The 41,354-nt window shown below is 35.4% G+C and carries 47 protein-coding genes (1 of these 47 cut by a window edge); 21 read left to right on the top strand and 26 right to left on the bottom strand.

Annotated elements, in window-relative coordinates:
* Positions 1 to 433: 433 nt before the first annotated feature.
* From B2Z27_RS02825 to B2Z27_RS02805, 5 genes are all read left to right on the top strand, one after another.
* Positions 434 to 754 (top strand): hypothetical protein, encoded by a 321-nt coding sequence (locus tag B2Z27_RS02825; protein WP_286812484.1) that lies wholly within the window; start codon positions 434 to 436, stop codon positions 752 to 754.
* Between the two features lie 223 nt (positions 755 to 977).
* The gene (locus tag B2Z27_RS02820) at positions 978 to 1,724 is read left to right on the top strand and encodes a hypothetical protein (RefSeq protein WP_286812483.1); all 747 of its coding nucleotides are present in this window, start codon (positions 978 to 980) and stop codon (positions 1,722 to 1,724) included.
* Positions 1,725 to 2,074: 350 nt separating this feature from the next.
* Complete coding sequence (locus tag B2Z27_RS02815) at positions 2,075 to 2,410, top strand: hypothetical protein (RefSeq protein WP_286812482.1); 336 nt, start codon at positions 2,075 to 2,077, stop codon at positions 2,408 to 2,410.
* A gap of 140 nt (positions 2,411 to 2,550) precedes the next feature.
* Entirely contained in the window at positions 2,551 to 3,366 is an 816-nt protein-coding gene (locus tag B2Z27_RS02810; RefSeq protein ID WP_286812481.1) for an AraC family transcriptional regulator, read from the top strand.
* A 74-nt stretch (positions 3,367 to 3,440) separates the two neighbouring features.
* Entirely contained in the window at positions 3,441 to 3,917 is a 477-nt protein-coding gene (locus B2Z27_RS02805) for a VOC family protein (protein ID WP_286812480.1), read from the top strand.
* 59 nt (positions 3,918 to 3,976) lie between these two features.
* Here B2Z27_RS02805 and B2Z27_RS02800 read toward each other — a convergent pair whose 3' ends face one another.
* Positions 3,977 to 4,816, bottom strand: coding sequence for a DUF4249 family protein (locus tag B2Z27_RS02800; RefSeq protein ID WP_286812479.1), 840 nt, complete (start codon positions 4,814 to 4,816; stop codon positions 3,977 to 3,979).
* A 4-nt stretch (positions 4,817 to 4,820) separates the two neighbouring features.
* A complete protein-coding gene (locus tag B2Z27_RS02795; RefSeq protein ID WP_414673390.1) occupies positions 4,821 to 7,229 on the bottom strand; it encodes a TonB-dependent receptor in 2,409 nt (802 codons plus the stop codon).
* Positions 7,230 to 7,456: 227 nt separating this feature from the next.
* Here B2Z27_RS02795 and B2Z27_RS02790 point away from each other — a divergent pair, with 227 nt between their 5' ends.
* Genes B2Z27_RS02790 through B2Z27_RS02780 form a run of 3 tightly spaced genes read left to right on the top strand, consistent with a single transcriptional unit; the run spans position 7,457 to position 9,610 of the window.
* On the top strand, positions 7,457 to 7,999 hold the full coding sequence (locus B2Z27_RS02790; protein ID WP_286812478.1) for an RNA polymerase sigma factor: 543 nt from the start codon (positions 7,457 to 7,459) through the stop codon (positions 7,997 to 7,999).
* Entirely contained in the window at positions 7,999 to 8,538 is a 540-nt protein-coding gene (locus B2Z27_RS02785; protein ID WP_286812477.1) for a hypothetical protein, read from the top strand. Before B2Z27_RS02790 ends, B2Z27_RS02785 begins: the two co-directional genes overlap by 1 nt.
* Positions 8,522 to 9,610, top strand: coding sequence for a hypothetical protein (locus tag B2Z27_RS02780; protein WP_286812476.1), 1,089 nt, complete (start codon positions 8,522 to 8,524; stop codon positions 9,608 to 9,610). The genes B2Z27_RS02785 and B2Z27_RS02780 overlap by 17 nt, the downstream gene beginning before the upstream one ends.
* A gap of 60 nt (positions 9,611 to 9,670) precedes the next feature.
* On the opposite strand, the gene B2Z27_RS02775 is transcribed toward B2Z27_RS02780, so the two are convergent.
* Both B2Z27_RS02775 and B2Z27_RS02770 read right to left on the bottom strand, forming a co-directional pair.
* Positions 9,671 to 10,678, bottom strand: coding sequence for a hypothetical protein (locus B2Z27_RS02775; RefSeq protein ID WP_286812475.1), 1,008 nt, complete (start codon positions 10,676 to 10,678; stop codon positions 9,671 to 9,673).
* 108 nt (positions 10,679 to 10,786) lie between these two features.
* On the bottom strand, positions 10,787 to 11,299 hold the full coding sequence (locus tag B2Z27_RS02770) for a lactoylglutathione lyase family protein (RefSeq protein ID WP_286812474.1): 513 nt from the start codon (positions 11,297 to 11,299) through the stop codon (positions 10,787 to 10,789).
* Between the two features lie 116 nt (positions 11,300 to 11,415).
* Here B2Z27_RS02770 and B2Z27_RS02765 point away from each other — a divergent pair, with 116 nt between their 5' ends.
* The 5 genes from B2Z27_RS02765 (at position 11,416) to B2Z27_RS02745 (ending at position 13,918) form a co-directional block, all read left to right on the top strand.
* On the top strand, positions 11,416 to 11,736 hold the full coding sequence (locus B2Z27_RS02765; protein WP_071342139.1) for a winged helix-turn-helix transcriptional regulator: 321 nt from the start codon (positions 11,416 to 11,418) through the stop codon (positions 11,734 to 11,736).
* A gap of 129 nt (positions 11,737 to 11,865) precedes the next feature.
* Positions 11,866 to 12,534: a hypothetical protein gene (locus tag B2Z27_RS02760; RefSeq protein WP_286812473.1), complete on the top strand. Its 669-nt coding sequence runs from the start codon at positions 11,866 to 11,868 to the stop codon at positions 12,532 to 12,534.
* Positions 12,531 to 12,725 (top strand): hypothetical protein, encoded by a 195-nt coding sequence (locus B2Z27_RS02755; protein ID WP_286812472.1) that lies wholly within the window; start codon positions 12,531 to 12,533, stop codon positions 12,723 to 12,725. The genes B2Z27_RS02760 and B2Z27_RS02755 overlap by 4 nt, the downstream gene beginning before the upstream one ends.
* 43 nt (positions 12,726 to 12,768) lie before the next feature.
* Positions 12,769 to 13,188, top strand: coding sequence for a GNAT family N-acetyltransferase (locus B2Z27_RS02750; protein WP_286812471.1), 420 nt, complete (start codon positions 12,769 to 12,771; stop codon positions 13,186 to 13,188).
* Positions 13,181 to 13,918, top strand: coding sequence for a class I SAM-dependent methyltransferase (locus tag B2Z27_RS02745; RefSeq protein ID WP_286812470.1), 738 nt, complete (start codon positions 13,181 to 13,183; stop codon positions 13,916 to 13,918). The genes B2Z27_RS02750 and B2Z27_RS02745 overlap by 8 nt, the downstream gene beginning before the upstream one ends.
* 3 nt (positions 13,919 to 13,921) lie before the next feature.
* Here B2Z27_RS02745 and hisIE read toward each other — a convergent pair whose 3' ends face one another.
* From hisIE to B2Z27_RS02640, 21 genes are all read right to left on the bottom strand, one after another.
* Positions 13,922 to 14,530: a bifunctional phosphoribosyl-AMP cyclohydrolase/phosphoribosyl-ATP diphosphatase HisIE gene (gene hisIE / locus B2Z27_RS02740; protein ID WP_286812469.1), complete on the bottom strand. Its 609-nt coding sequence runs from the start codon at positions 14,528 to 14,530 to the stop codon at positions 13,922 to 13,924.
* A gap of 197 nt (positions 14,531 to 14,727) precedes the next feature.
* The gene (gene hisF / locus B2Z27_RS02735) at positions 14,728 to 15,483 is read right to left on the bottom strand and encodes an imidazole glycerol phosphate synthase subunit HisF (RefSeq protein WP_286812468.1); all 756 of its coding nucleotides are present in this window, start codon (positions 15,481 to 15,483) and stop codon (positions 14,728 to 14,730) included.
* Between the two features lie 180 nt (positions 15,484 to 15,663).
* Positions 15,664 to 16,179, bottom strand: a complete 516-nt coding sequence (locus B2Z27_RS02730; RefSeq protein WP_286812467.1) for a DinB family protein — start codon at positions 16,177 to 16,179, stop codon at positions 15,664 to 15,666.
* Positions 16,172 to 16,903, bottom strand: coding sequence for a 1-(5-phosphoribosyl)-5-[(5-phosphoribosylamino)methylideneamino]imidazole-4-carboxamide isomerase (gene hisA, locus B2Z27_RS02725; protein WP_286812466.1), 732 nt, complete (start codon positions 16,901 to 16,903; stop codon positions 16,172 to 16,174). The genes B2Z27_RS02730 and hisA overlap by 8 nt, the downstream gene beginning before the upstream one ends.
* 108 nt (positions 16,904 to 17,011) lie before the next feature.
* Complete coding sequence (locus B2Z27_RS02720) at positions 17,012 to 17,362, bottom strand: four helix bundle protein (protein WP_286812465.1); 351 nt, start codon at positions 17,360 to 17,362, stop codon at positions 17,012 to 17,014.
* A 70-nt stretch (positions 17,363 to 17,432) separates the two neighbouring features.
* Positions 17,433 to 17,855: a GNAT family N-acetyltransferase gene (locus B2Z27_RS02715; protein ID WP_215997701.1), complete on the bottom strand. Its 423-nt coding sequence runs from the start codon at positions 17,853 to 17,855 to the stop codon at positions 17,433 to 17,435.
* Positions 17,855 to 18,436, bottom strand: a complete 582-nt coding sequence (hisH, locus tag B2Z27_RS02710; RefSeq protein ID WP_286812464.1) for an imidazole glycerol phosphate synthase subunit HisH — start codon at positions 18,434 to 18,436, stop codon at positions 17,855 to 17,857. The genes B2Z27_RS02715 and hisH overlap by 1 nt, the downstream gene beginning before the upstream one ends.
* Before the next feature lie 83 nt (positions 18,437 to 18,519).
* On the bottom strand, positions 18,520 to 19,656 hold the full coding sequence (gene hisB, locus B2Z27_RS02705; RefSeq protein WP_286812463.1) for a bifunctional histidinol-phosphatase/imidazoleglycerol-phosphate dehydratase HisB: 1,137 nt from the start codon (positions 19,654 to 19,656) through the stop codon (positions 18,520 to 18,522).
* 1 nt (position 19,657) lies between these two features.
* Complete coding sequence (hisC, locus tag B2Z27_RS02700) at positions 19,658 to 20,704, bottom strand: histidinol-phosphate transaminase (protein WP_286812462.1); 1,047 nt, start codon at positions 20,702 to 20,704, stop codon at positions 19,658 to 19,660.
* A 43-nt stretch (positions 20,705 to 20,747) separates the two neighbouring features.
* Positions 20,748 to 22,031, bottom strand: a complete 1,284-nt coding sequence (gene hisD / locus B2Z27_RS02695) for a histidinol dehydrogenase (RefSeq protein ID WP_286812460.1) — start codon at positions 22,029 to 22,031, stop codon at positions 20,748 to 20,750.
* A gap of 84 nt (positions 22,032 to 22,115) precedes the next feature.
* Positions 22,116 to 22,973, bottom strand: coding sequence for an ATP phosphoribosyltransferase (hisG, locus tag B2Z27_RS02690; protein WP_058102627.1), 858 nt, complete (start codon positions 22,971 to 22,973; stop codon positions 22,116 to 22,118).
* A 234-nt stretch (positions 22,974 to 23,207) separates the two neighbouring features.
* Positions 23,208 to 24,023 (bottom strand): prohibitin family protein, encoded by an 816-nt coding sequence (locus B2Z27_RS02685; RefSeq protein WP_286812458.1) that lies wholly within the window; start codon positions 24,021 to 24,023, stop codon positions 23,208 to 23,210.
* Between the two features lie 10 nt (positions 24,024 to 24,033).
* The gene (locus B2Z27_RS02680; RefSeq protein WP_286812457.1) at positions 24,034 to 26,058 is read right to left on the bottom strand and encodes a VWA domain-containing protein; all 2,025 of its coding nucleotides are present in this window, start codon (positions 26,056 to 26,058) and stop codon (positions 24,034 to 24,036) included.
* A 64-nt stretch (positions 26,059 to 26,122) separates the two neighbouring features.
* The gene (gene fabG, locus B2Z27_RS02675; RefSeq protein WP_286812456.1) at positions 26,123 to 26,872 is read right to left on the bottom strand and encodes a 3-oxoacyl-[acyl-carrier-protein] reductase; all 750 of its coding nucleotides are present in this window, start codon (positions 26,870 to 26,872) and stop codon (positions 26,123 to 26,125) included.
* A 106-nt stretch (positions 26,873 to 26,978) separates the two neighbouring features.
* Complete coding sequence (gene sucD / locus B2Z27_RS02670; RefSeq protein WP_058102623.1) at positions 26,979 to 27,851, bottom strand: succinate--CoA ligase subunit alpha; 873 nt, start codon at positions 27,849 to 27,851, stop codon at positions 26,979 to 26,981.
* A 75-nt stretch (positions 27,852 to 27,926) separates the two neighbouring features.
* Positions 27,927 to 28,862, bottom strand: coding sequence for a UDP-3-O-(3-hydroxymyristoyl)glucosamine N-acyltransferase (locus tag B2Z27_RS02665; protein WP_286812455.1), 936 nt, complete (start codon positions 28,860 to 28,862; stop codon positions 27,927 to 27,929).
* A gap of 41 nt (positions 28,863 to 28,903) precedes the next feature.
* Positions 28,904 to 29,470, bottom strand: coding sequence for an elongation factor P (gene efp / locus B2Z27_RS02660; protein WP_058102621.1), 567 nt, complete (start codon positions 29,468 to 29,470; stop codon positions 28,904 to 28,906).
* A 43-nt stretch (positions 29,471 to 29,513) separates the two neighbouring features.
* A complete protein-coding gene (gene lpxA / locus B2Z27_RS02655) occupies positions 29,514 to 30,299 on the bottom strand; it encodes an acyl-ACP--UDP-N-acetylglucosamine O-acyltransferase (RefSeq protein ID WP_058102620.1) in 786 nt (261 codons plus the stop codon).
* A 1-nt stretch (position 30,300) separates the two neighbouring features.
* Entirely contained in the window at positions 30,301 to 31,701 is a 1,401-nt protein-coding gene (locus tag B2Z27_RS02650; RefSeq protein WP_058102619.1) for a bifunctional UDP-3-O-[3-hydroxymyristoyl] N-acetylglucosamine deacetylase/3-hydroxyacyl-ACP dehydratase, read from the bottom strand.
* A gap of 2 nt (positions 31,702 to 31,703) precedes the next feature.
* The gene (gene lpxD / locus B2Z27_RS02645) at positions 31,704 to 32,720 is read right to left on the bottom strand and encodes a UDP-3-O-(3-hydroxymyristoyl)glucosamine N-acyltransferase (RefSeq protein WP_286812454.1); all 1,017 of its coding nucleotides are present in this window, start codon (positions 32,718 to 32,720) and stop codon (positions 31,704 to 31,706) included.
* A 23-nt stretch (positions 32,721 to 32,743) separates the two neighbouring features.
* Positions 32,744 to 33,973 carry an HD domain-containing protein gene (locus tag B2Z27_RS02640; protein WP_286812453.1) on the bottom strand — a complete coding sequence of 410 codons (1,230 nt, stop codon included), beginning with the start codon at positions 33,971 to 33,973 and terminating at the stop codon, positions 32,744 to 32,746.
* 86 nt (positions 33,974 to 34,059) lie between these two features.
* Between B2Z27_RS02640 and B2Z27_RS02635 the strand changes: the two genes are divergently transcribed.
* From B2Z27_RS02635 to B2Z27_RS02610, 6 genes are all read left to right on the top strand, one after another.
* Positions 34,060 to 35,604: a response regulator gene (locus B2Z27_RS02635; protein ID WP_074673683.1), complete on the top strand. Its 1,545-nt coding sequence runs from the start codon at positions 34,060 to 34,062 to the stop codon at positions 35,602 to 35,604.
* A 9-nt stretch (positions 35,605 to 35,613) separates the two neighbouring features.
* Positions 35,614 to 36,027, top strand: coding sequence for a tRNA (adenosine(37)-N6)-threonylcarbamoyltransferase complex ATPase subunit type 1 TsaE (gene tsaE, locus B2Z27_RS02630; RefSeq protein ID WP_286812452.1), 414 nt, complete (start codon positions 35,614 to 35,616; stop codon positions 36,025 to 36,027).
* 223 nt (positions 36,028 to 36,250) lie between these two features.
* Positions 36,251 to 36,382: a hypothetical protein gene (locus tag B2Z27_RS02625; RefSeq protein ID WP_262493567.1), complete on the top strand. Its 132-nt coding sequence runs from the start codon at positions 36,251 to 36,253 to the stop codon at positions 36,380 to 36,382.
* Between the two features lie 102 nt (positions 36,383 to 36,484).
* On the top strand, positions 36,485 to 37,126 hold the full coding sequence (locus tag B2Z27_RS02620) for a hypothetical protein (RefSeq protein ID WP_286812451.1): 642 nt from the start codon (positions 36,485 to 36,487) through the stop codon (positions 37,124 to 37,126).
* Positions 37,127 to 37,224: 98 nt separating this feature from the next.
* A complete protein-coding gene (locus tag B2Z27_RS02615) occupies positions 37,225 to 38,424 on the top strand; it encodes an alanine dehydrogenase (protein WP_058102613.1) in 1,200 nt (399 codons plus the stop codon).
* 78 nt (positions 38,425 to 38,502) lie between these two features.
* Positions 38,503 to 38,886: a DUF4258 domain-containing protein gene (locus B2Z27_RS02610; RefSeq protein ID WP_286812450.1), complete on the top strand. Its 384-nt coding sequence runs from the start codon at positions 38,503 to 38,505 to the stop codon at positions 38,884 to 38,886.
* A 2-nt stretch (positions 38,887 to 38,888) separates the two neighbouring features.
* Here B2Z27_RS02610 and B2Z27_RS02605 read toward each other — a convergent pair whose 3' ends face one another.
* Positions 38,889 to 40,055 (bottom strand): proline dehydrogenase family protein, encoded by a 1,167-nt coding sequence (locus B2Z27_RS02605; RefSeq protein WP_286812449.1) that lies wholly within the window; start codon positions 40,053 to 40,055, stop codon positions 38,889 to 38,891.
* 110 nt (positions 40,056 to 40,165) lie between these two features.
* On the opposite strand from B2Z27_RS02605, the gene aroB reads away from it, so the two are divergent.
* The gene (gene aroB, locus B2Z27_RS02600; protein ID WP_286812448.1) at positions 40,166 to 41,227 is read left to right on the top strand and encodes a 3-dehydroquinate synthase; all 1,062 of its coding nucleotides are present in this window, start codon (positions 40,166 to 40,168) and stop codon (positions 41,225 to 41,227) included.
* Positions 41,228 to 41,336: 109 nt separating this feature from the next.
* Positions 41,337 to 41,354, top strand: partial view of a hypothetical protein gene (locus tag B2Z27_RS02595; RefSeq protein ID WP_074673677.1) — the 5' end (the start) only. The gene runs 312 nt beyond the window's last position; the window shows 18 of its 330 coding nt (coding positions 1–18); its start codon is at positions 41,337 to 41,339; its stop codon lies beyond the right edge, outside the window.

Below are 41,354 nucleotides of genomic sequence, written 5' to 3'. Positions count from 1 at the left end.
ATAGAGCAGTTCGGCATCGGGCAGCATGCTAAAAGTCTTTCCGGATGACAGATCCGTCGCACAATGTTCCTTCCAACTGCGTTTGTGTATGTCGATACCAATGAATAACTTAGGTGAAGCAGTAATTTGAGTGTTCATATCTTTGATTTTTAGTTCATCTTAAAGATACTCGACTTACTGCTTTTACATAGATGCTATAAAAAATAGCGCAAGCCTTTGCTTACACTAAGGTTTGGGCATTTTTGGAAAGTCGCCAAATTTTTAAATTTGACGATTTCCAATAAAAAAGATAAATAATAAAATTTAAAAATTCGGCTTGTGTTTAATCCGAAAAGTAACAGCTTATTTTCAGCGCTACTTTTCATATACGGAGCCGTTAGCTCTAATTATAAAAATCTTCACGACATTAAAAATCGTAATTTGGATTTCAATAATGGTTTTCTTTATAGGCTGTAAAAATGAAATTAAATTTGACTCTGCCGAATGGAATAAAAATGGAGTGGATTGGCAAATAACGGAATATAGAGAAAAAATGGTTTCGGACTTAATAAAAAGCGACACTCTAATCGGACTTGATAAAATCAGCGTGATTGAAGTGCTCGGAAAACCTGAAATTGAAACAGAGAAAAAATTAAAATATTTAGTGCGTGAAAAATATGAACGGAACATTGACCCGGAATACATCAAATATTTATGGGTGATATTAGACGAAAATGGAATCGCAACTAAATGTTATGTGGAAAAAACAAAATAATTGAGCTAACAAAGCCTATAATTAATACGGTCTCGTGTCTTATTTGTGAGGTTCGTTTATTTTTATAATGTCGCTAAATCTGTTGTATTTCGCTTTGACTAGAAAAAAGAAAAAACAAAACAAAAAGATTTCGCTATGTGCGTGGTGGAAAGTAAACACTAGTATACTTCCTTACTTTTCATAGCTAAAGCGTAACCAAAAAACTCAATACAAATTTCTACCAATGAATAAACTTTCTACTCAGAACTTGAAACTTTTACCGAACCCAAGAGAACTTAAAAGTATTTGCAAGTCAATTTCTGCATTGGAAGCAATAATATGTCCAGAATGGGAATACAGGTATTATTCATATCAAAAAAATTGGAGTGAAACAGAAGAATGTTGCGAAATGCGAAATGGACAGGGCGATCAAATGTTGATTTTATTTAGCAACAATGGCACCTGTATAAATGGATTTGCTCACGAAAGTGAAATGAACGGGTGGAAAAATGTCAAAATTGAAGAGAAAAAGTCTGTTATAGAAAAACTCCTCGGCTCAAAAAAAGAAAACAAAACCGAACTGATCCAGGAAATCTCAAAAGAAGTTGTTAATGATTTACCAGAGGTATTTAATGAATTTATTTTCGGAGAACCTGTAAAAAGTATCGGAACGACTTTTTGTATTTGGCAAACAAACACCGACAAGAACTGGAAAACTGGCAAGGTTAATTTACCCGAAGATGACTACAAAGATGGCTCAAGTGATTTGCTTGAACTATTAGATGGTAAACCTATGACTTATAAGAATTGGGCAGAAGAATATTACGAAGAAAATTTTGAGGAGAACAAACTTAAGTTAGAACTTGTAGAAAAAATTTATACTGGAGATACAATAACTAAGGAATTGGTTCTTAGATTAAATCCGGAATTAGATGATTTGGAACAACTAAAATCTGATTTAGACGAAATCGGATATGAGCATAACATATAAAAAACAGTTGTCTATATTGTATAACCGCAATTATGACGGATTCGGCTACGTCCAAATATACTTGGAATTACAAATGCTATTACTAAATCGGAAATTAACGCATACAAAATCGTAGCTGACTATTATACAGGGTAGTGCATATTAAAACACCTAATTATATGATGAAAACCGACCTATTTAGAGTTGTGATCAAAATTTTTGGCATTTATTGCTTTATTAATTTTTTATTTCAGTTAATACCTACTTATTCTGTTTCTTGGGGCTTCGATTCATTTAATTTTTTTTTCAGTCTTATCCAATTCGTTACCATGGGACTAATTACATTTCTCTTGTTATTTAAAACGGATACCTTGATTAAAGTTTTTAGAATTGACAAAGGATTTGACAATAAAGTAATAGTCACAAAAGATGTAAACGCAAAGGGAATTTTTAAGTTTGCTTTAATAATAATTGGGCTTTTTATGATAGTTGACAACATTTCTCAGCTCTTAACCTTCTGTTATTTGGCTTTCAAAAATCAAATTTCCGTACTCGGTATTGCCCAAACGGAAGACGCCGTACTTAATCAATATTTGGACTATAATCGTTGGATTACTTCCGGATTAAATGTTTTGATTGGAATCATAATTTTGACCAATTTCAAGTGGATTTCAGAACTGTTCATGAAACAAGAAAAAAAACAATAGGTAACATCGTGCTTTGATTATTGATGGTAAAATTTCTAATCGGAAATCCATGCCTTAAAAAAATTCGTTTTATGGAGAAATACTTGCGGACATAAGCACAAAATGATGCCAAACAAAGATTTACAAGCTATCATAAAATAATGAACTACCAAACATTTCAACCACATCAAGATTTGGAAGCTTTGGTAAGTTGTTATTGGACTTTGGAAATTCCTGCGGAATATAGTGCAGAAAGACAGCGCATAGTACCAGATGGTTGTATTGAAATGGCGTTTATTCTTGGCGATGATATTAAACGCTATACTTCGCAAGATGAATTTATACTACAACCGCGTGCCATGGTACTGGGGCAAACCCTAACACCCTTTTTTATTGAACCAACGGGCTATGTAAATACTTTTGCCATACGTTTCTACCCTTATGGCTTTGCCAATTTTGTTACTACACCCATTGAACAGTTGGCAAATAAAGAAACCCCGCTAACCTCACTTTTTGAAGCTTCCATTGTTAATGAACTGGAGCGCAGCATTATTAATGCAGAAGACACAAAACAACGCATTGCAGTTATTGAAAAATTCCTTTTAGAAAGGTTGAATGAACAATCCACCATTGATACTATTGTAAAGCAAACCGTAGATGCACTATTAACCTCAAACGGTACTGCGACTATTACCACCATTCTCAAGGAGGATTTGTCCAAAAGAAGACAATTGGAAAGAAATTTTAAAAAGCAGATTGGCGTTAGCCCTAAACAATTGGGCAAGGTCATACGATTGCAATCGGCATTAAAAATGCTACTGAACAAAGAAACGGACAGCCTTACCAAAATTGCCTATGAAAGCGACTATTTTGACCAAGCCCATTTTAATAAGGATTTTAAGGAGTTTACCGGCATTAGTCCCACAGCATTCTTAAGAAATGAACAAATGGTACTCTCTACCTTGTTCTATAAATAGCCTGCGTGTCGCATTTTTACAATTTTTTAGTTGAATACTATTTCATATTTGTATTTTACCTGTAAACACTACAAATGAAAAAGGCAATACTATTAGGTGCGGTATTATTTACTTTTTGGGGAATTAACTGCAATGCTCAAGACAAAGTAATGGATACGCATACCACTGAAAGCAAAAGCAATATGAAAAGTTTTATTTCCATTTTTGAAATTCCGGCTACGGATATTACTAGGGCGGTAAATTTTTACCAAGCTATTTTGGACATAGAAATTGAAAAGATGGAATTTCCGGAAATGCAAATGGGTATATTCCCCTATGAAAATCAAATGGTCACTGGAGTTATCATGAAAGCGGAAGGTTATACCCCTTCTGCAAACGGAATAACCATTTATTTGAATGGTGGTGATAACTTACAATCCATACTCGACAAAGTCGAAATCAATGGTGGCGAAATTATGGTGCCAAAATCGCTTCATGCAGACGAAAGCGGTTATTACGCCATATTCCTGGACTCTGAAGGCAATAAAATGGGTCTGCATTCACCAAACTAAATGAAAAACCAAGCACTAATTGCTGTAGCGCTTGGTTTTTCTATTCTTAAAAAAGACTTCTACTCTACCGTATAACTTACCTTGTTGGTTTCCGTTACCCTAAAATAGCCATGGGCATAATTATCTGGGTTGGTCGTATTTATGCAATTGCCACGAACATCTACCGGTGTAGCTTCAAAAATACCTACGCCGCCAATTTGGTCTATAACAATATCCATGTAATTATAGTAAGCTCTAGAAATACCGTTCATGGTAATGTTTACCACATCACCTGGTTGTAACGGTTGTATATCACCTTCCTCATCATCATCGATCTCATACCACCAGTCCACTTCGTTCCCGTTTATAAACTCATCATCACCTGTTTCCAAAGTAGGTAACAGGTCTTGTGGTCGTTCAAACTTAAAAAGGTAATTATCGCCTTCGTCCTCAAAATCGGTAAATACAATATGTAATTCTATTGCCTCATCATCAAACCCATCTTCCGTATCTTGGTAGATTTCGGTAATATTGGGAACAGGATTCATAGTATCTTCAGCAACATACCGTTCACCATTATACACAATTTCCAAAGTATAGGTGGCAAACAATTGAGGTTGAAAGGCACTTGTGGTATAGGTGCCATCATTCTGATCGTTAAAACGAAAAACTTCTCCCGTAGCGTTATTGGTCACAGTAACTTCCGCACCCGTAACATTGGTACTTTGAGTGTCAAAAAAAGGTGTGGACGTACGTAACGTGATCACTTGGTCATTACCCATTGTTCCTTTTTCCCAGTCTAAGGAAGCTTCTACCACCAAACGTAAGGTATCTGTTTGTACGTCAACATCTATAACATCTGTACAACCCGTAAGAATAACGGTGAACAGGGCTACTATTGGTTTTATATAATTTTTCATCGTATTAAAATTTAAAGTTATAGGTAATGGATGGTACAATTCCGAAAATAGCGGTTCTGGTAGCCTCATTTGCCCCCGTTTCTATATTTTGGCCAAAGGATACAGAAGCAGCATTTTTACGATTATAGGCGTTATAAACACCTAGTACCCACTCCCCTTTTAATTTGGCATTTGGCTTTCTGTTGGGCTTATAATTGACCGACAGATCTAAACGATGATACGCAGGTAAGCGATCGGAATTTCTATCGGAATAACTAGCAATGGAAACGCCCTCATACTCATATTGACCATTAGGATACGTAACTGGTCTACCCGTTTGAAAGACCAAATTGGTGCCAAAACTCCATTTATCATTTAATTGATAAGACCCGGATATAGAGACATCATGCGTTCTATCATAAGGAGTGTTGTACCAATTACCGTCATTAATACCCAAACCACCGGCATTACCACCGGGAGTTCGCTGCTCTGACTTGGATAGCGTATAGGAGATCCACCCCGTAAATTTACCCTCGTTCTTACGGAATAAAAGCTCTAGTCCGTACGCCCTGGAATCCCCTTTTAATATTTCGGTTTCAATGGTATTCTGTCCAATAAGATCAGAACCATCTATATAATCGATTCTATTATCGGTATTCTTATAATAAATCTCAGCCTCCATGGAATATGCCTTGTTCTTAAAATTACGGAAGTAGCCCAAGGCATATTGATTGGATAATTGCGGGTCTATGTACTGACCGCTTGGTGTCCAAACATCTAATGGCGTAGCCGAAGAAGTGTTGGATAATAGATGTATGTATTGCGCCACCCTAGAAAAGCCAGCCTTTAAAGAAGAATTGTCATTTATAGTATATGCCAATGACGCCCTAGGCTCCAAATTACCAAAGGTCTTAATGGCGTCTCCCTTTTCGTATACCGTTTCACCAATAGCTTCACCACGTTCATAAATACCTAGGTCCTCATTATAGACTACCGGTTGATTATTGGCATACTCCGTCATGGGTTGACCACCAAGTCTAGAAAATGCACTGTAGCGCAAACCGTATTGTGCAGTCAGCTTCTCCGTTAATTTATGTTCCGCATTTACATACACTCCAGTTTCCAACGCCCTTTTCTTATCCAATACCAAAGGATTGACAGATGACGTTTCGGTCGTTGGAATAATTTCCCCGGGATCAAACTCATAGTGTATGCCGCTTGCTCCAAAATCTAGCTTAAAAGCATCACTGAAGTAATACTTTAAGTCATATTTTAGATTGTAATTGGTAATGGACGACACCCAATCGAACTCCGCAGAGGTAATACCCAGCTCATAGTCATACTTACTATAAATAGCGGACAGGTTAGAAAAAAGTTTATCATTAAAAATGTGGTTCCAACGCAGGTTAGCTGTTGAATTCCCATAAGAACTACTAAAATTCTCTCCCAGCTCAAAAGCATCGCGCCCAAAATAACCGGAAAGAAAAAGTCGGTTGTTCGTATTGATCTTATAATTCGTTTTTAAGTTTAGATCGTAAAAACTTACGCTATTATCTTCCCCCGCAGCTCTTAATAACAGATCGGCATAAGAACGACGACCAGCAATTAAAAAAGAACCTTTTTCTTTAAACAAAGGCGCTTCCAGTGCCAAACGGCTAGATATGATACCTATGCCGCCCGTTGCAGCAAACCGTTTACTGTTACCGTCTTTCTGCCTAACATCTAACACCGACGACACACGCCCACCATACCTTGCCGGTATACCACCTTTATACAGCTTTACATCTTTAATGGCATCTGCATTGAAGACCGAGAAAAAACCGAACATGTGAGAAGTATTATAAATGATAGCTTCATCCAACAGAACCAGGTTTTGGTCGCCTGCACCTCCACGTACGTGAAAACCGCCGGTACCTTCACCGTTATTGGTTACCCCCGGTAGCATTTGTAGCGATTTTAAAATATCCACTTCACCCAGAACCACCGGCATTTGCTTAACCGTTTCAATGTTCATTTTGAGGACGCTCATTTCCGGTTTTCGTAATACGGCAATTTCAGATTCCTCTGCCGTTACCTCTACTTCATCTAACTTGGTAGAAACTTCAGAAATTTCAAAATTGAAGTTTTGGTTTCTGTTCAGGTTTACATCTTGCTTAACATCACCATATCCCATGTAGGTAATTAGTAAACGATAAGATCCTTCTGGCGCGGTCAACGAATAAAATCCGTATTCATTGGTAACCACCCCAATACTTGTACCCTCTAAAAAGACAGATGCCCCAAAAAGAGTTTCTCCGTTGTCAATGTCGGTAATTTTACCACTAATGGTATAATTTTCTTGGGCATGCAATTGAATGCCCGCAAATAGTAACATAAGCACTGCCATACGTTTTAGCTGCCTTATGCACACTTGTTGTTTTTGTTTTTTAATCATGTTATTTATTTAATTGATTGATGAACATTACTAATTGACAACATAATTTGTAAAAGGTTGCACAGTAGATAAAGTTTTATCACAATGGTAACATTCGCCCCTTTAGATCGTACTAACTTACAAGTCTATTAGTTTCAAATAAATTGTAGCAAAATGCAACTATCTAAAAAATTGGTTGTCTTTATCATAGAAACCAATTTTAGAGTACAAATAACCACCTAAATTCATTGGAAACCGAAATTCGTTTTACGCATCGATCCCTTGTTGAGCGCAGCAAGACTGGCGATAGAACCTCGCAGTATCAACTGTACGAGCTCTATGTTGATGCCATGTACAACGTTAGTATGCGGTTTTTGGGAATTAAGGAAGATGCCGAAGATATTGTGCAAGATAGTTTTGTAGATGCTTTCAAAAACCTGGATAGGTTTAAATATGAGTCTTCTTTTGGTGCTTGGTTAAAACGTATTGTCATTAATAAGAGTATTAACCATTTAAAGGTAAAGCGGCTACCGCTTACCTCTATGGATGAGCATGAATACCACCTAACCTATGAAGTGGAGATTGAAAAAGTGGATGCCATGGATATTTTAAAAGTGAAATCTGGTATTGAAAAACTTCCATTAGGGTATAAGCAAATAATAAACCTATACCTATTGGAAGGATATGATCACAATGAGATTAGTGATGTCTTGGGCATAACCAAATCTACCTCAAAATCACAATATCACAGAGCAAAAAAGAAATTAGTAGAAATTATAAACGGATTGTAATGGATCAATTTGAAAAACATATACGGGATAATAAAGCGGTCTTTGATGATCACAAGGCAGACCGTGCAAAAATGTGGGCAAATATTGCAGCGCAATTAAACGAAAATCCACCAAAGATGGTACCACTCTGGAAATCGCCCATGGTACGTATTGCTGCCAGTATAGTAATTCTGCTGGGAATTACCGGAATTGTTGGGCTTACCTTCTTTGGCAACCCCAATACACCAACCCATTATGTCTCTAAGGAACTACAGGATATAGATATGCATTACAAAGGTTTGGTAACCTACCAAGTACAATTAGTGCAAAACAACAATCAATTAACAGCGGCAGATAAAGAAGAGTTTCTGTCATTTATGATAGAGCTTGATGCCGAATATGAGCAACTAAAATTTGAAATGCAGAACAATCTAGATAATGAACAGGTTTTGGCAGCCATTGTTTCCAATTATAGAAAGCGCATAGAACTCATTGAAAATCTATTGCAGCAGCTAAACGAATCTAAAATTAAAGAAGACGATTATGGATATACTTTGTAAAAAGCTTAAGCTTTTCGCCTTGGCGATGCTGCTTGGTTTTACAGCCTTGGCACAAGAAAAGGTATCTAAGGATATCTCTAAAACCTACCCTTTTACCAACGCAGGAGAGCTTCATTTGGAAAATAAATACGGTGATATCAATATCTACGGATGGGTCAAGAATGAAGTCTCCATCACCGTCAATATTACGGTGACCGATAAGAAAAGGGAAAACGCCCAAGAGCTCTTGAATAGAATAAAACCTGTAATAAGACATAGCGATAAATTAATATCCGTTAACTATGAAATAGCGGATAAGAACTCCGGATTTTTCTCTAACCTTTTTGAAAAAGCCAATCCGTTCGATTTTGACCGAAGCAATGTGCAAATTGATTATAAGGTTTACGTGCCCCAAAAAGTTGAACTAGAGGTCATCAATAAATTTGGCGATGTTTTTATTGAAGATTGGGTAGGTATATTAATGGCAGATGTACAGCATGGAGATATGTGGATAAGCGATAATTTGAACAAAGCGGATGTAAGCATCAAATATGGAAAGCTTAGGGCAAAAAATATCAATTATGCCAATATAGATATTACCAATGGCGGTTTGGATATGGACCATGCGAATACCATGAGACTTAATAGCAGCGGCAGCAACATAGAAATACACCAAGTAGAATCCCTTGAATTTTACTCTAATAAAGATGAAGTTGATATACGGGAGATAGGTACACTTTACGGCAATCTTAAATTTAGTAAACTACGCTTACATCGCCTTAAAAAGGATATTGATTTGAACTTAAAAATTTCAGATTTATGGGTAAAGAATATCCTTTCTGCAACGTCTAAAATAAGCTTGGAGCAGGAATCATCTGAAATACACATCAATGTTATTAACTTTCCACATGTCTTCTCTGCAACTTTAGAAGAAGGTTTGGTCAGATTGCCAAAATCATTTCATGACGTAGATTCCAAAATGTTGGACAAGGGCAAAAAGTTACGTGAAATAAAGGCGAAATATGGTAAAAAAGGACAAGGACATATTTCTATTTCAGGTAAAAAAGGGGTTGTTCTAATAAAAGAAATTTAATACATGTACCGTTACTACATGAAGATTGATGAAATGGTAAAACCGTACCATAACAAACCGTTAATTTGCATATTTGCCTTCTGAATAAGCTGATAAAATACTACTGTTAGGGGTTTTACAGTTTTGTGGAAAGTCAGAAAAATAAATACATTTTGGCAATCCGTTATCAAATGTAATACGAACAGATCCCCTACTGTTTCCACCAAAACCGGAATAGCTGTAATTAGCGCTAAGTTCTCTAGGTCTGCCTTGACTATCCTTAGTGGAAGAATACACATTTGTAATACTACCGGCAGTGTATTTATTAAATGCCCAAGTCTTTGCTTGGTCATATACCAAGTCATCTATTAATTTGTTGAAATTTTGTGCACCAGTTGGTCCGCCAGTTTTTTTCATGGTAGTATACTTGCTGGCTTGTTGCATTCTAATGGATGCCTTATTTCTTGCAAACAATTCTAAATTTTCATCGAACCGTTTTAAGGCTTCGCCATTACAAGCGTTCATCTGAAACAGTTTTACCATATCATTATTTAAACCTTTAGTTTTATGAATCATATCTACAGAATTCCCTATACTATTTGGGTTGGTAATCATATCCATCATGGTATTCAATCCTTTTGAACGTTGTATTTGATCCACTACGGCATAAGCATCATATAATTCTGGTTTGGCGTACAAACCACTACCAACCCAAGTATACTCTACGCATACTCTGCTAACAACATCTCCCCAGCCATTTTTTGTAACCTCCTCGGTCTTACAGACCTGATTCAAAATTTCAACTTTATCCGCTGGCAAATAGCGATCACAATTACCACCGTAGGCACGTAAATATTTATCGAAAATGGTTAAAAATATCATGTCATCTCTTTTAATCTCTAAATTTTCAAAATGACCACGATAAATATTGTCATAAAACTCGGCAAAGTATAGTCCATCTGTTTTCAGCTCAGCTTCGTCAAGAGCTGCAGAATCAAAATTTTGGGCGTCGTTACTGGAAAGAGAAACAAATAAAAGCCAGATTATACTAATAAGAAATAAACGGAAGATTTGAACAGATAATTTCATGGTTGTGAGTTATTTTAAAATGAAACAGTCTGAGGGAAAGGTAAATATATACAAAATGCGATTGACAATCAATAGATTGCAATCGCATTTATCAACATTTAAGAATGACTATTCTGAATATGCGCCAGAAGAATAGGTTAGTTCATAACTGTGCGTGTATACTTCAAAAACAATCCCGAAAGGGTCTTCAACATAACACATTTTATAGGGTTTGTCATTTGGGTAGTATGAACGTATAGGCATACGCTGTTTGCCTCCATGCGCCACAATTTTAGCGACCAAATCTTCTATATTTGGGTCTTGAATACAAAAATGAAATAATCCTGTATTAAACGGATTAAATTCCGGTGCTTCTTTAACCCCATGAGGAAAAGAGAACAATTCTACACCTATACCATCTGAGGTAGACATATGTGCAATTTCAAACTCTTCCCAGTCATCACCAAACACATCAATACACATTAAACCGATCGCTGTTTCTTTTTCTTTTTTAATTTTTGATGGTTTCATGATAACATACCAGCCCATTACTTCTGTGTAAAATTCCACCGCTTTCTTTAAGTCCGGTACTGTAATGCCAATATGCGAAAATGATTTTGGGTATTCTTTATTCTTATCCATAGTTCTAATTTTACTACAAAATAAATCTATATTTGCCTTATGGACAATAACTTACCTAAAAGTGCTATAGTTACCAAAAAGAGTAAAATATTGATTTTCAAATAATTAAATTTTAAATGAATACTAAAAAATATTGCCCGTTAGACCATACGATGAATCTAATTGGTACCAAATGGAAACCTATTGTACTTTTTCATTTATTGGATGGCGCTTTACGATCGGGAGTATTACAGAAAAAAGTGCCGGGAATATCCAATAAAATGTTTACACAAACCGTGCGCGAATTGGAAAAAGATGGCTTGGTAGAACGTATAGTGTATCCTGTTGTACCACCAAAAGTAGAATATGGTTTGACCGAACGTGGAAAATCCCTTAAAACTATTTTACTTAGTCTTGACTCATGGGGAGCCAATGACACCTCTAATAAGCTAGTTTAAAAGCAATTAGAGGTATGTTTACACAACAAAATGTAGAATTTTGGGTTTTATCTAAAAAATAATGGTTTTTGGTGCAACTATTTGTTGCTTAGGTTGTCTATTAGATAATCAATCAAAAATCGAACAGTAATGAAACCACTTCAATTTAGCCTTCTATTGTTTTTATTTCTGTCCGCCATGTGTAGCTACGGACAAGAGGAAACTGATGAATACCTTGAATTTAACGATCGCAACAACGTAGTACATGGCGTCTATGTTGGTATTCATATGGGCTTAGGAGAAGTTGAAAATGAAAGGGTCTATTTGGGGGGATTAAAAATTGCCTATGTTGCCAATCAACAATTCGAAGTTGGATTTGCTGCCAATTTTTTATATTCCGAACAAGATATCTTTAACAATACACTCTCTAGATATGAAGATTTAATTGCTGTTTATGGCGGGTTACATTTAGAACCCATATTGTTCAGTAAGAAAAGAATTAATTTAAGTTTTCCGTTGTTGCTTGGAGCCGGTGCCGTAGGTTACGTGGATGCAAAATATAGACACGACGACAATTTTGAAGAGGAACTTACCGAAGATGATTTTGACGAAGTATTTGTTGCCGAACCGGGAATAAATGCTCTTTTTAATATCTCTAGATACTTACAACTAGAAGCAGGGGTGAAATATCGATTTTCTAGTAAAATAGAATTGCCACCCACCAGAATTTCTAGAATTAATGGCTTTTCAGCCGGTATAGGCATTAAAGTTGGCATATTTAATATGGGACGTAACCGTTATAAGAAAAACGTGCAATGATCAACAGAAGAAAATCAAAAAAGCATTACGCTAAAAAAGGTATAGACACGCAACACGTATTCACTGAAAACAATCAGGTTTTCGTTAAGAACAAAGCTTCATACAAGGCAAATCCAAAAAGTGAATGGTCACCGATAACTTTTAAATGGGTGTCAATTGAAAAAGTTCAAGATTGTTTAGTACTTGAATAATCCAGAACCTAGTTATATTTGAGGACAAGCATACACCATGCCAATGACCACAAAAATAATTGAGATTTCTGCCGCAGACACACTACCTATAAGACATTTGGTTATGTGGCCAAATCAACCATTGGACTACGTAAAGCTTCCAAAAGACCATGAAGGTCTGCATTACGGACTATTTATAGACCACAAACTTATATCGGTAATTTCTTTATTTATTAATGGCGATGAAGGTCAATTTCGAAAATTTGCTACGTTAGAAGACTACCAAGGAAAAGGCTATGGAAGCTTGTTATTAGAAGAAATAATGCACATTGCGAACACAAAAAAAATGACAAAGATTTGGTGTAATGCCAGACAGAACAAAAGCACCTTTTACACCAAATTCAAAATGCACAAAACCAATAAAACCTATGTGAAAGGAGGAATAGATTTCGTAATCATGGAAAGAACTTTTGAATATGAGTAAAGAGTATGACCAAATAACAGCCTTGCATTACGCAGCTTATAGACCTTCCTTACATGAAGATATTTTAAAAACGTATCTTCCTACTACCCCTAAAAGTAATTATGGATTAGACATTGGTTGCGGTACTGGGCAATCTGCCATAGCCCTATCCAAATTTTGCAATACGGTAGTTGGTGTTGACCCTAGTAAGGAGATGATCAAAAAGTCCATTAAACACACTGGCGTTAGCTATGAGTCAATGGAAACCAAAACCCTGAACTTTGACAGTGATAGGTTTGATATCCTTACGTTTGCAGGGTCATTATTTTATGCAAAATCTCAAGAACTACTAGATGAATGCATAAGGGTATCAAAAGCTAATTCCCTCATCATAGCTTATGATTTTGAAATTCTTTTGACAGATATATTAAAACTGCTTGGCGTAGGTACAGAAACAGATTTTACTTCTGACTATGATCATGAAATCAACTTTTCTGGACTACATACCACGAACGTACATTTAAATAGCCAGTATCAACAGTCAATTCGCTTGGATATCACAGTAGCCGATTTAGCACATGTGTTGTTGTCCTCTAAAAACGACTACATAACAATGGCAAATACTTTTGGAACAGAAAATTTATTTGAAAAGCTACAACAAGAATTAGAAAACAAGTTGAATACAACCCATACTACAATAAAAGCAAACACATTTTTAAGCGCATATACGGTAAAAAAATATGGGTTGTAAAGATTATTTTTTACGTTTCATCAATTCAGCCTCAATATCTTTTAGTGTAAAACCTTTTGCTTGTAAGAGCATTAGATAATGAAACAATAGATCGGCACTTTCGTACAAGAAAAGCTCATCATTATTATCCATAGCCTCAATTACAGTTTCAACGGCCTCCTCTCCCACTTTCTGGGCTACTTTATTAATGCCTTTTGCAAATAAGGAAGCTACATATGATTTTTCTCCATCGGCATTCGTACGTCTTTGTTCAATAGTTGATTCCAATTCAGAGAAGAACCCAAAGTTTGAATCATTGCTTTCTTTCCAACAAGTATCGGTACCTGTATGGCATGTAGGACCTATTGGATTTACCATTATTAGTAAAGAATCTTGATCACAATCATTTTTAATGGATACCAAATTTAGAAAATTACCACTTTCCTCACCTTTGGTCCACAATCGGTTTTTAGTTCTACTAAAGAAAGTAACCTTACCCGTTTCGGTGGTCTTACTAAGGGCTTCAGCATTCATGTAGCCCAACATTAGTACGTTTTTAGTACGTGCATCTTGTATGATTGCAGGTATCAATCCGTCATTTGTTTTATTCCAATCCGGTGTTTTAAACTCCATATGTATTGTATTCTAATTTTTTTTATTTTTTCTAAGTCTTTAGTTCTGTCTAGGTCACTGAGCGTAGCCGAAGTGAAAATTCGTGTTACAAAGCCTTCGACTGCGCCCAGGGTGACATTCTATCTAATGTCAGTCACTGTCACCTGTTACTGAAAACTGTAACCACCTACTAACCACTTAGCGACTACTTATTGAAACTAAACCCTCACAGGAATTCCGTTCTCCTGTAATTCAAGTTTCAGTTCCTGAATCCCTATTTCCTTAAAATGAAAAACACTTGCCGCCAAAGCTGCATCTGCTTTTCCTTCTATAAAAGTATCTGAAAAATGCTGCATATTACCTGCACCACCAGAAGCGATAATGGGTATGTTCAATTCTGTGGACAATCTTGCCAAAGCTTCATTGGCAAAACCATCTTTGGTACCATCATTATCCATTGATGTAAATAGAATTTCACCAGCACCGCGCTCTTCAACTTCCTTAGCCCATTCAAACAACTTACGCTCTGTAGGTACTTTTCCACCCACTAAATGCACGATCCACTCTCCATCTATCTGTTTGGCATCAATAGCCACCACAATACACTGTGAACCAAATTTAGCCACTAATTCGTTAATCAATTCCGGATTCTTAACTGCCGATGAGTTTATAGACACTTTATCGGCACCATTTTGCAATAGAACATCTACATCTTCTACAGAGGAAATACCGCCACCAACGGTAAATGGGATATTCACTTTTTCTGCAACTCTGTATACCAAATCAGCCAATGTTTTGCGTTTTTGTTCCGTTGCAGAAATGTCTAAAAAGACCAATTCATCTGCCCCTTCTTTACTGTAAATTTCAGCAAGTTCAACAGGGTCGCCGGCATCACGTAAATCAACAAAATTCACGCCTTTAACCGTTCTACCGTCCTTTATATCCAAACAAGGAATTATTCTTTTTGCAAGCATTTTTTTTTTTTAAGTATTAAGTACTAAGTAATTAGTACTAAGTTTTTTATAATAATTATTTTATTCTAACATCAAGTTACTTTTTATAGCTATCCAAAATATATAACTTAGTACTACGCACTTTGTACTTGACATTTGATACTTTGTACTTATTACTCTGTACTCTGTACTTTTTTCAAGTTATTTATTTTTTATATTCAAATCTACACCGTCATAAAAGCCAAGGTCCTTATTCTTCAGCTGTTTTACCCAAAAGGCTATTTGCCCAGTATGATATGAGTAGTGTTCTACCACATGGAGAATAATACCTATTCCAGAAAAAGAAAATCCCTGTACCGAACGTTTTTGAACCAATTGAGCTGTTGAAGCATCAAAAATGATTCTTTTTGCCGAGTCTAGCACATCATCCAACTTATTTAGCAATTCTTCTTTGGTGTAACCACCGGTAGCAGCAAACTCTGCATCACGATTTCTTGTGTCTTCATTTTCTCCTAAAGACGATATGGCGTATTGCGATATATTACCACACAAATGAAGAATTAAATTTGCAATGCTATTTAAAGAAGCGTTCGGTTTTTGCCATACTTCTTCTTCAGAAATATCAGCAAGACTTTTCTTGATCATACGTGTACTTTCATCTATACGATACAAGGCATTTTGCTTTAGCTCTTCAATAATTTGAAATTCCTTATCCATTGCTTAAAATATAAGATTCCAACTGTTTTAAACTAATTCTATTCTCGTAAATAGCCTTACCTATAATTGTCCCTTCACAACCCATTTCGGCTAGTTTAGGTAACTCATCAAAAGTAGATATTCCGCCGCTGGCAATCAGTTTAATTCCAGATTCCGTTGAACTGATAATTTTTGAGTATAAATTAAAAGACGGACCTTCTAACATACCATCCTTGCTAATATCCGTACAAATTACGTATTGAATTCCCTTTACTTGGTACGATTGTATAAAAGGAATCAACTCTTCTTTAGATTCTTCTAACCAGCCCGAAACAGCTACTTTTTCATCCATAGCATCGGCTCCCAATATTATTTTATCGGAACCATGCTTTTCTATCCAACCCATAAATGTTTCAGAATCCTTAACTGCAATACTACCACCCGTAATTTGCTTGGCACCACTTTCAAAAGCGATACGTAAATCTTCATCCGTTTTTAATCCGCCACCAAAATCAATCTGTAGCCCGGTTTTGGTTGCAATTTGCTCTAGTACTTTATGGTTCACAATATGCTTAGATTTTGCACCATCTAAATCCACTAAATGCAAGTGTTCTATTCCGTGTGCTTCAAACTCTTTGGCAACTTCTAACGGGTTTTCATTGTATATCTTCTTGGTATCATAATCCCCTTTAGAAAGGCGTACACACTTACCGTCTATGATATCTATGGCTGGTATTATTCTCATTTTAATAGTTGTATTAAGTCTTTAGTATTAAGTAAAAAGTACAAAGTATTAAGTCCTTAGGAATAAGTTATTACTAAATTTCATACATCTTACTAATGTTAACTATCATTATTCTAAGCTTTTTTGTAAAGCATAATTCATGTTCTTAATTTCTTGGCATAACACCAAGGCATTATTTATATCTGTTTCTAGTAAAAATTTCAAGTTTACAGTTAGTATTAATTGTGTTTCAAGTTCTGTGGTTGAGCCATTTGCAATACTAAGAAAATGGGCGAATTCTTTATTCGAATTTCTACCTGCTCCCTCTGCAATGTTTGATGGTATAGAAACACTACATCTTTTAATTTGAGAAGTCAATCCAAATTTTTCATCATCCGGTAATTTCTTTGATAAGAAATAAATTTCCTCAACAAGCTGCATCCCTTTTTTCCAAATATGGAGTTCTCTATAATTATTCATCCACGTAATACTATGTACTTTGCATTTTGCAATCTTTACTTAATACTTAATACTCTGTACTTTTCACTAACTATTCTAAAATTTGTTTATCAACAGACATCCACAATGCTGAATCTCCTATTTTATTAAATCCGTAACGCTCATACATTTTATGGGCATCCTTAGTTTTTAATGCAAGTGTTTTTAGGTTTTTTATGATTGGGTCTTCTAACATAAAGGCTACCAATTTTTTACCGTAACCCTTACCTTGGAATTTATCAAGGATAATGACATCCATAAAATATCCAAAATAAATGTAGTCGGTTACTACCCTGGCAAAACCAATTTGTTCATTCTCAGTGGTATAAATACCAAAACAGTACGAATGTTCAATAGTTGTCTTTACATCATCAATAGTCCTATTATTTCCCCAATAAGAATTTGCGATAAACTCCTGTATGGCTTCTACGTTTAATAGACTTTTATCTTTGGAAATAAAGTAATTCGGCTTCATTACATTTTTAAAAAGTTCTCTAAAATTTTCTCGCCAACATCACTAGATTTCTCTGGGTGAAACTGCGTACCGTAAAAATTTTCTTTTTGTAATGCTGCGCTATAGTTGAGTCCGTATGAACATTCAGCTATAGTTTCGCTACACAATGGGGCATAAAAGCTATGAACCAAGTAAATATGCTCATTCTCAGCAATGGAGCCAAACAAACCTGATTTTAGGTTCGATATTTGATTCCAACCAATTTGGGGAACCTTTACGCTAGTATCAAATTTAATGACATCAACATCAAAAATGCCCAATCCTTTGGTATTCCCCTCTTCAGATGAATTACACATTAATTGCATGCCTAAACAAATACCTAAAACAGGCTGTTTTAAGGTTGGTATTATGCTATCTAGACCACTATTCAACAGCATTTTCATAGCACTGCTTGCCTCGCCTACTCCCGGAAAAATTATTTTATCGGCATTTTTTATTTCCTCGGCATCGCTACTTAAAACAGCATCAAAACCTAACCTTTTGATGGCAAATTTTATGCTCTGTATATTTCCGGCGCCGTAATTTATGATAACAATTTTCATTAAAACTAGTATTAAGTACTCAGTTTAAAGTACAAAGTAAATCTTAGAACGATTTAATACTTTATACTTAATACTTTGTACTATTATAGAACTCCTTTAGTACTTGGTAACACCATCTTTTCTACATCTCTTTTTACCGCCATTTTTATGCTTTTTGCAAAAGCTTTGAATATAGCTTCTATTTTATGATGTTCGTTGGTACCTTCGGCTTTAATGTTCAAGTTGGCTTTTGCTCCGTCCGTGAACGATTTAAAGAAATGGTGAAACATTTCCGTTGGCATATCGCCTACCATTTCACGCTTAAAGTCTGCATCCCATACTAGCCAATTTCTGCCACCAAAATCAATGGCGGACTGCGCCAAACAATCATCCATAGGCAAACAGAATCCGTAGCGTTCTATGCCTAATTTATTCCCTAAGGCATTATGAAAAACTTCACCTAAGGCAATACCGGTATCTTCAATAGTATGGTGTTCATCAACTTCTAAATCGCCATCAACCTTAATGGTTAAATCCATTTGCCCATGACGAGCCAATTGGTCTAGCATATGGTCAAAAAATGCCAATCCGGTTTTAATATCACTTTTACCGGTACCGTCTAAGTTCAATTGTATGGCAATATCGGTTTCATTGGTCTTTCTATGAATTTCAGCCGTTCTATCATTCAGCTTTAAAAACTCATATATCTTTTCCCAATCATTACTTTCAATAGCAATATGGCTATCTAATTCGTCACGTTTTACTGTGATTTCACCAGTCCCAAGATTCGTATTATCGTTAATGAAAATCCCTTTAGAACCTAAGTTTTTAGCCAATTCCATATCCGTTAATCGGTCACCGATCACAAAGGAATTCTCCAGATCATAATCCTCGGAAAAATATTCGGTCAATAATTCGGTGCCAGGTTTTCTAGTGTCGGCATTTTCATGGGGAAAAGTACGGTCAAGAAAAACCTTATCAAAAACAACGCCTTCATTCTCGAAAGACTTAAGAATGAAATTATGAACCGGCCAAAAGGTATCCTCTGGAAATACATCTGTACCCAATCCGTCTTGGTTGGTAATCATGACCAATTCATAATCCAATTCTTTCGCTATTTTACCTAAATATGTAAATGCCTTAGGATAGAAAATCATTTTCTCAAATGCATCGATCTGCTCATCTACAGTTTCTTTAATAATTGTACCGTCTCGGTCTATAAATAGTACTCTTTTTTTCATATTAGTTTGATAGTGCTCTTAAAGCGGTAATTACAATAATATTTTCTTCTGATGTACCCACGGTAAATCTAAGCGTATTCTCGCATAAGGGTTGCGTAGTTCGGTTACGTACAACGATACCTTTTTCCAATAATTGAGTATAACGTAGTGTTGCATCATCAACTTTAGCCAAAATAAAATTAGCATCGGTAGGATAAATGGTAGAAACAAAAGATATGGTTTTCAATGTTTCGATCAGTTTTTCACGCTCTGCAAGAATGGAAGCAACTTCTGTTTGCACGGCCTTTTGGTCAGACACTCTTTCAATAGCCTTGTCTTGGGTAAGCTGATTGACATTATATGGCGGTTTAATTTTATTGATTACCGCGATAATCTCCGGAGATGCCAAACATATACCCAGACGAATACCTGCCATACCATAAGCTTTTGATAAGGTCTGAGTAACAATCAAATTAGGGTAATCTGCTAATTTAGATGTCCAGCTTTCTTCGGATGAAAAGTCGATATACGCTTCATCGATAACTACTAGCCCATTAAAAGAATTTAAAAGCTCTTCAATAATTGCAGTAGAGAAACTATTGCCTGTAGGATTATTTGGAGAACATATAAACAACAATTTTGTATGCTCATCAATTTCCTTTGTAATTTCTGCAATATTCGGCTGAAATGCAGTAGTCAGTAATACTTCTCTATTTTCGACTAAATTGATACCCGAAAGTACCTTGTACATACCGTATGTAGGCGGCAATGTGATAATATTATCCTGTTTAGGCTCACAGAAAGCCCTGAACAATAGATCCAATACTTCATCACTACCATTACCTAAAAGTATGTTTTCTTCCATAATACCTTTCTGTGCAGCTAGAATTGTCTTTAAGCTACGTTGTTGTGGATCAGGATATCTATTGACTCCGTTTTCAAACGGATTTTCATTAGCATCTAAGAAAACCATAGTAGAACCATCGGACACATATTCGTCACGTGCAGAAGAATATGGACTTAAACCCTTAACATTTTCCCTTGTAATATTGTTTAAATTGAAACTCATTAGTTCAACATTGAATTGGTCATTCAGCATAGCCAAAATGACATTATTTTAAACTGTTTAATCTTAAGGTCACAGCATTCTTGTGAGCCTGCAAGCCTTCTGCTTCAGCCATTAGCTCAATTGCCTTACCTATGGTTTGGATACCTTTTTCATTTATCTTTTGAAAGGTCATACTCTTCATAAAACTATCTAAGTTTACACCGCTATATTGCTTGGCATAACCATTGGTAGGTAAGGTATGATTGGTACCCGATGCATAATCCCCGGCACTTTCAGGCGTATAATTTCCTATGAACACTGAACCTGCATTTTGGGTGTTGTCAATGTAGAAATCTTCATTTTCTACACAAACAATGTAATGTTCCGGTCCGTATTCATTTATTAAATCAATAGCATCTTGATCGTTATCAACATAAATTAATTTACTATTTGAAATTGCCTGCTTTGCGATTTCCTTCCGTGGCAATTCTTCTATTTGAAGGGCTACTTCCTTCTCTACAGCATTGATCATCTCTTTAGAAGTAGAAACCAAAATTACCTGACTATCCACTCCGTGTTCAGCCTGACTCAATAAATCTGAAGCAACAAAGGCGGCGTTTGCAGAGTCATCTGCAACGACCAATAATTCTGAAGGACCTGCCGGCATATCTATGGCTACACCATATTTAGTGGCAATCTGTTTGGCGACGGTTACATACTGGTTACCCGGTCCAAATATTTTATACACCTGAGGAATAGTGGCTGTACCAAAAGTCATTCCTGCAATAGCCTGTATACCACCTACTTTTACTATTTTGGTGACACCGCATAAATTTGCCGTATATAGAATAGCCGGGTTTAGTTTACCCTCCTTATCCGGTGGAGAGCACAATACTATTTCTTTACAGCCAGCTATAGCTGCAGGCACGGCCAACATTAAAATTGTTGAAAACAAAGGTGCCGTACCCCCAGGGATATACAATCCTACCTTCTGTATAGGTCTTTTCTCCTGCCAGCAAGACACTCCCGCAGCAGTTTCAACTTCAATACGCTCGGTTTTTTGAGCTTTATGAAATACCTCTATATTAGCTTTTGCAAGCTTTATAGCTTCTTTCAAATCATCTGAAACCAATTTTTGAGCCTCTTCAATTTCGGTCTTTGACACAAGCATATTTTCCAAGACCACCTTATCAAATTGTTCGGTATACTTTTTAATGGTATCGTCACCATTTGATCGTACTTCTTCAAAAATACCATTCACCAAACCTTCAATATCAGCAACGGTTTGCGTAGGTCGTTTTAAAACGTTGTTCCAATCTACTCTCTTTGGATTATATATTTTGTTCATTATTTATTTAGTTGTTCGTTGATGATTGTTCGATTGAACATTTTCAACTAATATCAATTCCAAATAATACTACTTAATACTATTTTACAATACCATCTTTTCAATTGGACAAACCAAGATACCTTCTGCACCGGCTTTTTTTAATTCATCGATCACTTCCCAAAAAGTATCTTTATTAATTACGGTATGCACAGAACTCCATCCAGCATCAGCTAAAGGTAAAACTGTAGGACTCCTCATGCCCGGTAATAATTTTAAAATACCTTCCAATTTTTCATTAGGTGCATTCAACAAGACATACTTTGAAGCTCTTGCACGTAAAACCGATTGAATTCTGAATTGTAGTTTTTCAAGCAATTCTCTTCGCTCGTTAGATATTTTAGGAGAAACCGCCAACACCGCCTCACTAGTAAGCATTACTTCTACTTCTTTCAAGTTATTCTTGAATAAAGTACTACCACTAGATACAATATCACAAATGGCATCTGCAAGTCCAATATTGGGCGCTATTTCAACAGAACCGTTAATAATGTGCAGGTCTGCCTTAACCCCTTTATCCTTCAAATAGTTAAGTACTGTATTTGGGTAGGAAGTAGCAATGCGTTTACCCTCAAAATCCTTTACCGAATTATATTTAACGGATTTTGGTACGGCCAAGGAAACTTTACATTTAGAGAAGCCCAATTTTTCTGCAATGGAAATATCTTCTCCTTTTTCGATCAATACATTTTCTCCGATAATAGCAATATCCACTACACCATCTCTTAAATACTGCGGGATGTCACCATTTCTTAGATAAAAAACCTCCATTGGAAAATTTCTTGAAGATGCTTTTAATTGATCTTTGCCGTTATCAATTGAAATTCCGCAGTCTTTTAAAATTTGAAGGGATTCCTCATTAAGTCTTCCCGATTTCTGAATAGCAATTCTAATTTTAGTCATTGTTTTAATTTAATGCTTGGCAACCAAAAGAGATTTAAATACAAAACCCGTTTGATTGCTCAAACGGGTTTTTAAATATGTTGTTCTACTACAATACATTCCTACCTCGCCTGAGCGTGTGTATGAATATGATGATGTGTAGTTCTGTTTTTCATTCTGTTGTAAAAGTAAAAGGTATTTTTCATTTCGCAAAACAAAAGTTTAAAATGAAACAAAAATAATGTTCTACGTGTTTTAGTTATTACCTAAAATTAAAGGAAGACCAGATTCACCACCACCAACTACAATCACCTTGGTATTGGGAGATTCAGAAAGCTTTAGCGTTGCATCAATACCTTTGTCCTGTAAAATTTTATCAGTCAAGGATGCACTTAAAATTTTATTGGCATCGGCTTTACCTTGCGCCTCAATCGTTACTTTTTCAGCTTCTTTTCTAGCGGTCACTAAACGAAACTCATATTCCAATGACTCCTGTTCTTGACGTAACTTTCTTTCAATAGCCTCTTTAATTGTTGGTGGTAAGGTTACATCACGCACCAATATTTCGTTTAGTTGAATATATTCGTCATCTACAATTTTTTTGGTCTCCTCAAAAATCTCAGCTTGTATAGCATCTCTTTTACTGGAATATAATTGCTCCGGCGTATAACGACCAACTACAGATCTAGCCGCCGATCTAATGGTAGGCAACAAAACTCGTTGTACATAGTCTTCACCTTTCTCTTGATGTAACTTCCCAAGATCATTATATTTTGGCTGAAACCATGCTGAAGCATCTAATTTGATATCCAATCCGTTACTAGAAAGCACATTCATTTTTTCAAAAACCTCTTGCTGTCTAACTTCATAAACAAAAACTTTATTCCATGGAGCAACAATATGAAATCCTTCACCTAAAGGCGGTTCATCTGTAACTACACCATCTCCAAATGTTTTATACAATACGCCAGCTTCACCAGAACCAATGGTGACCGTAGATTTAGAAAACATTATTACTAGTATTATTAAAACAAATATTGCAGGTAATGCAATTTTAGGTAATTTATCCATTAGTGTTCAATTAAATTAATCCGTTATATTTTCTTATAAACCATTCTGAAACAAAGGCAAATACAATTATTGCCAGCAGTATTTCGAAATCAATCAAAGATACGATATTTTCAGTGCTTTTCTCCGTGGGAACGTAGGTGTCATTTTCTTCCAAATCACTTATTAGCTCATCTATATGGGAAGGATAATACAATTTACCGCCAGAGTTAGTTGCCAATTTTTCCAATTTTAAATAATCGCTTGAAACAAATTGATTTTCCAAATTAAATTCATTGATAACAAATGAACCTGTTTCTGATTTTTGGTAGTTTTCAACCGACACCACAAAACTATAACTACCTGCAATTAAGTTGGATAAGTCAGCTTCAAAATACCCATTCTTTAAAACCATAGGGCTCGTTTGACTATTTTTGGTTTTTGTATCGGTAACCTTTATACTGATTTTGGCATTTGGGTCAAATAAAAAGGCCTCATCAAAATAAGTTGCTGTAATAATAGTGTTATTACTGCCTTCATAAATTTTTTCATAATCTACATTTAACCTGGTCTTGTTTTTAGAACTGGTTAAATAACGGACTAGATTTGCTATAAACTCATCAAAATTAGAAAATGCTCCGGTATTTCTATATGTCTGAACCCTCCATTTCCAAAGGTTTTCTCCAAGTAAAAGTGTTTTTTTGTTTGAGTTTTGTTCCAATACCATAAGTAACGGCTGTTGAATATCTTTTCCTTTAATCTGCGTTCCTAACAGCGGTTCAAAAGCTGTGGTTATTAAAACCGGTCCTGCATCACTAAGCAAAGGAGGAAAATCCGTTAAATCAAAATTTGCAATATCATATTTTGAGAAGCCATTGTTTAATAACCCAAATACTTCTTGCTCGGGATATCCGTTCTCAATTTCAAAACCTAAATTACTCCTGTTCAAAAAGTTGTAATCCGTTTGAATACCTGTAATCACAAATGAATTAGAATTGCTATCCTTAACAAAATCGAACAATTTTTTAAATTTGGCATTAGGCTGATAAAAAATAAACAAATCAATATCCTCTAAATTATTAGCCGTATTTGGGTTTAAAAAAGATACCTCTCTTTGCTCATTACTTTCAATAGCTTTTTTTAATGCACCTAAGTCTGGATGTAAAATATCACTGACCAAGGCTATTTTTGTTTTCTCGTCTATAACTTCAATACTAGTACTACGTACGTTATTACTGACGTTACGTTCATCTTTCAGTTTCGTAACTTCTACACGTATATTTTTTGTGCCAACTGAATTGGCATCAACCTGAATAGAAATTGTTTTTAAGTTAATATCTGCATTAAGTTCAACCTTTTCCCTATGCACCACTTTGTTATCCATTCTAACCAAAACTGTTGCAGAAACAGCTACTTTACCCTGATAAGAAATATAAGTCTCTAATGGGAATTTATTTTTTAGAAATGCATATTTATTGGTCAATATGGGTCCTACCGAAATATCTTTATACAAAGTAGTATCTCCTAATACCACTGTGTTTATCGTATTACTTTCATTAGATTTGAAAAAGCTATAGTCCTCACCAATAGTCTGGTTACCGTCTGACAACAACAGTGTAATTGTTTGCTCGCGATTATAGATATTTTTTAAGGCTGATAAGGATTTATGAAAATTGCTATACTTTTCATCAAATGAAAGACTATCCAAAACTTCTAACCCTGTCCCAAATTTATAACTAGCCACATTAAAACGATCTGAGATTTTATCAGAAGCTCCAATTGAACTCATTAGCTCATTTAACTCTGCTCCATTTTCAGAAATGGAAGAAGAATTATCAGCAAGAATAACCAGATTAGGTTTTTCTATGGTATACGTTTTTTGAGAAAACTTCGGATTTATCAATAATAGAAGCAATCCAAAAACCCCTATAAATCGTAAAAAGGCTAAAAGCAAGTTAATTTTGCTTTTAGCCTTCTGTTTATACAAATACTGAAAAACAACGATACCCAGTGCAGCTATTGCCGCAATAATTATATACAGTACCGTTATGCTCTCCATGAATGCTTTTAAATTTCAATTAATCAAAGGAACTTAAAAAGTAAGCCTAAGAATAAATATTGTGTTAGGTAAGCATACCACCATCAACATTAAGAACTTGACCAGTTACATAACTAGAAAGGTCAGATGCAAAATACAAACATGCATTTGCAATATCCTCGGTAGAACCTCCTCGTTTTAACGGAATACCGTTTCTCCATCCTTGAACCGTTTTTTCATCCAATTTATCGGTCATTTCTGTTTCAATAAATCCTGGTGCAATAGCGTTACATCTAATATTTCTAGAGCCTAATTCCAATGCTACAGATTTAGTAAAACCGATCATACCTGCCTTAGATGCAGCGTAATTGGTTTGACCTGCATTACCTTTTACCCCAACCACACTACTCATATTAATGATAGAACCTTTACGTTGTTTCAACAAAGTTCTTTGTACGGCTTTGGTCATATTAAAAACAGATTTCAAGTTGATATCTATAACAGCATCAAAATCTGCTTCTGACATACGCATTAGAAGATTATCTTTAGTAATACCTGCGTTGTTGATCAACACATCTATTCTTCCATCAAAATCTTCCAGTACTTTAGCAACCAGCTCTTCAGCTTCTTGAAAACTGGCAGCATTACTTTTATAGGCTTTTGCCTTAACGCCTTTCTCTGCTAATTCCTTCTCTAACGCTAATGCAGGAGCTTCACTAGAACTATATGTAAATGCAACATTTGCTCCATGATCCGCAAAAACTTGGGCTATACCCATACCAATTCCTCTGCTAGCCCCTGTTATAATTACGTTTTTATCCTCTAATAATTTCATAAGTCCGTTGTTTTAAACCGATGTTTATCAAATATACCTTTTGTTTCATTTATAGGCTAAAAAAAATCCCGCTATAAACGGGATTTTATACTATAAAAAGGGAATCTTATCCCATTACTTCTTTAACTTTTAAGCCAATTTCAGCCGGAGAATCTACAACGTGAATTCCACATTCTCTCATAATTCTTTTCTTGGCTTGGGCAGTATCATCGCTACCACCAACAATAGCACCAGCATGACCCATTGTTCTACCGGCCGGAGCAGTTTCACCTGCAATAAATCCAACAACTGGTTTTTTACTTCCACTAGCTTTATACCACTGTGCAGCATCAGCCTCTAATTGTCCACCGATCTCACCGATCATAACCACACACTCTGTAGCAGGATCATTAATCAATAATTCAACTGCTTCTTTAGTAGTAGTTCCAATAATTGGATCACCACCTATACCAATAGCAGTAGTAATTCCTAAACCTTGGCGAACCACCTGGTCAGCAGCTTCGTAAGTTAAAGTTCCTGATTTGGAAACAATACCTACATTACCTTCCTTAAATACAAAACCTGGCATAATACCAACTTTTGCCTCACCTGGTGTTATTACACCCGGACAGTTAGGTCCGATCAAGCGACATTCTTTATTTTTAATATAGTTGGCCACCTTTACCATATCGGCAACAGGTATACCTTCTGTAATTGTAATGATAACTTTAATTCCAGCTTCAGCAGCTTCCATTATAGCATCTGCAGCAAATGCTGGCGGAACGAAAATTATAGTAGTGTCTGCACCTACCTTTTCAACAGCTTCGGTAACCGTATTGAAAACGGGTTTTCCCAAATGCTCTTGTCCACCTTTACCTGGTGTAACACCACCTACGATATTAGTACCGTACTCAATCATCTGTCCTGCATGGAAAGTACCTTCACTACCGGTGAAACCTTGTACGATTATTTTGGAATCCTTATTTACTAATACGCTCATACTACTGTAGTTTATTTATTTTTTTAATTATGAACAAAAATATAAGTTGTTAATGAATTTTATAGCATTACTTAGCTATTTCTTATCTATTTTTTTAATTATTTCTGGAATCTGCTTTAAATAGGCCAATTGCTTTAGCTTTTCACGAGATTCCTCTATTGGCGTACCAAAGTAGCTCTTACCTCCTTTTACAGATTTTGTTACTCCTGTTTGCCCCATAATTACAGCTTTGGTACCTATGGTAATTCCACTATTGGTACCTACTTGTCCCCACAAAGTCACTTCATCTTCAATAATAACACAACCGGCAATACCCGTTTGAGAGGCAATTAAGCACTTTTTGCCAATAACCGTATCATGACCTACATGAACTTGATTGTCCAACTTTGTTCCGTAACCAATTGTCGTATCACCCGAAACACCTCTATCAATGGTACATAGCGCACCAATATCAACATTATCCTCAAGTACTACCCTACCGCCCGAAATTAATTTATCAAAACCTTCTGGGCGCTTTTTATAATAAAAGGCATCAGCACCTAAAACAGTACCTGCATGTATGGTAACATTATCACCAATTAAGCAATTATCATAAATTGTTACGTTTGAGTGAATTATACAATTCTCTCCTATTACAACATTGTTACCAACAAAAGTATTAGGTTGTATAACAGTATCCTTTCCAATTTTTGCAGTTGCAGCAATTGATTGACTGCTTGGCACAAATGGCTGAAAGAACGTGGTAAGCTTATTGAAGTCCCTAAATGGGTCATCTGAAATCAATAATGCTTTTCCGTTAGGACAATCTACTTGCTTATTGATCAAAATGATAGTAGCCTTGGACTCCAAAGCCTTATCATAATACTTTGGGTGGTCTACGAATACAATATCCCCTGGTTCCACAACATGAATCTCGTTCATGCCCAACACAGGAAAATCATCATGCCCAACATATTCACTAGAGATTATCTCTGCGATTTGTTTTAACGAAAAAGTAGTAGGAAATTTCAAATGACTTTTTTAGCTCTAAATAAAGAATCTACCTTTGGCAATTATTCCTTTACACGTTCCATGTAAGAACCTGTAGAAGTATCTATTTTAACCTTATCACCTTCATTAATAAAAAGTGGTACATTCACTTCCGCTCCAGTTTCAACCGTTGCAGGTTTTGTAGCATTGGTAGCTGTATTACCTTTTACTCCAGGTTCAGTATACGTAACCTCAAGAACAACACTTGCCGGCATATCAACAGATAAAGGCATGCTGTCCTCCGTATTGAACATGATCTTTACAATTTCTCCTTCTTTTAAAAGACCAGGAGCATCTAAAGAGCTTTCTTGAAGTGTAATTTGATTGTAATCATCAGTATTCATGAAGTGATACGTTTCACCTTCTGGATATAAATATTGATAAGAACGTGTTTCTACACGAACATCTTCTATTTTATGTCCCGCGGAAAATGTATTATCCAATACTTTACCTGTAGAAACACTTTTTAATTTAGTACGTACAAAAGCAGGACCTTTACCTGGTTTTACATGTAAAAATTCTATTATTTTATAGATATCGTTATTATATCTTATGCATAGTCCTTTTCGTATATCTGATGTAGATGCCATTACTATTTAATATTAATGTAGTTAACTTAAGTTTAAAATATATTTAATTGTTACTGAAATAACCTTTCATGATACCACGCTGAGAATCACGAATAAACTGCAATATCTCATCTCTTTCTGGAGTGGCCTCCATTTCAGCTTCTATAATTTGTACCGCTTGGGTATTGTTGTAGTTTTTTTGATAAAGTATACGGTAGATATTCTGTATTTCCCTAATTTTTTCCGAGATGAAACCTCTTCTTCTCAAACCAACAGAATTAATTCCTACGTATGAAAGAGGCTCTCTTGCCGCTTTCACATAAGGTGGCACATCTTTTCTAACCAAGGATCCTCCGGTAACAAAGGCATGTTGACCAACCGACACAAATTGATGCACGGCAACCAAACCAGCCAAAATTACATTATCACCAATTGTAACGTGACCCGCTAGTGTGGAATTATTAGAAAAAATACAATTATCACCAACCAAACAGTCATGGGCAACGTGGCAATACGCCATAATCAAACAATTTTTGCCGATTACCGTTTTCATTCTGTCTGAAGTACCCTTATGTATAGTGGCACACTCCCTAATGGTAGTATTATCACCAATAACTACCGTGGTATCTTCCCCTTCGTATTTTAAATCTTGTGGAGAAGCGGAAATAACCGCACCAGGAAAAATATTACAGTTTTTCCCAATACGTGCACCTTCCATGATAGTTACATTAGACCCGATCCAGGTACCATCTCCAATAGTAACATTATTGTGAATTGTTGTAAATGGCTCTACAACTACATTCTTTGCTATTTTAGCTCCCGGATGAATATAGGCTAAAGGTTGATTCATACTATGTTCTTTTTACAATTTGAGCCATCATCTCCGCTTCACTAACCAACTTATCATTAGCGTAAGCATAAGCCTGCATATGGCAGATTCCCCTTCTTATCGGGGTAATTAAACTACAATGGAATATTAATGTATCTCCAGGTAGCACTTGTCTTTTAAATTTAACCTTGTCAATTTTCATGAAAAGTGTTAAGTAGTTTTCTGGATCAGGCACTGTACTCAGAACCAAAATACCACCAGTTTGTGCCATTGCCTCTACTTGCAACACACCAGGCATTACAGGAGCTCCAGGAAAATGACCTACAAAAAACGGCTCGTTCATAGTAACGTTTTTCATACCTACAACATGTTGATCGGAAAGCTCTAAAATACGATCGATCAACAAGAATGGCGGTCTATGCGGTAACATATCCATTATTTGATGAATATCCATCAATGGAGGTAAACTTAAATCGTACTTAGGTACGTTGTTACGTTTCTCCAATTTTATTATTTGAGCAATTTTTTTAGCAAATTGAGTATTTACATAGTGCCCAGGCTTATTTGCAATAACCTTACCTCTAATTCTAGTACCTGCCAAGGCTAAATCACCAATAACATCCAATAATTTATGGCGAGCTGCCTCGTTTGGCTGATGCAAGGTCAAGTTGTCAAGAATACCATTTGCCTTAACGGAAAGTTTCTTTTTATTAAAAGCTTTTTCAAGCTTTTTCATTGTTTCTTCTGAAATCTCCTTATCCACATAAACAATGGCATTATTTAAATCACCACCTTTAATAAGTCCGTTTTCAAGTAAAGCCTCTAATTCATGTAGAAAACTAAAAGTTCTAGCATCGGCAATTTCTTTTTTGAAATCGGAAATATTTTCTAATGTTGCATTTTGGGTACCCAAAACCTTAGTGCCAAAATCCACCATAGTAGTTACTTGGTAGGTGTCACTAGGAATTATGGTAATTTCGCTACCCGTTTTTTCGTCTCTATATGAAATAACTTCCTTAACTACGTACTCCTCTCTATAAGCATCTTGCTCAACAATACCAGCTTTTTCCAATGCTTCTACAAAAAACTTGGAAGAACCATCCATAATCGGAGGCTCGGCAGCATTCAGCTCTATAAGAACATTGTCAATTTCCAAACCTACCAAAGCAGCCAAAACGTGCTCAGAAGTCTGAATTTTAACACCGTTCTTTTCTAAGTTAGTACCTCTTTGTGTATTGTTCACCAAATTGGCATCTGCAGGTATTATAGGAGTACCTTCCAAATCGACTCTTTTAAAAGCGTATCCGTGATTTTTATCTGCGGGTACAAATTTAATGGTTACATCACTACCGGTATGTAAACCTACTCCCGTAAGACTTACCTCTTTACCAATTGTTGTTTGTTTAATAGTTGTTGTGCTCATCGTCAATCTTTCTTTTCTAAGGTGTCGATTCTACTTATTATTTTTGATAAATTCTTAAAATGAACATATGATTTGTTGAAATCACCATAGTTTAGTGCTGGTGAACCTTGCAAAACTTCATTGTCTTTCACATTTCTACCGATACCAGATTGTGCCTGTATTTTTACATTGTCGCCAATGACAATATGACCAACGATACCTACCTGTCCGCCAATCATACAATGTTTGCCAATTTTTGTAGAGCCTGCAATACCTGTTTGAGCGGCAATTACGGTATGCTCTCCAATTTCAACGTTATGCGCTATTTGTATTTGATTATCCAGCTTAACCCCTTTTCTTAAAATAGTAGAGCCTAATGTGGCTCTATCTATGGTGGTACCTGCGCCAATATCAACGTTATCCTCCAAGATTACATTTCCGGTCTGTGGCACTTTAATAAACTCGCCGTTTTCGTTTGGAGCAAAACCAAATCCGTCTGCACCCAAAACTACGCCACTATTTATTACGCAATTGTTTCCAATTATAGTTTCTGAATACACCTTTACTCCAGCGAAAATGATAACGTTGTTTCCAATCTTTACGTTATCACCTATATAGGCATTTGGATAAATTTTCACATTATCACCCAACACCACATTATTTCCTAAATATGCAAATGCGCCTATATATACATCTGATCCATAAATAACATTATCAGATTTAAAAATGGGCTCTTCAATACCCACCTTATTATTTTTAACCTGATTGTAGTATTCCAACAACTTGGAAAATGACTTGTAGGCATCTTCTACTTTAATCAATGTAGTGTTCAAATCTTGTTCTGGAACAAAACTTTTATTCACTATCGTTACCGATGCTTTTGTTTTATAAATGAATGAAGTATACTTAGGATTGGCTAAAAAAGTAAGGGAACCTTCTTCACCTTCCTCTATTTTAGCAAGTTTATGTACGGCTATTTCTGGATTTCCATGTACTTCTCCTTCTAAGATACCTGCAATCTGACCTGCTGTAAATTTCATGAGCGTAAAAGTAAGAAAAATTGTTAAACCCCTTCTTTAGGATAACACATATAATATTTGGTTACCGTTTTTGAAAGTGCATTTAAATTTAGGTGATCAGACAATTTGGCGACATCGGTTATTTTTCCATTTTTCCTTAAAATGTTGATAGTCTGATGTTGCCTATCGTAAGCTTTATTTCTCAACTCGCCCTTAAACACAAAATACGAAGCCTCTTCATCCGTAATATTATACTCGGCTTTTACTTTATTTAATTGCATTAAAAATTTAGTTTCGCTAATAGGTTCCTTTTTCACCTTTATATGAAGTAGTTTTCTATTAATGATCATTGCACACAATGAGCTTAAAACAAAATCATTAGAATATTGCCACTCTTTTAATGCTGCAAGTATGTCTATATCATCTAACTTGGCAAACTTTATTAAGGTATCACCATTAAAGTTATTGATGTCTATATGATGGGTTAAAAAGTAATGTAAGGGAGTACTAGAATTCAATGTTTCACCTTTTTCAATTAGAAAACGTGCCCTTTTAAGTATACTGATAAGCAATCGTTCTGCCACCACTGCTGTTTTATGAAGATAAACTTGCCAGTACATGAACCTACGTGCCATTAAGAATTTTTCAACCGAATAGATACCCTTTTCTTCAATGACCAAGCTACCGTTCACTACATTTAACATGGTAATTAAACGTTCTGCATTGGTATTACCTTCCGCTACACCAGTATAAAAGCTATCTCTTTTTAAATAATCTAAACGGTCCATATCTAATTGACTAGACACTAGCTGGTTCAAGAATTTTTTTTCATGATTTCCAGTAAAGATAGAAATGGCCTCCGTTAAACTTCCGTTAAATCGTTCGTTGAGTTCTTGCATGAATTGAAGTGAAATAAACTCGTGGCTAACACCTTCAACAATGCTATGTTCCATGGCATGTGAAAAAGGTCCGTGACCAATATCATGTAAAAGAATGGCACATAAAAGTCCGTCTTCTTCACTTGTAGAAATCTCAAATCCTTTAAAACGAAGCACTTGTATAGACTTCTGCATTAAATACATACAACCCAATGCATGATGGAATCTAGTATGGTGTGCCCCCGGATAAACTAAATAGGACAACCCCATTTGTGAAATTCTTCTCAACCTTTGAAAATAGGGATCGGCAATAAGGTCAAATATTAGGGCATTGGGAATTCTAATAAATCCGTAAATTGGATCATTAAAGATTTTCAATTTGTTTGATGTCTTCAAGATAACGTTGTCTTTTCTGAAATTAACATTTCAAAGTTATACAAAAGCATTAGCATATAATTTGATTATCGTCAAATAATAATTCAATGAACAAAATAAAAATATTGTGGGTAGATGATGAAATAGATCTACTTAAACCACACATCATCTTTTTAGAATCTAAAAATTATAGTGTAATTACCTGTCAAAGTGGACAAGAAGCATTAGAAGAACTAGCCCAAACTAGAGTAGATATCGTATTTCTTGATGAAAACATGCCAGGCATCTCCGGTTTGGAAACCTTATCAGAAATTAAAACAATAAACAACTCTTTACCTGTGGTCATGATCACCAAAAGTGAAGAGGAGTTTATAATGGAAGAAGCCATAGGTTCTAAAATTGCAGATTACCTTATTAAACCTGTAAACCCCAATCAAATTTTATTATCTCTTAAAAAGAATTTAGACCACTCTAGATTGGTTTCTGAAAAAACCACTAGTAACTATCAGCAGGAATTTAGAAAGATAGCCATGGATCTATCCATGGTCAGCACTTATCAAGAATGGGCCGACCTTTATAAAAAGCTAATTTATTGGGAACTTCAATTAGAAGAAATTGAAGACAGTGGTATGTTCGAAATCTTGGAATCCCAAAAAACCGAAGCCAATCAACAGTTTGGTAAATTTGTAGACCGCAATTATGAGGATTGGTTTACAGATACGGACGCACCTGTAATGTCTCACACCTTATTTAAGAAATGGATCGCACCCGAGATAAAAGATCAAAAAACATTATTGATCGTAGTAGATAATTTAAGATACGATCAATGGTATGCTTTTGAAGATACGGTCAATTCATTTTACAAAAAGAAAAAAGAAGATTCCTACTATAGTATTCTACCTACCGCAACGCAGTATGCTAGAAATGCGATATTTTCTGGGTTAACACCGTTGGATATGGAAAAGAAATATCCGGAATGGTGGAAAAACGATACCGATGAAGGCGGAAAAAATCTTTTTGAAGACAAATTCTTAGATGCTCAACTAAAAAGACTTGGACTTGATTTAAAATGGGAGTACCATAAAATTAGTAGTTTAAAACAAGGCAAACATTTAAGTCAGAATTTTAAGGGGCAGAAGGATAATGATTTGACCGTAATAGTGTACAACTTTGTGGATATGCTTTCTCATTCTAAAACAGAAATGGAAGTTATAAAAGAATTGGCTTCCAATGATAAATCTTACCGTTCATTAACAACCAGTTGGTTTAAGAATTCTCCGATGTTAGAAATTATACAACAAGCGCAGACCTTGGGAATGAAATTGATTATTACCACGGATCATGGCACCATCAATGTAAAAACTCCTTCCAAAGTTGTTGGTGATAGGGACACAAGCCTGAATTTACGCTATAAAACCGGCAGAAGTCTTACGTATGAAAAAAGTGAGGTTTTAGCAGCCAAAGACCCAAAAACCATTAATTTACCTAGTATAAATATGAGTAGTTCTTTCATATTTGCTAAAAATGATTATTTCTTTGCCTACCCCAATAATTACAATCACTATGTAAGTTATTATAGAAACACGTATCAACATGGCGGAGTTTCTTTAGAAGAAATGATTATTCCTTTTGTAGTTTTGGAACCTAAATAGTTTATTAAAATGGAATTCATTTATAACGAAGGTGAGTTACCTAATGTTGCCAAGCAAATTGTAACACATTCTAAAAGTAAAATATTAGCATTTTATGCCCCAATGGGAGCTGGAAAAACTACGTTAATAAAATCATTGGTCAAAGAATTGGGTAGCGATGATACTGTAAGTAGCCCAACTTTTGGACTTGTTAATGAGTATGCACTTGAAACTGGTGAACTACTGGGCTTTCATTTTGATTTTTATCGTCTTAATGATGAATCTGAAGCAATGGATATGGGGCTTGATGATTATTTGTCTTCAAATGGCTGGATATTTATGGAGTGGCCAGAAAAAATACCGAACCTTCTTCCTACGGATATTCAAAATATTACTATTGAAATAATTGACGAAACAACAAGAAAACTAATTCTTTCTAAATAAGGGTTTTAACGCTAATATTCATTTGGTGTAAGAATTGTGGAATTTAGCATCGTTCAAACTAAAGATTTATTGTATATATTCGATAAAAAACAAGGATTTCGATAAAATGTACAAATAATCGGTTAAAAGTCACAATTTTAACGTTTAACAACATTTTAGTTGTATATTTTTTCTTACGTTTGTAGGAGAACTAAATATTTGTATAACCAAAAACCCCTTGAAAATGAAAAACAAAAGAACATTCTTAGCTTCAATCGCTTTAGGCGTATTCCTTTTAGCAATGGCAGCACCAGTAATCAACATTGATAATCAAGATTTAAATGTTGATAAAAGGAAGTTGACTAAGAAAATATAATATCTATATTTTTTTGAAATTTAAAGAGCAATTTAATTGCTCTTTTTTTTATATAATAAATAATAAATACGGTCGTTAGCATATAGTAATACTATTTTGTCAATGATCAACAAATCAAAAAAAAAGAAAGCCAAAAAGAAGATATTTTTAGAATCTCTTCTCGTTTTTTTTATTGCTATATCACCTTTTCTATACAAAACATATGATTATTTACCATATGATTCAAATGGTGATGTATCAATATTAGGTTTTACTTTAGACGGAAACGGATTTCCTGATGCATCTACATACCTATGGTTTTTAACATCTAAAATTGTTCCTTTATATTTATTGATTTTCTGGTTTCTTACCTCACGAGATTGGTGGTATCATATCATCATCATTCCAATAGCTATGTACGCATTTCAAATGTTTGAAGTGTTCTATGATTCTGATCATTATATTGATACTGATAATATCTGGTGGATAATTCCTATTTGTATGATTACCATTCCCTTTGTTTATTTTATTCGTATTAAATTATACGATAAGCATGTTCATGGAATAGATCTAGAAGCAATGGAAGCTGAACTAGAAGATCTAAAGGCTAAAGGCTACACCAGTGACAAAAAAGATGATAGTTCCCTAAATGAAGTGCCTTCTTTGTCTGATGATTTAAATTCCAAACTATCTACCGGCAGTATTGAGAACTTTTTAAAAAATTTACAAGAACGTGTTCAAGGTTGGCTACACCTTAAGTTTTAACTACACTATATCATTAATTAAGCGCAACCCATTCATTTCTTTAAAAATTGTACATTTGAGTTTCAAGTCAGTGATTTGAACCACGCATTTTTGTAGTTATGAATGAACCCACATCACCGTTTAGCAAACACCAATTAATTCCACAAGAGGAAACCTTAGAGGTTTTACGCCAAAAAGGTGAATTGTTTATAGGCATCCCAAAGGAAAATCAGTACCAAGAAAAAAGAATATGTTTAACGCCTGATGCTGTCAATGCCATAACGTCTAACGGTCATCGTGTTCTAATAGAATCTGGAGCAGGTGAAGGAGCCCATTTTTCTGATGCGGATTATGTAACCGCTGGTGGGGAAATTACCAGGGATACTAAAAAGGTTTTTGCGTGCCCGTTAATTTTAAAAGTAGAACCTCCTACCCTTACCGAAATAGAATATATAAATCCGCAGACTACAATAATATCCGCACTTCAGATAAAGACCCAGTACAAGGAATATTTTGAGGAATTGGCAAGAAAACGAATTACGGCTATAGCTTTTGAATATATCCGTGATGAAGAAGGAAAATACCCGGCTGTGCGTTCTCTCAGTGAAATTGCAGGTATTTCTTCAGTACTAATTGCCGCAGAATTAATGGCAGCAAATAATAATGGCAACGGGTTAATGTTCGGGAACATAAGCGGTGTACCACCTGTAGAAGTGGTCATCATTGGAGCAGGAACCGTTGGTGAATTTGCAGCACGCTCCGCAATAGGTATAGGAGCAAATGTAAAGGTCTTTGACAATTCTATTACCAAGCTAAGAAACATACAGACCAATCTTAAACAAACGGTATACACATCTACAATACAACCCAAAAATTTATTGAAGGCCTTAAAACGCTGCGATGTTGCTATTGGCGCCACAAGAGGAAAAGATCGGTCACCGGTAGTGGTTACCAGTACCATGGTAGAACATATGAAAAAGGGAGCCGTAATCATTGATGTAAGTATTGATACTGGCGGATGTTTTGAAACCAGTGAAATTACCGATCACAATAAGCCTACTAGAAAAAAATATGATGTAATACACTACGGCGTGCCCAATATACCCTCTAGATATCCAAAAACAGCCTCAGTAAGTATCAGTAATATTTTCACGCCTTATTTACTGAAGATCGGCGAAGACGGCGGACTAGAAAACTCCCTTCGTTTTGATAAGGGACTTCGAAATGGGCTATATATGTACCATGGTATTTTGACCAATAAATCGGTCGGAGAATGGTTTGACCTTCAGTATAGCGATATTAATTTCCTAATATTCTAAAACAAAAAAGCAAAATTTTCTCTATCCATTTAAAAAGACATAATTTCGTGATCTTAATTATTACAATAAGCAGCTAGGATGGATTTTCTTAAGAGGTTAGGTTATTTTTTGGTGGGGATGTCTATAGGAATCGTTTTTTTAACTTTTTTTCTTAAGAAGAAATCTGAAGAAACCGGTGTATATTTTTGCTACCTACCTAATTGCAGAACCTTAAAAGACATTCGCTCAAAATCTATGTACTATAGTGAGGAAGCCCAACAAAAACTCCAAGAGTTACAGCTGGATTCTACTGCAGTGACCTATATTTTAACCGAGGGTGATGTGGATTTCGGAAATAGTGATACAAAATCCGTTCCCTGTAAAACTTATGTTATTGAGTCCGATTACAAGGAACAAGATTATACTTTCACCGTTAAGAATTGCAGAGAAAAAGCTACGATAGAAAACGTGCAACTACAATAAACTTACATTTTTCTGCGCTTTCTTTCTTTTTTCAATAATGATAATTCTCTACTGGTTTGTCCCGCTACAGATGTATTCTCATCTGCTCTTCTAATTAAATACGGCATAACATCACGTACAGGTCCGAAAGGAAGGTATTTGGCAACATTATACCCATGGGCAGCTAGGTTGTAAGAAATATGATCGCTCATTCCATATAATTGACCAAACCATATATGATCATTATTTTTTGCGATGCCCTTCTCCTCCATTAATTCCATTAATCGGTAACAACTTTCTTCATTATGGGTTCCAGAGAAAATTGAAAGAACGTCAAGGTTATCGACCATATACGCTATGGTAGCATTGAAATTATCATCAGTTTCTTGTTTGGTTTTGCAGATCGGTGAAGTGTAGCCCTTTTCCTTTGCTCGATCATTCTCTTTCTCCATGTATGCACCCCTAACAACCTTCATTCCAACCAAGAAACCATCTTTTATAGCGCGCTCATGCAACGCTTTTAAATACGGTAAACGATCCCATCTGTATGTTTGCAGGGTATTGAATACTATCCTTTTTTTCTTATTATACTTGCGCATCATTTCTTCAGCCAAATCATCAGCAGCATCTTGCATCCAGCTTTCCTCACCATCGATCAGCAAAGACACTTCAAGGTCATGCGCTTTTTTACAGACTTTGTCAAACCTATTGACAACCCTTTGCCATTCTGCTTTTTCTTCATCAGTGAGTTCTTTTTTCTCGCTAATTTTTTGGTATAAGGCAAATCTCCCAAAACCAGTTGGCTTAAAAACAGCATAAGGTATGGCGTCCTTTTCCTTTACAAAATCTAAAATGGTCAAAATAATTTCAGTAGCCGTATCAAAAGGGTCCTCCTCTTCTTTACCTTCTACAGAATAGTCCAATACAGAGCATACACCCTTTTGCCACATACGATCTACCACAGGCAAGCAATCCCTTTCATTAACACCTCCACAAAAATGGTCAAAAACAGTAGCACGAATTAAACTTTCCACGGGTAAATGAGCTTTAAAAGCAAAATTGGTAATAACAGAACCCATTTTCACCAAAGGTTCATTTGAAATCATTTTAAAGAGAAAATAAGCTCTTTCTAATTCTGAATCGGTTTTAAGAGCAAATGCAGTTGCAGTATTTTCAAAAATTTGGTCCATTCCTTATAATTTCTATAACGATCAAATATAATCACAGAATTTATAATCTTAAGACTAAAAATTACCTTTATTTTGCGTACAAGTTTCAAACAAATTAAGCTATATTTTTAATGGATTCCATTATTTCAGATTCTTACGCAGTACATTTCAATGAACAAGCTTTTTCTGCCCTAAATACTCATTTGGCAGAGAAAAAATATTCTACCATTTTTATAATGGTAGATGAAAATACCCATGAACACTGTCTACCAAATTTCATGGCAGAGCTAAATGGAGACTATGCATTTGAAATAATTGAAATTGAATCTGGGGAAATAAATAAAAACATTGAAACCTGCGTTGGTGTTTGGGAGGCACTTTCAGAACTTGGTGCGGACCGTAAAAGTTTACTAATAAATTTAGGCGGAGGAGTATTGACCGATATGGGCGGTTTTATTGCCTCTACATTTAAGAGAGGTATAGATTTCATAAATGTACCCACTACCCTATTATCTATGGTAGATGCTTCGGTAGGCGGTAAAACAGGTATTGACCTTGGCGCGTTAAAGAATCAAATAGGTGTTATCATCCAACCGGTAATGGTATTGGTGGTCCCAGATTTCCTTGACACCTTAGAAGACAGACAGGTCAATAGCGGATTTGCAGAAATGCTAAAACATGGTCTTATTCAAGATAAAGATTACTGGCAATCACTTAAAGAAGCTAAAGACCTTGAGGATATGAAAAATCATATTCTTACTTCAATTCAAATTAAAAATGAAGTGGTCTTGCAAGACCCTACCGAACAACATATACGTAAAATATTAAATTACGGACATACATTGGGTCACGCCATAGAATCGTACTTTCTTGAAAACGAATCTAAAGAAATGTTGCTACATGGAGAAGCAATAGCAATTGGTATGATCTTAGAAGGCTATTTATCACTAAAACTATTAGACCTACCCCAAGAAGCCATGGAGGATATTAAGGAAACTTTTTTGGACAGGTATGACAAAGTAGAATTTTCTGATACCGACATTGATAATATTCTAAAGTTAATGAAGTATGACAAGAAAAATTCTCATGGAAAAATCAATTTTGTACTCTTAAAATCTATTGGTGAACCTAAGTTTGATGTTGAAATTCCGGTAACATTATTTACTGAAGCTTTCGCTTACTACAAACTTTAAAAACTTCACATACCCAAATCATTACTTTCACAACTCTATAAAGATGTGTGTAATTTTAATGACTAGTTTAGTTATAGTTAAATAATAACCCGCTATAAATAAATTAGTTATGACCAGACGACTTATA

Source organism: Maribacter sp. UBA3344, assembly GCF_002362375.1.
GTDB lineage: Bacteria > Bacteroidota > Bacteroidia > Flavobacteriales > Flavobacteriaceae > Maribacter > Maribacter dokdonensis.
The sequence above is the reverse complement of the archived record's forward strand: the minus strand, read 5'-3'. Positions and strand labels throughout refer to the sequence as shown.

Coding starts and splice junctions, on each gene's coding strand:
- hisC (WP_286812462.1), bottom strand. CDS start 20,704: ATGAGTTTCAATTTAAACAATATTACAAGGGAAAATGTTAAGGGTTTA.
- hisD (WP_286812460.1), bottom strand. CDS start 22,031: ATGAACAAAATATATAATCCAAAGAGAGTAGATTGGAACAACGTTTTA.
- tsaE (WP_286812452.1), top strand. CDS start 35,614: ATGGAATTCATTTATAACGAAGGTGAGTTACCTAATGTTGCCAAGCAA.
- B2Z27_RS02800 (WP_286812479.1), bottom strand. CDS start 4,816: ATGAAAAATTATATAAAACCAATAGTAGCCCTGTTCACCGTTATTCTT.
- B2Z27_RS02605 (WP_286812449.1), bottom strand. CDS start 40,055: ATGGACCAAATTTTTGAAAATACTGCAACTGCATTTGCTCTTAAAACC.
- hisB (WP_286812463.1), bottom strand. CDS start 19,656: ATGAAAAAAAGAGTACTATTTATAGACCGAGACGGTACAATTATTAAA.
- B2Z27_RS02780 (WP_286812476.1), top strand. CDS start 8,522: ATGGATATACTTTGTAAAAAGCTTAAGCTTTTCGCCTTGGCGATGCTG.
- B2Z27_RS02680 (WP_286812457.1), bottom strand. CDS start 26,058: ATGGAGAGCATAACGGTACTGTATATAATTATTGCGGCAATAGCTGCA.
- B2Z27_RS02775 (WP_286812475.1), bottom strand. CDS start 10,678: ATGAAATTATCTGTTCAAATCTTCCGTTTATTTCTTATTAGTATAATC.
- B2Z27_RS02820 (WP_286812483.1), top strand. CDS start 978: ATGAATAAACTTTCTACTCAGAACTTGAAACTTTTACCGAACCCAAGA.
- hisH (WP_286812464.1), bottom strand. CDS start 18,436: ATGAAAATTGTTATCATAAATTACGGCGCCGGAAATATACAGAGCATA.
- sucD (WP_058102623.1), bottom strand. CDS start 27,851: ATGAGCGTATTAGTAAATAAGGATTCCAAAATAATCGTACAAGGTTTC.
- B2Z27_RS02770 (WP_286812474.1), bottom strand. CDS start 11,299: ATGGATAAGAATAAAGAATACCCAAAATCATTTTCGCATATTGGCATT.
- B2Z27_RS02795 (WP_414673390.1), bottom strand. CDS start 7,229: ATGATTAAAAAACAAAAACAACAAGTGTGCATAAGGCAGCTAAAACGT.
- lpxA (WP_058102620.1), bottom strand. CDS start 30,299: ATGAATCAACCTTTAGCCTATATTCATCCGGGAGCTAAAATAGCAAAG.
- B2Z27_RS02755 (WP_286812472.1), top strand. CDS start 12,531: ATGATCAACAGAAGAAAATCAAAAAAGCATTACGCTAAAAAAGGTATA.
- B2Z27_RS02625 (WP_262493567.1), top strand. CDS start 36,251: ATGAAAAACAAAAGAACATTCTTAGCTTCAATCGCTTTAGGCGTATTC.
- B2Z27_RS02750 (WP_286812471.1), top strand. CDS start 12,769: ATGACCACAAAAATAATTGAGATTTCTGCCGCAGACACACTACCTATA.
- B2Z27_RS02745 (WP_286812470.1), top strand. CDS start 13,181: ATGAGTAAAGAGTATGACCAAATAACAGCCTTGCATTACGCAGCTTAT.
- lpxD (WP_286812454.1), bottom strand. CDS start 32,720: ATGAAATTTACAGCAGGTCAGATTGCAGGTATCTTAGAAGGAGAAGTA.
- B2Z27_RS02610 (WP_286812450.1), top strand. CDS start 38,503: ATGGATTTTCTTAAGAGGTTAGGTTATTTTTTGGTGGGGATGTCTATA.
- aroB (WP_286812448.1), top strand. CDS start 40,166: ATGGATTCCATTATTTCAGATTCTTACGCAGTACATTTCAATGAACAA.
- hisG (WP_058102627.1), bottom strand. CDS start 22,973: ATGACTAAAATTAGAATTGCTATTCAGAAATCGGGAAGACTTAATGAG.
- hisA (WP_286812466.1), bottom strand. CDS start 16,903: ATGAGAATAATACCAGCCATAGATATCATAGACGGTAAGTGTGTACGC.
- B2Z27_RS02720 (WP_286812465.1), bottom strand. CDS start 17,362: ATGAATAATTATAGAGAACTCCATATTTGGAAAAAAGGGATGCAGCTT.
- B2Z27_RS02615 (WP_058102613.1), top strand. CDS start 37,225: ATGAATGAACCCACATCACCGTTTAGCAAACACCAATTAATTCCACAA.
- B2Z27_RS02785 (WP_286812477.1), top strand. CDS start 7,999: ATGGATCAATTTGAAAAACATATACGGGATAATAAAGCGGTCTTTGAT.
- B2Z27_RS02715 (WP_215997701.1), bottom strand. CDS start 17,855: ATGAAGCCGAATTACTTTATTTCCAAAGATAAAAGTCTATTAAACGTA.
- B2Z27_RS02825 (WP_286812484.1), top strand. CDS start 434: ATGGTTTTCTTTATAGGCTGTAAAAATGAAATTAAATTTGACTCTGCC.
- B2Z27_RS02805 (WP_286812480.1), top strand. CDS start 3,441: ATGAAAAAGGCAATACTATTAGGTGCGGTATTATTTACTTTTTGGGGA.
- hisIE (WP_286812469.1), bottom strand. CDS start 14,530: ATGGAGTTTAAAACACCGGATTGGAATAAAACAAATGACGGATTGATA.
- B2Z27_RS02650 (WP_058102619.1), bottom strand. CDS start 31,701: ATGAGCACAACAACTATTAAACAAACAACAATTGGTAAAGAGGTAAGT.
- B2Z27_RS02685 (WP_286812458.1), bottom strand. CDS start 24,023: ATGGATAAATTACCTAAAATTGCATTACCTGCAATATTTGTTTTAATA.
- B2Z27_RS02810 (WP_286812481.1), top strand. CDS start 2,551: ATGAACTACCAAACATTTCAACCACATCAAGATTTGGAAGCTTTGGTA.
- B2Z27_RS02620 (WP_286812451.1), top strand. CDS start 36,485: ATGATCAACAAATCAAAAAAAAAGAAAGCCAAAAAGAAGATATTTTTA.
- hisF (WP_286812468.1), bottom strand. CDS start 15,483: ATGCTTGCAAAAAGAATAATTCCTTGTTTGGATATAAAGGACGGTAGA.
- B2Z27_RS02635 (WP_074673683.1), top strand. CDS start 34,060: ATGAACAAAATAAAAATATTGTGGGTAGATGATGAAATAGATCTACTT.
- B2Z27_RS02765 (WP_071342139.1), top strand. CDS start 11,416: ATGAATACTAAAAAATATTGCCCGTTAGACCATACGATGAATCTAATT.
- efp (WP_058102621.1), bottom strand. CDS start 29,470: ATGGCATCTACATCAGATATACGAAAAGGACTATGCATAAGATATAAT.
- B2Z27_RS02760 (WP_286812473.1), top strand. CDS start 11,866: ATGAAACCACTTCAATTTAGCCTTCTATTGTTTTTATTTCTGTCCGCC.
- B2Z27_RS02730 (WP_286812467.1), bottom strand. CDS start 16,179: ATGGATAAGGAATTTCAAATTATTGAAGAGCTAAAGCAAAATGCCTTG.
- fabG (WP_286812456.1), bottom strand. CDS start 26,872: ATGAAATTATTAGAGGATAAAAACGTAATTATAACAGGGGCTAGCAGA.